This window comes from Pirellulales bacterium, from assembly GCA_019636345.1.
Classification (GTDB): Bacteria; Planctomycetota; Planctomycetia; order Pirellulales; family Lacipirellulaceae.
Genome location: JAHBXQ010000001.1, coordinates 173,015 through 230,685, shown reverse-complemented (window position 1 = coordinate 230,685; position 57,671 = coordinate 173,015). Strand labels below are relative to the sequence as shown.

Annotated in this window: 42 protein-coding genes and 1 pseudogene (2 of these 43 running past the window's edge); 17 read left to right on the top strand and 26 right to left on the bottom strand. The window is 66.4% G+C overall.

Going from position 1 to position 57,671, the window contains the following annotated elements:
• On the bottom strand, positions 1–3,395 hold the 5' portion of the coding sequence (locus KF688_00840) for an SEC-C domain-containing protein (protein ID MBX3424198.1). It extends 298 nt beyond the left edge of the window; 3,395 of the gene's 3,693 nt are visible here — the first part of the coding sequence; the start codon lies at positions 3,393–3,395; its stop codon lies beyond the left edge, outside the window.
• A gap of 553 nt (positions 3,396–3,948) precedes the next feature.
• The gene (locus KF688_00835) at positions 3,949–5,241 is read right to left on the bottom strand and encodes a PQQ-like beta-propeller repeat protein (protein ID MBX3424197.1); all 1,293 of its coding nucleotides are present in this window, start codon (positions 5,239–5,241) and stop codon (positions 3,949–3,951) included.
• 310 nt (positions 5,242–5,551) lie between these two features.
• Between KF688_00835 and KF688_00830 the strand changes: the two genes are divergently transcribed.
• The 5 genes from KF688_00830 (at position 5,552) to KF688_00810 (ending at position 11,254) form a co-directional block, all read left to right on the top strand.
• Positions 5,552–6,604 carry an HD domain-containing protein gene (locus tag KF688_00830; GenBank protein ID MBX3424196.1) on the top strand — a complete coding sequence of 351 codons (1,053 nt, stop codon included), beginning with the start codon at positions 5,552–5,554 and terminating at the stop codon, positions 6,602–6,604.
• A 192-nt stretch (positions 6,605–6,796) separates the two neighbouring features.
• On the top strand, positions 6,797–8,050 hold the full coding sequence (locus tag KF688_00825) for a protein-L-isoaspartate(D-aspartate) O-methyltransferase (protein ID MBX3424195.1): 1,254 nt from the start codon (positions 6,797–6,799) through the stop codon (positions 8,048–8,050).
• A gap of 184 nt (positions 8,051–8,234) precedes the next feature.
• Positions 8,235–9,269, top strand: coding sequence for a TIGR03000 domain-containing protein (locus KF688_00820; protein MBX3424194.1), 1,035 nt, complete (start codon positions 8,235–8,237; stop codon positions 9,267–9,269).
• A gap of 195 nt (positions 9,270–9,464) precedes the next feature.
• Positions 9,465–10,277 carry a hypothetical protein gene (locus tag KF688_00815; protein ID MBX3424193.1) on the top strand — a complete coding sequence of 271 codons (813 nt, stop codon included), beginning with the start codon at positions 9,465–9,467 and terminating at the stop codon, positions 10,275–10,277.
• Positions 10,274–11,254 carry an HTTM domain-containing protein gene (locus tag KF688_00810; protein ID MBX3424192.1) on the top strand — a complete coding sequence of 327 codons (981 nt, stop codon included), beginning with the start codon at positions 10,274–10,276 and terminating at the stop codon, positions 11,252–11,254. The genes KF688_00815 and KF688_00810 overlap by 4 nt, the downstream gene beginning before the upstream one ends.
• A gap of 103 nt (positions 11,255–11,357) precedes the next feature.
• Here KF688_00810 and KF688_00805 read toward each other — a convergent pair whose 3' ends face one another.
• A complete protein-coding gene (locus tag KF688_00805; protein ID MBX3424191.1) occupies positions 11,358–11,813 on the bottom strand; it encodes a DinB family protein in 456 nt (151 codons plus the stop codon).
• Positions 11,814–12,280: 467 nt separating this feature from the next.
• On the opposite strand from KF688_00805, the gene KF688_00800 reads away from it, so the two are divergent.
• The 5 genes from KF688_00800 (at position 12,281) to KF688_00780 (ending at position 19,196) form a co-directional block, all read left to right on the top strand.
• The gene (locus KF688_00800; protein ID MBX3424190.1) at positions 12,281–12,949 is read left to right on the top strand and encodes a hypothetical protein; all 669 of its coding nucleotides are present in this window, start codon (positions 12,281–12,283) and stop codon (positions 12,947–12,949) included.
• A 53-nt stretch (positions 12,950–13,002) separates the two neighbouring features.
• Positions 13,003–14,280: a 6-phosphofructokinase gene (locus KF688_00795; GenBank protein MBX3424189.1), complete on the top strand. Its 1,278-nt coding sequence runs from the start codon at positions 13,003–13,005 to the stop codon at positions 14,278–14,280.
• Between the two features lie 234 nt (positions 14,281–14,514).
• The gene (locus KF688_00790) at positions 14,515–15,627 is read left to right on the top strand and encodes a hypothetical protein (protein ID MBX3424188.1); all 1,113 of its coding nucleotides are present in this window, start codon (positions 14,515–14,517) and stop codon (positions 15,625–15,627) included.
• A gap of 101 nt (positions 15,628–15,728) precedes the next feature.
• Positions 15,729–17,300, top strand: coding sequence for a glutamate--tRNA ligase (locus tag KF688_00785; GenBank protein ID MBX3424187.1), 1,572 nt, complete (start codon positions 15,729–15,731; stop codon positions 17,298–17,300).
• A 186-nt stretch (positions 17,301–17,486) separates the two neighbouring features.
• Positions 17,487–19,196, top strand: a complete 1,710-nt coding sequence (locus KF688_00780; protein MBX3424186.1) for a hypothetical protein — start codon at positions 17,487–17,489, stop codon at positions 19,194–19,196.
• A gap of 20 nt (positions 19,197–19,216) precedes the next feature.
• On the opposite strand, the gene KF688_00775 is transcribed toward KF688_00780, so the two are convergent.
• Complete coding sequence (locus tag KF688_00775) at positions 19,217–19,519, bottom strand: polyhydroxyalkanoic acid system family protein (GenBank protein ID MBX3424185.1); 303 nt, start codon at positions 19,517–19,519, stop codon at positions 19,217–19,219.
• A 154-nt stretch (positions 19,520–19,673) separates the two neighbouring features.
• Positions 19,674–19,877: a hypothetical protein gene (locus KF688_00770; protein MBX3424184.1), complete on the bottom strand. Its 204-nt coding sequence runs from the start codon at positions 19,875–19,877 to the stop codon at positions 19,674–19,676.
• Between the two features lie 475 nt (positions 19,878–20,352).
• Between KF688_00770 and KF688_00765 the strand changes: the two genes are divergently transcribed.
• Both KF688_00765 and KF688_00760 read left to right on the top strand, forming a co-directional pair.
• Entirely contained in the window at positions 20,353–21,063 is a 711-nt protein-coding gene (locus KF688_00765) for a Crp/Fnr family transcriptional regulator (GenBank protein ID MBX3424183.1), read from the top strand.
• 156 nt (positions 21,064–21,219) lie between these two features.
• Positions 21,220–21,675 carry a hypothetical protein gene (locus tag KF688_00760; GenBank protein MBX3424182.1) on the top strand — a complete coding sequence of 152 codons (456 nt, stop codon included), beginning with the start codon at positions 21,220–21,222 and terminating at the stop codon, positions 21,673–21,675.
• A gap of 21 nt (positions 21,676–21,696) precedes the next feature.
• On the opposite strand, the gene KF688_00755 is transcribed toward KF688_00760, so the two are convergent.
• The 3 genes from KF688_00755 to KF688_00745 all read right to left on the bottom strand — a co-directional run bounded on the left by KF688_00755 (position 21,697) and on the right by KF688_00745 (position 24,602).
• Positions 21,697–22,878 carry a hypothetical protein gene (locus tag KF688_00755; protein MBX3424181.1) on the bottom strand — a complete coding sequence of 394 codons (1,182 nt, stop codon included), beginning with the start codon at positions 22,876–22,878 and terminating at the stop codon, positions 21,697–21,699.
• Between the two features lie 268 nt (positions 22,879–23,146).
• Positions 23,147–23,485 carry a hypothetical protein gene (locus tag KF688_00750; protein MBX3424180.1) on the bottom strand — a complete coding sequence of 113 codons (339 nt, stop codon included), beginning with the start codon at positions 23,483–23,485 and terminating at the stop codon, positions 23,147–23,149.
• 136 nt (positions 23,486–23,621) lie between these two features.
• Positions 23,622–24,602 (bottom strand): class I mannose-6-phosphate isomerase, encoded by a 981-nt coding sequence (locus KF688_00745; protein MBX3424179.1) that lies wholly within the window; start codon positions 24,600–24,602, stop codon positions 23,622–23,624.
• Positions 24,603–24,724: 122 nt separating this feature from the next.
• Here KF688_00745 and tatC point away from each other — a divergent pair, with 122 nt between their 5' ends.
• A complete protein-coding gene (gene tatC, locus KF688_00740; protein MBX3424178.1) occupies positions 24,725–25,807 on the top strand; it encodes a twin-arginine translocase subunit TatC in 1,083 nt (360 codons plus the stop codon).
• A 69-nt stretch (positions 25,808–25,876) separates the two neighbouring features.
• Here tatC and KF688_00735 read toward each other — a convergent pair whose 3' ends face one another.
• Together KF688_00735 and KF688_00730 are read right to left on the bottom strand one after the other, a co-directional pair.
• On the bottom strand, positions 25,877–27,661 hold the full coding sequence (locus tag KF688_00735; GenBank protein ID MBX3424177.1) for an ABC transporter permease subunit: 1,785 nt from the start codon (positions 27,659–27,661) through the stop codon (positions 25,877–25,879).
• 269 nt (positions 27,662–27,930) lie between these two features.
• Positions 27,931–28,890 carry a serine acetyltransferase gene (locus tag KF688_00730; GenBank protein MBX3424176.1) on the bottom strand — a complete coding sequence of 320 codons (960 nt, stop codon included), beginning with the start codon at positions 28,888–28,890 and terminating at the stop codon, positions 27,931–27,933.
• Between the two features lie 562 nt (positions 28,891–29,452).
• On the opposite strand from KF688_00730, the gene KF688_00725 reads away from it, so the two are divergent.
• Complete coding sequence (locus KF688_00725) at positions 29,453–29,821, top strand: hypothetical protein (protein ID MBX3424175.1); 369 nt, start codon at positions 29,453–29,455, stop codon at positions 29,819–29,821.
• A gap of 78 nt (positions 29,822–29,899) precedes the next feature.
• Here the strand turns inward: KF688_00725 and KF688_00720 are convergent, their stop codons facing one another.
• The 14 genes from KF688_00720 to KF688_00655 all read right to left on the bottom strand — a co-directional run bounded on the left by KF688_00720 (position 29,900) and on the right by KF688_00655 (position 50,902).
• Positions 29,900–31,990: an elongation factor G gene (locus tag KF688_00720; GenBank protein ID MBX3424174.1), complete on the bottom strand. Its 2,091-nt coding sequence runs from the start codon at positions 31,988–31,990 to the stop codon at positions 29,900–29,902.
• Between the two features lie 69 nt (positions 31,991–32,059).
• Positions 32,060–32,791 carry a 1-(5-phosphoribosyl)-5-[(5-phosphoribosylamino)methylideneamino]imidazole-4-carboxamide isomerase gene (hisA, locus tag KF688_00715; GenBank protein ID MBX3424173.1) on the bottom strand — a complete coding sequence of 244 codons (732 nt, stop codon included), beginning with the start codon at positions 32,789–32,791 and terminating at the stop codon, positions 32,060–32,062.
• A gap of 214 nt (positions 32,792–33,005) precedes the next feature.
• On the bottom strand, positions 33,006–33,455 hold the full coding sequence (locus tag KF688_00710; GenBank protein ID MBX3424172.1) for a hypothetical protein: 450 nt from the start codon (positions 33,453–33,455) through the stop codon (positions 33,006–33,008).
• Positions 33,456–33,635: 180 nt separating this feature from the next.
• Complete coding sequence (gene hisH / locus KF688_00705) at positions 33,636–34,241, bottom strand: imidazole glycerol phosphate synthase subunit HisH (GenBank protein ID MBX3424171.1); 606 nt, start codon at positions 34,239–34,241, stop codon at positions 33,636–33,638.
• Positions 34,242–34,723: 482 nt separating this feature from the next.
• Positions 34,724–35,884 carry a DUF1559 domain-containing protein gene (locus tag KF688_00700; GenBank protein MBX3424170.1) on the bottom strand — a complete coding sequence of 387 codons (1,161 nt, stop codon included), beginning with the start codon at positions 35,882–35,884 and terminating at the stop codon, positions 34,724–34,726.
• A 133-nt stretch (positions 35,885–36,017) separates the two neighbouring features.
• The gene (locus KF688_00695) at positions 36,018–37,529 is read right to left on the bottom strand and encodes a PEP-CTERM sorting domain-containing protein (protein MBX3424169.1); all 1,512 of its coding nucleotides are present in this window, start codon (positions 37,527–37,529) and stop codon (positions 36,018–36,020) included.
• An 856-nt stretch (positions 37,530–38,385) separates the two neighbouring features.
• Complete coding sequence (locus KF688_00690; protein MBX3424168.1) at positions 38,386–39,126, bottom strand: PEP-CTERM sorting domain-containing protein; 741 nt, start codon at positions 39,124–39,126, stop codon at positions 38,386–38,388.
• 404 nt (positions 39,127–39,530) lie between these two features.
• Positions 39,531–41,663, bottom strand: coding sequence for a hypothetical protein (locus KF688_00685; GenBank protein MBX3424167.1), 2,133 nt, complete (start codon positions 41,661–41,663; stop codon positions 39,531–39,533).
• Positions 41,660–43,066 carry a beta-glucosidase gene (locus KF688_00680; protein ID MBX3424166.1) on the bottom strand — a complete coding sequence of 469 codons (1,407 nt, stop codon included), beginning with the start codon at positions 43,064–43,066 and terminating at the stop codon, positions 41,660–41,662. Before KF688_00680 ends, KF688_00685 begins: the two co-directional genes overlap by 4 nt.
• Positions 43,063–46,608 carry a hypothetical protein gene (locus KF688_00675; protein ID MBX3424165.1) on the bottom strand — a complete coding sequence of 1,182 codons (3,546 nt, stop codon included), beginning with the start codon at positions 46,606–46,608 and terminating at the stop codon, positions 43,063–43,065. The genes KF688_00680 and KF688_00675 overlap by 4 nt, the downstream gene beginning before the upstream one ends.
• A gap of 74 nt (positions 46,609–46,682) precedes the next feature.
• Positions 46,683–47,504 (bottom strand): carbohydrate ABC transporter permease, encoded by an 822-nt coding sequence (locus KF688_00670; GenBank protein ID MBX3424164.1) that lies wholly within the window; start codon positions 47,502–47,504, stop codon positions 46,683–46,685.
• Positions 47,501–48,466, bottom strand: a complete 966-nt coding sequence (locus tag KF688_00665; protein MBX3424163.1) for a sugar ABC transporter permease — start codon at positions 48,464–48,466, stop codon at positions 47,501–47,503. Before KF688_00665 ends, KF688_00670 begins: the two co-directional genes overlap by 4 nt.
• A 3-nt stretch (positions 48,467–48,469) precedes the next feature.
• Positions 48,470–49,789, bottom strand: a complete 1,320-nt coding sequence (locus KF688_00660; protein ID MBX3424162.1) for a sugar ABC transporter substrate-binding protein — start codon at positions 49,787–49,789, stop codon at positions 48,470–48,472.
• 99 nt (positions 49,790–49,888) lie between these two features.
• Positions 49,889–50,902: a LacI family DNA-binding transcriptional regulator gene (locus tag KF688_00655; protein ID MBX3424161.1), complete on the bottom strand. Its 1,014-nt coding sequence runs from the start codon at positions 50,900–50,902 to the stop codon at positions 49,889–49,891.
• Between the two features lie 177 nt (positions 50,903–51,079).
• On the opposite strand from KF688_00655, the gene KF688_00650 reads away from it, so the two are divergent.
• A complete protein-coding gene (locus tag KF688_00650; GenBank protein ID MBX3424160.1) occupies positions 51,080–52,558 on the top strand; it encodes a hypothetical protein in 1,479 nt (492 codons plus the stop codon).
• A 102-nt stretch (positions 52,559–52,660) separates the two neighbouring features.
• Positions 52,661–54,145 carry a sulfatase gene (locus tag KF688_00645; GenBank protein MBX3424159.1) on the top strand — a complete coding sequence of 495 codons (1,485 nt, stop codon included), beginning with the start codon at positions 52,661–52,663 and terminating at the stop codon, positions 54,143–54,145.
• Positions 54,146–54,155: 10 nt separating this feature from the next.
• On the opposite strand, the gene KF688_00640 is transcribed toward KF688_00645, so the two are convergent.
• Entirely contained in the window at positions 54,156–55,673 is a 1,518-nt protein-coding gene (locus KF688_00640) for a succinate CoA transferase (GenBank protein MBX3424158.1), read from the bottom strand.
• Positions 55,674–55,953: 280 nt separating this feature from the next.
• Entirely contained in the window at positions 55,954–56,961 is a 1,008-nt protein-coding gene (locus KF688_00635; GenBank protein MBX3424157.1) for a hypothetical protein, read from the bottom strand.
• Between the two features lie 381 nt (positions 56,962–57,342).
• Between KF688_00635 and KF688_00630 the strand changes: the two are divergent.
• Positions 57,343–57,671 (top strand): annotated as a pseudogene (locus tag KF688_00630) (hypothetical protein); it runs 808 nt beyond the window's last position.

Below are 57,671 nucleotides of genomic sequence, written 5' to 3'. Positions count from 1 at the left end.
CGCATCCCTTCGCGCTTGTACTCGACCTTCGGATCGACCTGGGCATAGCCGCGCAAGCCGACGCTCGAGCGCAGATGGTCCATCGTCAGCAGGTGCTCTTTCCACCCCTGGTCGAGAATTTGCAACAACAGCGACCGTTCCAGACGGCGCATCTCAGGACGGTAGCGGTCCTCGATCGCCTGCATCACGCGACGGCGGGCCTCGTCCTGGTCGAGCTTGGCGAGTTGCTGCTGGTCGACCTCGCACTGGCACGCCTCGCGGAGCCAGCCGGCCAGATCGTCCAGTTTGCCGTTGTTACCGGTCGCTTGGCCGAGAGTCGTCTGCGAACCTCCCTCGGCAAACAGGGCGTCGACGCGACGAGCGCCTTCTAGGGCCAGTTCATTCGCCCGGCGGCTGCTCTGCCGGCTGTACTCGACGAGCATCTTGACGACCTCGTCGCGCTGCTTGCTGCGCAGGTCGTCGAGCGACATGTCGACGCCGAACCGCTGCTTGACCCAGGCGACGAGCTCCTCGCGATGCAGCCCCACCTTCTGCCCCGTGGCGTCACGCTGGGCGAATCGCACCAGGCCGGCCAGGACGGGAAACTCCGACTCTCGTTCGTCGTAGGCGGCTCGGGCCCGCTCGAGGGCCAGCCGGCGGAATTCCTTCGGCTCGATCGCCCCCATGTCGGCGGGAGAAAGTTCCACGGCAAACTTGTCGCGAAGCCACGCACACGCGGTCTTGACGCCGTGATCGGGCTCCAAATACCGGGCGCAGGGCCCCAGATCGACCCCGTCGAGCGCCTTGCGAGCGTCGTGTACGAGCTGCTCGTCGAGCATGGCGCGGCCGATCTTCTTGAGATCGCGGTCGCGATAGTTCGTGCCCCAGCGAGTGTTCGACCAGTGCGCAAGCGCGTTCCAGTTCCACTGATCCTCCTCGTCGTCCGAGGGGAGGTTCTCCTCGATGGCGTCGTACACCTGCGACTCGGCCTGCCGTGCGGCCTCGGCAAACGCCAATCGCACGGCGTCGTCGGCGCTCGTGTTGCGGAAGTCGCGCGGCTCGAGCTGCACCCCCAGCGCCGCCCCCGCCGCCGCGGAGAACGACTCGGCGCCGTAATCAGGGTCGAGCACCGTCTCCAGGGCGTGGTCGATCTGGCGATCGATCATCTCGATCATCAGGTCGCGGCAGTTGTCGCCGTCGAGGATCCGCTGGCGGTAGCCGTACACCCGCTTCCGCTGCTCGTCCATGACCTCGTCGTACTCGAGCAGATTCTTGCGAATCTCGAAGTTTCGCTCCTCGACCTTCTTCTGGGCGCCTTCAATCCGGCGGGTGACCATCTTGCTCTCGATCGCCTCTCCCTCCTTCATCCCCATGCGGGTAAGGATGTTCTTGACCCACTCGCCGGCGAAAATCCGCATTAGGTCGTCTTCCAACGACAGATAAAATCGGCTGCTCCCCGGGTCTCCCTGACGACCGCACCGGCCGCGAAGCTGCAGATCGATCCGTCGCGACTCGTGGCGTTCGGTGCCGATGATGTGCAGACCGCCGAGGACCTTCACCTCGGCCCCCTGCTCTTTCATCTTCTCGCGGCGTTCGATTTGGTGGACCAGTTGGTCCCACTCGTCGTGGGGCACTTCGAGCCGGGTCGGGTACTTGTCCTGCAATTGGGCCCATGCCATCGTCTCGGCGTTGCCGCCGAGGATGATGTCGGTCCCGCGCCCCGCCATGTTCGTGGCGATCGTCACGGCGCCCAATCGTCCTGCTTGCGCGACGATCTCGGCCTCGCGTTTGTGATGCTTCGCATTGAGCACCTCGTGTTTCACGCCGCGGCGGTCGAGCAGGCTGCTCAGTCGTTCGCTCTTCTCGATCGACACCGTGCCGACCAGAATCGGTCGCCCCGGGGGTTGGACGTGCTTGACCTTGTCTCGGCCGATCGTCTCTTTCTTGCGGGTGTCGATATCCTCGATCACGACCGAAGTATCGTCCTCGCTCAACAGTTTGCCGATGCACCACGATCCGTTCTTCAGCTCGACGGTCGTATAGCGGTTGAGCCGCTCGATTTCGTCGGCGGCGGCGACGTACTTTTCCTTCTCGGTGCGGTAGATGACGTCGGGGTGCTCGATCCGCTGCATCGCGCGGTTCGTCGGCACGCCGATGACGTCGAGTTTGTAGATCTTCCAGAACTCGCCCGCCTCGGTGAGCGCGGTCCCCGTCATGCCGGCGAGTTTGTTGTAAAGCTTGAAAAAGTTCTGCAGCGTGATCGTCGCCAGGGTCTGATTTTCCTCTTTGATCGGCACGCCTTCCTTCGCCTCGACCGCCTGATGCAGGCCGTCGCTCCACTGCCGACCTTCCATGAGTCGGCCCGTGAACTCGTCGACGATGACCACCCGCCCCTGCTGGACGACGTAGTTGACGTCGCGCTTGTACAGGTGGTGAGCCTTGAGCGAATTGTCGATCAAGTGGGGCCACTGCATGTTGCCGGCCGTGTAGAAGCTTTCCACCCCGGCCAGCTTCTCGGCCGCCCGCACCCCTTCGTCGGTCAGACTGGCGGAGTGCTCCTTCTCCTTGACCTCGAAGTGAACGTCGGGGATCAGTTGCCGGGCGATCTTGTCGGCCTTCAGGTACTTCGTGACGTCGTCGCGAGCCGGGCCGGAGATGATCAGCGGGGTCCGGGCCTCGTCGATGAGGATGTTGTCCACCTCGTCGACGATCGCGAAATTCAGCTTCCCCTGGGCCTGCTGATCCCGCTTGGGGTAACGGTCGTCCCCGCGGGCGGCGATCCGCATGTTGTCGCGCAGGTAATCGAACCCGAACTCGTTGTTCGTGCCGTAGGTGATTTCGCAGGCGTAGGCCTTCTGCCGCTCGCCGCTGTCCATGCCGCCCTGGATGGCGCCGACGGTGAGTCCCAGGTTCGTGTAGAGCGGGCCCATCCACTCCATGTCGCGGCGCGCGAGGTAGTCGTTCACCGTGATGATGTGGACCCCCTTGCCGGAGAGCGCATTGAGATACGCCGGCAAGGTGGCGACCAGCGTCTTTCCTTCGCCGGTGACCATTTCGGCGATCGCGCCGCTGTGGAGAATCATGCCGCCGATAAGCTGGACGTCGTAATGGCGCATCCCCAGGAAGCGTCGGCCCGACTCGCGTGCGACCGCGAACGCTTCGACCAGCAGGTCGTCGAGCGATTCCCCCGCGTCGAGCCGGCGGCGAAAGATCGCCGTCTGCTCGCGGAGCTCCTCGTCGCTCATCGCCTCGTACTTGGGCTCCAGCGCGTTGATCGCGGCGACCTTCGGCTGCATCTTCTTGAGAAACCGGGCGTTCGCCGACCCGAATAGCGCGGTGATCAGCCGCTCGAATCGGCCGAGAATTCCGTTGCCGATGCCGGCGACGAGTTCCCAAATTCGTTCCAAGACTTCCATTGTTCGCTTCGCCTAATGACTTGCTTGTGTGGCGCGCCTCGGCCCGCGGCGGCGCCTCCGTGACCGGGGCCGCGCGACAAACTGGGCGACTCGTTATTTACGCAACGCGGCCAGGGCGCTCGACGACGCCGAGCGGCCGCGGAGGGGCTCCGACGGAAAGGCCAGCCGGCGATCAAGTACGCCGGCGGGCGGTGACGTCAACGGATTGTTCGGGCGACTGCTGTCGCCTGCGATGCGGCGCCGGGAGGCGCGCCCGCAGCGGGCGCGCAGATTCGGCGCAACTTCCTCGCAGCAAAAAGTTTATTGCGACGGAAAAAAGGGGTCAAGGCGAGCCCGACCGCTGGGGGGAATACGGAGAACTGGCAAAACAGGGGAATGCGAGCCTCTGAATGAGATTCAAGTGAGTCGGCGGATGCCTGCACCTGGAGCCCCGTCGTAAACCGCAACAGCGCCGGCGAGTCCCCCCAGATTGGGGAAAAACGCTCCGGAAACAGGGGAATCGTCGGCAAGCCGATGCCCGCTCAACCCAGGCAAGCGCCAACCCCCATGCAAGTCAGTCCTCTGAGCCCCCCCTGGCTTCCTCGAGCGGCTTCCACTGGAAGGCGATCAGCGCATTGAGCGAACGGACAAACGCCTGCCCGCCGCAGACGGCCACGTGAGCCCAGGTCTCGCTCACGTCGAGCCGCCGGGAATCGAGCAGTTCAAACCGGTCGGGGGTCGCCTTGACCAACAGCAACTCTCCCGTCTCGTCGAGCGCGAGGATCATGTCCCCCTGAACCGCCATCGACCAATAACGCCCGTAGGGCCGTGTGCGCCATTTTTCCTCGCCGGTGGCCAGTTCCAGGCAGCCGAACCGCTGGTTCTTGAGGTGCATGTAGACGTGCCCGTCGATCACCACGGGGGAGGACATGTAGGCTTGCGACTTCTCGGCCCATGCCTGGGCGACTTGGTAACCGCTCTCCGCGGCCGCCAGTCGCCACAACTGGCTGCGGCCGGTGTGGGCGCTGGTGAACACGCGGTCGGGGCCGACGACCGTGGGAGTCAGGATGTTCATGTCGTGGAACGCCTCGATCGGCTGCGACCACAACTCGGCGCCATCGTCGGGGTCGAGTCCCTTGAGAGCCTTGCGAGTCTGGACGACGAGCTGCCGCCGCCCGGCAAGTTCGGCCATCACCGGCGAGGAGAACGCCGAGTTCATTTCTCCCGACTCGATCGCACTGCGCCACAGCGACTCGCCCGTCAGCTTGTCGAGCTTGACGACCGATTCGGCCGCCTGAACGTAGACGCTCCCGTCGTCCACCAGCGGCGAGGAGACGAACCCGAAGGCCGGGACGTCGGCGCCGTAGCGCTCGACGAAGTCGGCCCGCCACAGTTCATCGCCCGAGGCCGCGTCGAGACAGACAAGCACGTCGCGCATCCCCGCGACGTACAGCCGCTCGCCATCGGAGGCCGGCGTGGCGCGGATCCAACTGCCGTTCGCCGCGGCGAAGACGGGAACCGTGACCGCTCCCTCCCACGACGCTTCCCACAACGGCTCGCCCGTCCGGCGATCGAGGGCGACGACCCGCTCGACTTGCTGATCGCGCGTCTCGGTCGTGAACACCCGCTCGCCGACCACGATCGGGCCCGAGTAGCTGGGTCCCAGCGGAACGCGCCACGTTTCGACGAGCGCGTCCTCTCCCAGCGACTCGGGCCAGGCAGGCTCCGCCGGGGCGACGCCGGTCCGCTGCGGCCCGCGCCATTGCGGCCAATCGGCAGCGAGCTCGTCGGCTCGGGCCGAACCCGCCAGGACCGCAAGCATCATCGCCGCAAACGCACGCAGCACGGTGGTCTTTTCCGAGTACATCACAGTTCCTCAGGTCGTTGAGAGTTCCGGCTGTCGCTCGCTTGCCAGACCAGCCGGAGAAGCAACCCGCGTCATTGTCTCGTTGAATCGAGGCCTCGGCTAGGCTCCGACCCAGGACGTCCAGAAGATCTGCCAAGTCCGGCAAGCGAGGGATTCGCCACGGAGACCACGGAGGTATTGTCGCGGCCGTGAAGTCCGACCCGCGCCACAGGAAACATCGAGTCGGCTGCAATGCTGGCAGCGAGTCCTTACAATGCTTGAGGAAACCGCCGTTCGTGTTCGCCAATTCACCGCACCTCCTCAACGCCCGATGGCCAAAAGCTCCGCGAATTTGCAGAAGACGCTGCCGCTCCCCGCGGCGATCACGCCGCTCTCGGAGCTGACCGATGGCCAGGAGGCGGATTTTTTCGCCCTCCTTTCCGGCAAGGTGCAACTCGCCACGCGCGACGGCAAGCCCTACGACCGCGTCACGTTTTGCGACGCCGCGCGTGAGGTGAGCTTTCCGATCTGGAACGACTCGCCGCTGGCCGCGGCGTGTCGCAACGAGTGGCAGCCGGGCGAATTCTACAAACTGCGGGCGCTTTATCGCGAAACGAGCTACGGCCCGCAGTTGGAAATCCGCCGCATCCGTCCCGTGACCGAAGAGGATCGACTCGAGGGGTTCGATCCGGCCCAGCTTGTGGCGGCCTCGCGGTTTGATCCGCAGGAAATGTACGCGGCCCTCACAGGGCTGGTCGAGGAGCACGTTGCCGACGAGGCGGTCCGCGAGTTGGTGCTGGCGATGCTCGGCGACAACCGTCCCTTGATCTGCGAAATCCCCGCGGCGACGCAGAATCACCATGCCCACCGCAGCGGGTTTCTGGAGCACGTCCTCAGCGTCACCCGGACCTGCGTCTACTTGGCCGACAAGTACCGCGAGCTTTACCCCGAACTGCAACCGCCGCTGGACAAGGATCTTGTCGTGGCGGGCGGCGTGCTGCACGACATCGGCAAACTGCGCGAATTGCGAACCACCGCCGCCGGGGCCGAGTACACGATCCCCGGGACGCTGATCGGCCACATCCTTCAGGGGCGCGACATGCTGCGCGAAGCGGCGGTCGAGCACCCGATCGATCCCGACAAACTGCTGCGGTTGGAACACGTGATCGTCGCGCACCAGCGGCTCCCCGAGTGGGGCGCCCCCAAGCCGCCGATGACCCTCGAGGCGCTGCTCGTCCACTACGCCGACGACATCGACGCGAAACTGCAGATGATGATCGACGCGATCAACGACGACGCGACGTCCGGGCCGATCACCAGCGCCCGCAACCCGCTGCGGCAGAAGATCTACCGCGGCGAACCTTCGGACCAGGAAGCGGAGTGAAGCGAGATGCCGTTCGTCGACCGAGACAGCCTAGGTCGCCCGCCGTCGATTAGCCGCCCCGAATCGGCGCCTGGGATCCGAGATCGGGCATGCAAGACTCCGCGCGGGCTGCGCAGCACGGGCTCGGCGGAGCCGCGCACTCCCGCATTTTCTCGCCGATTGGACTTGGAAGAGACTCGCCGGCGCCGTCCGATGCCGGCGCCCAAGGCTCATGCACGCGGGTTTGCTCGGGTCGTCGCGAGCTGCCTCGCCCTGGCGACGCTCCTGGCGCCCGCGCGTGCCGCCGACGGTTTTGCCGCGGCGCGCGAGAAAATGGTCGCCGAAGAAATCGCCGCCGCGGGGGTGAAGGATCCGCGAGTCCTCGACGCGATGCGCGCCACGCCGCGGCACGAGTTCATGCCCGCCGCGTATCGCCAGTACGCCCACTACGACGCGGCGCTCCCCATCGGCGAGGAACAGACGATCTCGCCTCCCTACGTCGTGGCGTACATGACCGAACAACTCCGCACCAAGCCGGAACACCGCGTTTTGGAAATCGGCACAGGCAGCGGCTATCAAGCGGCCGTGCTCAGCCCGCTTGTGAAGGACGTCTACACAATTGAGATCGTCGAGCCGCTGGGAAAACGGGCGCAGCGCACCTTGCAACGGCTCGGGTACGACAACGTCCACGTACGGATCGGCGACGGATACCAGGGTTGGCCCGAGCACGCGCCGTTTGATCGGATCATCGTCACGTGTTCGCCGGAGCAGATTCCGCAGCCGCTCGTCAAGCAACTGGCCGAGGGGGGGGAGATGATCATCCCGGTCGGCGAGCGATATCAACAAAATCTCTTTCGCGTCGTCAAACGCAACGGCAAGCTGGAACGCGAGGCGCTGCAGGCGACGCTGTTCGTGCCGATGACCGGCGCCGCGGAAAAGTCCCGTGAGAAGCAGCCCGACCCGACTCGGCCCGAAGCGGTCAACGGCGACTTCGCCGAACTCGTCGGCGACTCGGACCAACCCGCGGGATGGCACTACTTGCGGGCGACGCAAGCGGTCAAATCGACCGACGCTCTGGCCGCACCGTCCGATCAGCCCGCCACGTTTCTGCGGTTCGCCAACAACGAGCCAGGGCTCCCTTCCCGCGCGTTGCAGGGTTTGGCGATCGACGGCCGATGGGTCGGCCGGCTCAAATTCTCGCTCCGCATCCGCGCCGAGAATCTCGCCCCCGGGCTGCAATCCAACGAGCAGGCCGGGGCGATGATCACCTTCTTCGACCAGCGCCGGGCGGTGATCGACACAATCGTCTTGGGGCCCTGGTCGGGGAGCTTCGATTGGCGGGGCGAGTCGGCCGTGGTCCGCGTGCCGCTTGCGGCGCGCGAGGCGAACATTCGCCTGGGGATGCACGGGGGGACCGGTCGGCTCGACGTGACGGCCGTACGGCTTGAACCGGTTGCCGACCCTTAGGCCTCGGGCCGCCTGGCTCTGCGCCATCCCCCCAACCCTCAAATCCCGGCAAAATCCCCTAGATTCCTTGAATTGACCCGCTGGGATGCTATTCTGGCCATGATCCCGGAAAAGGCCCGCAGCGGCCCGATCTCCGGCAATTGCGTCGTTTTTTGTCTTCGATCACAGCGGGGGAAAACCACACATGCGATTCCACGGTACTGCCAAACATTGGCAAATGGTCGCGCTTGCCGCGACGTTGGTGGCCATGACGGCCGGCGATGCGTTTGCCTTTCGGCACAGGGGGTCGTACGGCAGCTATGGCTCGGGCGGAAGCTACGGCTCGTATGGTTCCTCGGGCAGCTACGCTAGCAGCGGAAGCTATGCCTCCTCGGGAAGCTACGGCTCGGCGGGGAGTTACGCCTCCTCAGGCAGCTATGCCTCTTCGGGCAGCGCAGGCTCCTCGGGTCGCGCCGGCTTGTTCGCCCGCTGGCACGCCCGCAAGGCCGCTCGCGCCAGCAGCGGCAGCTATGCCTCGTCGGGAAGCTATGCCTCGTCCGGCAGCTACGCGAGCAGCGGCAGTTACGGCTCGGCCGGCAGCTACGCCAGCAGCGGCAGCTACGGGTCCTATGAGGTCTACAGCGCTCCGGTGGAAGTCGAATGCGCCGACTGCGTCGGCAGCGTGACGACCAGCCCCGCCCTGGCCGATGCAGGCGAAGCCGCGATCCAGGTCGCCGTGCCGACCGAGGCCCGCGTGTTCGTCAACGATTCGGCGACCACCAGCCAAGGGGCCGACCGCCACTTCGTGTCGCGCGGCCTGTCGGCAGGGATGACCTACTCCTACAAGCTGCGGGTCGAGTTCGAGCGCGACGGCCAGACCGTCGTCGAGAACAAGCAGGTCCGCTTGCAGCCAGGTCAGACCGCCACGCTGGCGTTCGGAGCCGAGTCGAGCGTCGCTGCCGCCGAGCCGGCCAAGACCGAGCTGAAGGTGTCGGTTCCCGCCGAGGCGAAGGTTTACCTCGCCGGCGCCGAGACCAGCCAGACCGGCGAGTCGCGGACCTTTGCGACCGATCGCCTGGCGGCCGGTCAGACGTGGGACGGCTACGTCGTCCGCGTCGAGTTGACCCGCGACGGCCAGAAAATCGTCAAGGAAGAGACCCTCTCGATCGAGGGAGGGCAGTCCTACGAGCTGGCCTTCACGTTCGACGAGGCCGACACCCGGATCGCCTCGGTCCGCTAAGGCCCCTGGAATCCGACCTGGACGGCTAGGTCAAAATCTTCGTGAAACCCACTGACCCCCGTATCGGCGTTGACCGATGCGGGGGTTTTTCGTTTGCTTAGGGGACTCTGGCGGCGGCATCCGGGCGTGGGAATCGTGCGAGCGGCTTGCGCGACGACCGGGGGCGTCCCCTTTGGTTCTTCGCGTGCAGCCACGATGGCGAAACAACCGCAGCCCGATCGCCCCGCCGGCTCGCAGCCCGGCCCCCAAGCCGGCGAGAAGCCGCGCAAGCCCCCGCGCGAAAAGGGCTCGCGCGATCCGCGCATGCCGTGGGGCCCGGGATTGCGCATGCTCTTGACCGCGGCCATCCTGTTCCATCTGGCGGCGGTGTTCGTGCCGCCGTGGTTCTTGTGGGTCGCGTCCCCCTTTAAGGCGACCCCCGCGCTCCCCCCGGGCGAGATGGCGCGCGACGCCCGCGGGAATGAATTGCCGCCGAATCGTTGGAATGAAGTCGGCGTCGAGGTCCAGCGCCCGCCGCTGCTCGACGCGCTGGCTTGGTTCTTCCGCCACTACGCCAATCTGCTCTACATCAACAACGGCTACGAATTCTTCTCGCCGAATCCCACCGTGGCGCACGTCGTCGATTACGAAGTCCTTGACGACCGCGGCGAGACGATCGCCAAGGGGCGTCTGCCCGATCTGCGCGATCAGTGGCCACGGCTGTTCTATCACCGTCACATGATGCTGGTCGAACAGACTCAGACGCCCGATCACGATCTCGAGGGGACCGAGGACACCGCCGGCGAGTACCTGCTCGCGCAGCACGGCGGTTCGTCGGTGCGGATGACGCTGCGGATCCACCGCCTGCTCACGCCGCAGCAGGTGCTCGACGGAATGCGCACCGACGATCCCTCGACCTATCAAACGGTCGGCACGCTCACGCATCGCAAGGGGGCCGGCCCCCGGCGGCCGACCCGCGACGAGTCCATCCCCGCCCCCGGCACGCCAATCCCGGGGGTGACCCGATGAAGAGCCTCGTCGCTGCGCTCCGCGCCTATCTTGCCGACGCCTGGGGCGCGTGGAATACGTTCTGGTTCTCGCCGACCGACCCGGCCACGCTGTCGCTCATCCGTCTGCTCGCCGGGGGGATGCTGTTTTACACTCACCTGATCTGGTCGCTCGACCTGAGCGGCTTCATCGGCCCCGAGGGATACGTCCCCGTGTGGCTGATGCACGCGTCCGACGGAGACTTCCCCGCCCCGTGGTCGGTGTGGAGCGTCTTCTTTTGGATCGAGTCGACGTGGCTCTTGTGGACCGTGCACGTGCTTGCGCTGCTCGTGTTTGCGGCGCTTGCGGCAGGGTTCTTCTCCCGCATCGCAGCGCTGCTCGCGCTGCCGCTGGCGATCAGCTACGCCCATCGCGTGACGCCGGGGGCGTTCTTCGGGCTCGACAAAGTCAACTGCATGCTCGCCATGTACTTGGTTCTCGGGCCGTGCGGCGCTCGGTATTCGCTCGACCGGTTGTGGCGACTCCGCCGGGGCGACTCCGGCGAACCTGCGGAGAGCGTCGGGGCCAACCTAGCCATGCGCCTGCTGCAAGTTCACCTCTGCATCTTCTACCTGTTCTCGGGTCTGCCGAAGCTCGACGGCCAGACTTGGCAATTGGGGACCGCGCTTTGGTGGGCCGCGGCAATCACCGAATACCGCTCGTTCAGCTTGCTGTGGACGGCCGACTGGCCGAAGCTGACCGCGCTGCTGACGCATGCGACGGTGTTTTGGGAAATCCTGTACTGCTGCCTTGTCTGGAACCGCTTCACGCGCCCGATCGTGCTGGGCATGGCGTTGTGCGTCCACGGCGGGATCGCCTTGTTCATGGGGATGATCACCTTCGGCACGGCGATGATCATCGCCAATCTCAGCTTCTTGCAGCCGACGACTGTCCGCCGCTTCGTCGACCCGATTGCCGCCCGCATTTCGCTGGCGCTCGTGGGGAAGAAGGTCGGCTGATTAGTCCGACCTCGCGGCGAGGGAAGATGGGACTATCGGACCTTGGGACGAACAGGACTGCGGGACAATGGCTCAGCTTGTCCTATCGTCGTGTCGTCCTCCCTCAGATCGTCACCGGCTTGCCCAGCGCTCGCCGGACGGGGACGAACTGGCCGGCGTGCATTAGCGGGTGGTTGGCGAGCAAGAGAAAAACGTCGCCCACCGTTGGGAAAAACTCCCGAAACCGCTCGGGCCCGGGGGCATCGAGATCGGTCGGACTGAGTTTGGCCAGCGCGGCGGCCGTCGCGCCGCGGGCCTTGCCGAACAGGTCGAGATACTCCCCTTTCGTGTGAAACTTGCTCGCCTCGTCGCTCCCCGCTGTCTCCGGGCTGTGGGCCGCGGCAAACCCCGCAGGCAACTCGATCGCGGCGCCAGGGGCGACCGACTCGAGCAACCCGACCTCGGAACTGATCAGGTGCCCCAACTGCCATGCCAGGTGATTGCATCCCGGCCCGGGGCGACGCATCAGATCGGCGTCGGAGAGATCCTCCAAGTACCTCGTGAGGACGAACATGCTCATGGCGGCGGCATTGTTGATCGCGGCGTGGGCGTCCAAGGCGGCGCTTCTCCGTTTGCGGCGTAAGAATCGGTCGGTCCAGTCCCGCTGACTAACCGACGTGAGCCGATCGTAGCCGGAACCATGCGATCTGTCGAATCGCCGACGTCGACGCCTGAGAGACTTGCCCCGCGACTCTACGAACTTTGCGCACTCTACGGCAAATCTGCGGCTCGACCTCCGCACCGCGCCGCACTCTCAAGCTGAGCCGAAGCGCCATCGGTCGGATGGCGCAGTGCGACCCTGTCACATGCCTAATCCGGGATGCAAGCACGCGGGTTTGCCGCAAGTCGCGTCCCTGGGAGCGGTTAGGCAAGTGTTGCAGAATGCGGCGCGCCGTTTGGCGCCGGGGTTGCTCCTAGAATATAGGAATAGCCTGCTTGAACTCGCGGCCTCGGTCGCCAACGTCATTGACCGACGGGGACATTGCCATGAACGCCACTTCCTCATTTGTTGTCGGCAGTTTGCTCGTTGCCGTTATGGCGGGCCCTGCGGCCGCCCAATACGGGTGGGGCTATCGATACGGCTACGGCTTCCGCCACGGCACGGTGCTCGGGGACGCCTACTCGGGGGCGTCTGAGTTAGTGTACGCCCGCGGACAGTTCCTCAAGGACGAAGCCGACGCGGCAAAGACCTGGGTCGAAGTCGCCCGCGCTCGCGAGGCCTTGTATTACGAAGCGGCCGAGTGGCGGCAGCAGACGATCGAGAGCCGGGCCCAAGCGGTGCTCGCTCGGGCCGAAGCGCGTCGGGCCCGCACGGCCGAGGAATCCCGACAGCGGTACGCCGAGGCCCGTAACTTGGCCCGGGACATCCGGGACGGCATGCCCGTCTGGCCCGAAGCGCTGCGCCGGCCCGAGTACGCCGCGTCGATGACGATGATCGAGTCGATCGTTCAGCACTGGAACCCCAACGGCAATGCGTTCGACGCCGCGTACCGCTCGGCCCTGGCGACGGAATTGGGGGTGCTTGAGAACCGCGTCGCGGCGAACGAAGCGATTGATTTCCGCGACCGCGTGGCGGCGGTCCGCACGCTGCGGCTCCTCCGCGAGCTGACCGCAGCCGGCGACGCGACGGCGAATCGCGAGTTGGCGATGCGATAGCGGCCCCTCGCCGCTCGGTCGGACCGTCGTCGCAAGCGATCCGTTCGCGCTACGTGTCTCAGCACGGCGAATTGCCTTCGCCCCGCGAGTCGCACCGCGCGATTGCGTTCTCGCCGCTGGTTGTTTCTCGCCCCCCGTGGGATCACAATGGAGTCGTCGCCGCTCGTTCCGACGCGGCTCCGAGCGCCTCCCGCGGGACCGACGACGTGACCCAATACATCGGCATCCTCACCAGCGGGGGCGACTGTCCGGGGCTCAACGCGGCAATTCGCGGCGTCGGCAAGGCGGGGATCGACACGCTAGGGATGGAGCTGATCGGCTTTCGCGACGGTTTCCGCGGGTTGGTCCAGGATCGCTCGATCACAGTCGACGACAGCATCCTGTCGGGCATCCTCACCGATGGCGGCACGATCCTCGGCACGAGCCGCGACAAACCCCATAAGATGCCAATCGGCGGCAAACTGGTCGACATGACCGACGCAGCGGTCGACACGTATCGCCGCCACGGGCTCGACGCGGTGGTGTGCATCGGCGGCGGGGGGACGCAGAAGAACGCCCTGCGGATGCTGCAAGCCGGCCTCAACGTCGTGACGCTCCCCAAGACGATCGACAACGACATCGCCGGAACCGACGTCTCGTTTGGGTTCGACACGGCCCTGGAGATCGCCACGCAAGCGATCGATCGACTCCACTCCACCGCCACGAGCCACGATCGGGTGATCGTGCTGGAGACCATGGGCCACCGCGCCGGGTGGCTCGCCCTAGGGGCCGGGATCGCCGGGGGGGCCGACGTCATCCTCCTTCCCGAGATGCCCTACAGCGTCGAGGCCGTCGCCAACGCGATCAAGAACCGCGCCCGCAAGGGAAAACGGTTCAGCATCGTCGCAGTCGCCGAGGGGGTGATGACCGTCGAAGAAGCTGCGACGGTCGCTAAGCTGGTCGCCGCCAAAGAGAGCGCCGAAACCAAGGAAGACAAGAAACAGGCGAGCGACGATCTCGACGCCTTCCACCAGCGGCACGTCGACCACACGGTGCGGCTCACGCAGCAGTTGGAGCAGCTTACCGGGCTCGAGTCGCGACTGACCATTTTGGGGCACCTGCAACGCGGGGGAACCCCCTCGGCGGCCGACCGGGTTCTCGCCTCGCGGCTCGGCGCCCGCTGCGCCGAACTTTTGGCCGAGAAGCAATTCGGCGTCATGGTTGCGGCCCGCGGCGACGCGGCCGTGCCGGTCCCCCTGGCCGAGGTCGCCGGGAAGAAGAAGCTGGTCACCCCCGACCATCCCTGGGTGCAGACCGCCCGACGATTAGGGACGTGCCTCGGCGACGCCTAGCGCTTTGCTGGCGCATGCGTCGAGCGGCTGGGATGGGCCGAGCGAGCTCCCCGCCGCTACGTGTTCGCTTCTTCGCCCGCAAACTCGCCCCTGTTTGCCCCAACGGTTCTGCCGCACGTCGGCGCCGATTCCGACGGCCCGAATGCCGATGGACACGGTACCAAAGCGCGCGGCCACGGACGGCCGGCGTAGCGACGATCGAATCGAGCGAACCGCAGGGCGGCGGAACAAGACATGAGTGCTGGCAACGCACGCGGCAGTCGGCGGCGGCGGGTCCTGAGCGACGAAATGCGCTACGGCTCCAGCCTCGGCATCGCGGTGCGCGATGAAGCCAGCCCCGGCGAGGCGCCCCGATACGGCGAAGCCGCTCGGGTCGAGAACCACCCGTTGGCGTCCGACTTCATCCCCCGCCGCAAACGAGTCGTCGTCCTCGCCGTTGTCGGCGTCGGGCTCGTTGCGACGATCGGCGAACTGCTCCACCGACAAGCCGAGGCGATCGCCCAGGCGATTCCCGGCGCTGCTGCCGCGGCAACCCACGCCGCAGCCGACGGATTGCTCGGTTGGACGAGCGCCCTCTGCCTGCTGGCCGTCGCTCTGGCCGCTCGGTTCGTGTTCTCGTTGCGGCGACACCGCGTCGACGACAAGCGCGGTCGGTATCGCATTTGGCAGCGCGCCTCCTACGCCGCGCTCGCCGTGAGCCTGATCGCGGCGACCGGCGCCCATCGCTTGGCGGCCGCCGTGCTGTCCAGCTCGCTCGGAGCGACGCCGCTGGCCGACGGTTGCGGATGGTGGCTGGCCGGTGCGGCGGCGATCGGCGGATGGATGACCGTGCGGATGCTCGCCGAGTTGGGCGAGTGCCGTGGCGGCTCCGCCCTGTTGCTCCTGGCAAGCGCCGGCTATACGACCGCGGGCATCGCCGCCGCCGAGCTGCTGCCGGCCGCTTGGGGCGTCTGGACCGAGACCGTCGCCCGGATCGCCCCGCTGGCAGCGCATGCCCTGCTGCTGGCCGCGATGCTCGCGTTCGCCCGATACGTGCTGCTCGACGTGCAAGGATTCGTGGAGCGCCGCCCGCAGCGTCGCGCGCAGGGCAAGAAGCCGGCTGGCGCCGAGCGTTCCGCGCCGGCCGAACCAACGCGGGCCGCAAGCGCCTCGGACGCCGCGCCCGCGACCGTGGCCATTTCCTCCGCCCCGCGCCGCGAGGAACCGGCCTCCGCCGCCTGGGAACCCGCGGACGACGAGGAACTCGACTCCGACGACGAGGACGACGGCATGCCCCGCCGCAAGCTCTCGAAGGCCGAGAAGAAAAAGCTGCGGCAACAGCAACGCGACCAGCGCAGGGCGGCGTAGCGTCCGCGGGCCGTCCGGTCGGCACTTGGCCCCCGGGCGTGGCGCGTGTTAGGCTACGCCCTGTTTCCGGCCCGCCGCCCCGCGTTCGAGTCCCCCCGCCGATGGTCGTCCGCACCCGTTTCGCTCCCAGCCCCACCGGGTACCTCCACATCGGCGGAGTTCGCACGGCGCTGTTCAACTGGCTCTTCGCTCGGAAACATGGGGGCCAGTTCCTGCTGCGGGTCGACGATACCGACGCCCAGCGCAACGTCGACGCGGCGCTCGCTCCGATCCTGCACGGCTTCCGTTGGTTGGGGCTCGACTGGGACGAGGGGCCCGAGGTCGGCGGTCCGTCGGGGCCCTACTACCAATCGCAGCGTGGGGAACTCTACCAAGCGGCGGTCGACGAGCTCCTTGCCCGCGGCGCCGCGTACCGCGACTTCGCGACGCCCGAGGAACTGCAGGCCGAGCGCGACGCCGCCCAAGCCGCAGGGACCGCGTTCGTCTACAGTCGCCGCTGGGCCGCAGAGACGCCGGCCGACGCCGAGCGATTCGCCGCCGAGGGACGCGCCGGCGTCGTGCGACTCAAGATGCCGCGCGAGGGGGAGCTCGTGCTGGCCGACCTGATCCGCGGCGAGGTCCGCTTCGCTTGGGCCGCCGAGCAAGACCACGTCGTCCAGCGTGCCGACGGTTCGTGTCTGTACCACCTCGCGACGGTCGTCGACGACCATGCGATGGAGATCTCGCACGTCATCCGGGCCGAGGAGCACCTTCCCAACACGCCGCGACAGGCGTTCATCTACCAGGCCCTGGGCTATCCGTTGCCGCAGTTCGCGCACCTTCCCTACGTCGCCGAGCCGGGGAGCAAGAACAAGCTCAGCAAACGCAAGCTCGACAAGTACCTGAAGAACCGCGACTTCGCGGCGCTGGTGGCTCGCGGCGAAGGAATCGCCTCGCGCCTCGGGCACAAGCCCGACGCGGACGTGTTCAACCCGGTGATCGTCGACTTCTACGAGCAGATCGGCTTTCTGCCCGACGCGCTGCTCAACTACCTGCTGCTGTTGGGCTGGTCGCTTGACGGCGAGCGGGAGGAGTTCAGCCGCGCGGAGATGATCGAGCTGTTCTCGTTGGAGCGCGTGAACCGCGCCCCGGCCAGCTTCGACCCGCAGAAGCTGCTGGCGTTTCAAGACCGGGCGATGCAGCAAGTTCCGCTCAAGCAGAAAGCGAAGCTCTGCTTGCCGTTCTTGCAGAAAGCCGGGCTCGTCGCGTCTCCCCCGGATTGTGCGACCGGGCCGCGGCTGTCGGCGATCCTCGCCGCCGCGGGCGACCGCGTGAAAATGGCCGGCGACGTTCTCGATTACGACGACTTCTTCCGTGCCGACGACGCAATCGAATTCGACGAGAAAGCGTTCAAGAAACGAATCGCCGAGGCGCCTGGGGCGCGGGAACTGTTGACCAAATTCGCCGATGAACTGGCCGCGACGCCGACGTTCGATGCCTCGGCGCTCGAAGCGCTTCTCCGCGAATTCCTGGAGCGCGAGGGGCTGAAGATCGGCGATCTGATCCACGCTCTGCGCGTCGCCGTGACGGGCAAAGCGGTCGGCTTTGGCATGTTCGAGACGCTCGAGATCCTCGGTCGCGAGAGCTCCGTCAACCGTATCCGCCGCGCCGCGAAACGCGAGGCGACGACTTGACGTCGACGCGGCGGAATTGCACTGATCGAATTCTGCGCGATCTGGATAGCCCTCAACGCACCTTGCCGACAGCCGGAAGCCGACTGCCCCGAGCCGCCCCCCTGCCCTGCTCCGTAACGATCCGCGTTCCTCCGCGTCCCATTTCGCGCGTGCGGCGCCCCCCCTCACTGCTTGCCGAGTGACGCCATGGCTCCCCATCCCTACGGTGCGCTGAGTCTTGCCCCGCCGATCGTCGCCATCGTGTTGGCGATCGTCACTCGCCGGGCCGTGCCGTCGTTGTTGGCGGGGATCTTCGTCGGAGCGCTGATCACCACGGGCTGGCATCCCCTGGCGGCCGGCTACGATCTGTTCGAGGTTCACCTGTGGCCGACCTTCGTCGAGCCCGATCGGCTGCGGGTGTTCAGCTTCACGGTGCTGATGGGCGCCATGATCGGGGTGATCACCGCCAGCGGCGGCATGCGGGGGTTCGTCCGGCTGCTGACCCCGTTGGCGCGGACCCGACTCGGCGGGCAGCTCACGTCGTGGGGGCTGGGGCTCTCGATCTTCTTCGACGACTACGCCAACACCCTGCTCATCGGCAGCACGATGCGCCCGGTCACCGACCGGCTGCGGATTTCGCGCGAAAAGCTGGCGTACCTAGTCGACTCGACCGCGGCGCCGGTCGCGGGGATCTCGATCCTCAGCACCTGGGTGGCGATCGAGCTGTCGTACCTGCAGGAAGGAATCGACACGCTCGGGGGAGTCGACCTGAAGGCGTTCGACCTGTTCGTGGCGAGCATCCCCTACCGATTCTACGTGCTGGCGGCGCTTGCGCTGATCCCGATCATCGCCATCAGCGGCCGCGAGTTCGGCCCGATGCTGGCCGCCGAGCGGAAAGCGTTGCGGGGCGAGTTCAGCGGCCCGGCGCCCGTCGGTCACGACGATCGCGAGGCCGCCGCTGCCGCCGAGAAACTGCCGCCGCGGGCCGTCAACGCGGTGCTGCCGATCGTCGTGACGCTGGGGGTCGTGCTCGCACTGCTCGTCCATACGGGTCGCGAACGACTGGCCGCGAAGGCCGACCCGGGCGCCGCGGAGCCGACGCTCCGCGACGTCTTCGGCGCCGCGGATTCGACCTTTGCGCTGCAGTACGGGGCGCTGGCGGGACTCTTGCTCGCCGCGACGCTCTGCTGGACCCAGCGGCTGCTCTCGCTCGATGCGATCGTCGCAAACGCCGGCAAGGGCGCCCGTGCCGTGCTCTCCGCGATCGCCATCCTGTGGTGCGCAGCGACGCTGTCGAAAATGACCGGCGTGAAGTCGGTCGCGGGAGTCCCCTCGAAGATCGCCGGCGTCGAGACGTACGAGTTCCAGGACCACCGCTTGTACACGGGGGACTATCTCGCCGGGCTGCTTGCCAAGGCCGAGTCCGACGACCCCGACGGGGCCAGCGAGCTTTCGCTCGCCGCCAAGCTGCTGCCGACCGCGGTGTTCCTGCTGGCCGCGGTCGTGTCGTTCTGCACGGGAACCAGCTTCGGCACGATGGGGATGCTGACCCCCATGGTCGTCACGCTCAGCTACACGCTGTTGGCCGCTACGGGGGCGACTGTCGACGGCGCCAGCCCGCTGCTGTTGGCGACCGTCGGCAGCGTGCTGGCCGGGGCCGTGTTCGGGGACCACTGCTCGCCGATTTCCGACACGACGATCCTGTCGTCGCAATCGAGCGGCTGCGACCACATCGCCCACGTCCTGACGCAGATGCCGTACGCCCTGACCGGGGCGGCCGTGGCGATCGGGCTGGGGACCATACCCGCGGGCTTCGGGGCCCCAGTGTGGCTGCTGTTGATCGCGCAGTTGGCGGCGCTGGTGATCGTGACGGCGGTCTTCGGCCAAAAAGTCGAGCAACCCGTCGAGGCCGCCTGAACGCCGCCGGCAAGCGGGCGTCACCGCATAAACCGCCCCAACAATTCGCGCATCTCCGACTCGATCTTTCCCTTGAACATCATCGCGGTGAGCGGCAGGTCGCCGTTGACGACCAACTTTTCTTCCTGGCAGGCGATGTCGCCGGAGATCTTGATGCCGAAGGTCTTGAAGCCGAACGACAACGAGTCGCCGTTCCACGATTGCGACAGGTCGCTCACCTTGTCGTCGAACCTAGCCTGCATCGCCTCGGCAAACCGTTCGAGCCGGCTGCGGGCTTCGTCGGCGGTCAACTGATGCGGGATCTCGACATTGAACTTCGGCACGCGGGAGACCTTTCACAAAGACATGCGGAAACGTCCCGCACGCTCCGCGGGAAGTCACGAACGATTATAGGAAGTCGCCTGCTCCAAGAGCAGGCCGCCCGCACAGCGCACGCCCTCCCGTCGGACGCCACGCGGTCCGGAATTCCCGGGCCGACTACTGCCCGTTCCCGTCGTCGTAGTCCGTGCGATCCTCGCGGTGCCACAACGGCAAGCCGGCGGCGATCCGCTCGGCCATGACGGCCAGCTTCTCGTCGGTGCCGGGCATGGCGCGCGTGGGGGAATAGCGGCGAGGTTCCACCGGCGACGGCTCGAACTCCCACTCCCCGTCGCGAATTGCTTGCAGGACCGATTTGGACATCGCGGCGCCTCCGTGTACGGGTGCAGAGGGCCGAACGCCCGCGGTGCGCAGCACGATGCTCCGCAAGCCGCCGGCCGCCCCCCCAGGAGACCGTTTCGCTCACATCGGCCAATATCGCCGTTCGCCGCGGGCTGTCAAGAAAATGCAGAAACTGCTCGGTCGAACGGCAAACGCCGCACCGCGTGCGAGCCTCCGGCCGGCGAGTTCAGGGCCGATCCGTTGTTCCAACGGACATACGGCATGGCCTCGACGGTCCGCCGTCGTGGCCATAGTTTCCCGACACGTCTCCACGCCCACGCGGACGAGGGCATGCCACACGGGGGAAAACTGAGCGGCCCTGACGGCGAGTTGGCCCCCCTCGGCCTTCCGGCTAGAATGGGGGGCTGTCTCGCCGCCGCCATGACTGCTCTTGCGGCGTTTGCCGCCTGCCGACCGCATCCGCCTGCCCCCCGCCCTCCCCGACCGCGCTCCGCCCATGACCGAGCGGCTCTGGTACATCAAAAGCTGCGAGCTGTTCCGGCGGCTCTCGACGGCACAACTCGCGGCACTCGAGGCGCGGTCGCGAACCCGCGCTTTCGCCCGCGGCTCGACGATCTACCTGCCGCAGGATTTGGCCGACGGGGTGCTGCTGCTGGCCGAGGGTCGGGCCAAGATCGGCAGCTACTCGGCCGAGGGGAAGCAGACGATCCTCGCCTTCATCGACCCCGGCGAGGTCTTCGGTGAATTGGCCCTGATGGGGGGCGAGCAGCGGGAGGAGTTCGCCGAGGCGATCGAGAAGTCGCTGATCGTCGCCATCCCCCGCGATTTGATGGTGCAACTTGTCGAGGAGAACCCCGCCCTGTCGCTGGGGGTGGCCAAGTTGTTCGGAATGCGACGGTTGCGCATCGAACGGCGGCTCAAGTACCTGCTGTTCCGCTCGAACCGCGACCGGCTGATCCACCTCGTACTCGAACTGGCCGAACGCTACGGCCGCCAGACCGACGCCGGGGTGGAGCTGAAGATCAAGCTCTCGCATCAGGACCTGGCGAGCGTCATCGGCAGCACCCGTGAGACGGTGACGGTCCTCTTGGGCGAGTTGCAGAACGAGGGGCTGATCCAGCTCGGCCGTCGTCGGCTGACGATCCTCGACCTGGAGAAGCTGGCCGGCTGCGTCGAGTCGACCGCCCCGCAATTGTCCCCGTTTTAGCCCTGCGAACCTCCCAAATTCCCGCAAAGCGCGGCTTCTCTGAGAGCACCGTAAGGGGATTCACAGTTTTTTTCCGCGTGTTAGTCGAGAATATCCTACGACGCTGAAGCCATCCGCTGTCGCCTTGGCGTCATCGCCCCATCTGTCGCGAAGACCATGTCCGAGCCCATTTTCCACGACGACCAGTGGCAAGCCTGCCCTCCCGGGGCGCTCGCTCGGATCGCGCGCCTGCAACAGACCGAGGACCGCCGGTCGGCGTTGCGGCGGACCTCGCTCGGTGCGGCGGCTTCGGTCATGGTTGCGACCGGCTTGGTCGTCGGCGCGGGGCTCGCTTCGGGGAGCGGCACTGTCCGCATGCGGTGCCCCGAATGCCACCAGCGGTTCACCGAGTTCCACGACCACCAGACCAAAGTCCGCTCGATGACCGACGTCCGCAAGGTCGAGGGCATGAAGCAGCACTTCAAGAAGTGCGGCGGCTGTCGGAAGCAGTTCCAGAAGAAATACCCCGACTGCCCGGTCAGCAAGTGCGGTCCGCCCAAATCGTGCACGCCGCCCCGGGACCTCACCGCCAGCCCGGCCTCGTACCAACCGGCGTCTCTCCCCAGCGCGTAGCAACGTGCCGCGGCGATCTGCTCACTCGTCCGCGATCGGGGCTGAGTACGTCTCCGGAGCCGCGAGGAATTTCGCGCGTTGCTCCTTGCCGACGAAGTAGTAGCGTTCCCCCTCGAACCAGACGGACGTCAGCGGCGACCCCGGCTGGCTGACCCCCGCGTCGCGGCGGGTGACGACGCACATCCCCCCCGCGGCGACGTCCGCGTCGGCGTAGCGCGTCGGGTCCTCGCTCAGCTTCTGCTTGGCCGCGGCGTCGGCGCACAGGTAAAGCCGGTGCGCCCCCTTGTCGACGACCGTGTGATAGACGCTTCCTTTGACGCGCCGTCCGGTGTCGACGTAGGTGACGACGCAGTCGCCTCCTAAGGCGGGAATGAACAGCGCGGGGTCGGCCTCGAACTGTTGACGCTCGCCGAGTCCCGCCGGCAGAAACACCATGCCGTCGATCTCGCAACGCTGGGCGTATTGTCCGCGGATCCACATGTTGTCGGGCCGCGTCCAGATCGTCACGGGACAGTACCCGTTGAGCAGCGGCTCGGCGGCGCTGAGCGTCCCGCCGACGCGACGGTCGGCGCCGGCAGCTTGCCCCTCGGCGCCGGGGTTGGCGGCTCCGGCCGGCTCGCGCGGAAGGTCGGCGTGGTCCGCGGCGCCGGCAACTCGTCGACCGCTGCGCTGGGCGTCGGCGGGGGAAGCCGCGTGCTTGCCGCGTGCAGCGGCCTGCAACTCCGCCGGCACATACGCCGCAGGTTGCTGCAAGAACGCTCGTCGGGCCGCGGCGTCGACGAACCGGAACCGCAGCCCGTTAGCAAAGGTGATCCCCGTCTTCGGGTCCCCCGGCATCGCCGCGCCGCTGGTCGTCAGCGTCACCGGGCAGACTCCGCCGGCGAACAGATCGGCGTCGGCAAACGCCCCGGGCTCCGCCTCGAACCTCGCGTGCGCGTCTGCCGTCGAGAACAGGAAGATCCGATCGCGAAAAACGATTCCCTCGTCGAGTCGCCCCGGGACGCGGCGGCCGCTTTCGGCGAATGTCACGATGCAATCGCCCCCCAGCGTCGGCACGAATCGCTGCGGCGAGGCGGCGAAGATCGTCAACTCACGCGGCCCGCTGAGCAGGTACTGCCGACCGTCGAACTCGGCGGCGAGCCGCGGATCGCCCGGCTCCCACGTCCCGCGCAGCCGGAGCGCCACCGGGCAATAGCCCCCCATCGTCATGGGGGGCAGGTCGCCAGACGCAGTCGTTTTGGCCGTCAATTGGAACGGGGAGCCTCCTTGCGCTTCGGCTCGCCACGGTGCGACCGTCGTCGCCGCAATCAAGCAGAGCCAGAGCGAGCCGCATCGCAGCCTTGACGCATCGCCGCGGTCGGGCGGCGACGCAGATTCGCGACGGCGCTGGCAAGTCTTGTGCAGCATGAGCGGGCCTCTCGCCGGCCATCGCAACGCCGACGACGTGTGCTTGAGCGACGCACGCGCCGCGTCAGTAGCGCTGGGTCATCGGAGCTGCGGCGCCGGGATAGCCGCCGAACGGCGAACCCAACGGCGGGCCGATTGGGATTGGAACCGACGGCGCCAGCCGCGAATCGTTGTAGTCAGTCGCGCGCCGCGTCGGGTCGACTGGCACGGCGTACTCCAAGGGTCGTCCCCCCACGATCGGAGGGCCCACGTCGGGCAGCGGATACGGGTCGGACACCTCGGCAGCCGCCCGTTGACGTGGTGCGCTGCCGGGGGAAAGGAGCCGCGGCATGCGAAAATACGTGGGCGAACACCCCGCGCCCACGGCGAGGCCGATCGACACGACGACCAGGGGCGCTCTCATGCTATTGCTCCGCGGCAAGATCCGATTGCGCGCATGCCTCTGCCTCGCATTGGCTGCGCGCGGGGCGAAGCGTAAGGAATCTCCGCATCGGCCGCAACGTCGACCCCCGAGGCGCCAGCATGCCACTGATCGCTGGTTAGGCAGGCAAACTGATTGCCAGCACCGTCGCCGAGCCCAACGGGGTCAGCCGACGCGCCCCGGCCGCGGCAGGCAGCAGGAGCGAGCGGCCCAGGGTCAGCGGCTCGCTCGCAGGATCTCCCTCGACCACCAGGGCGCCCTCGACGACCATCGCGATCCACATCCGCCGGTCGCCTCCCAGCGTCGTCGGTTCGGCGAGCCGCCGTCGCTGCAGCTCGAACTTGTCGCATGCCGCCAACAGCTCGCTCCCCGGGAGATCAAGCGCCTGCGGCGTCTGCGGAACGACCGGGCCGCGCTGGTAGTCGGTCACCGCCAACGACTGCTCGATGTGAAGCGGACGGGGGCGACCGTCGGCGTCGACGCGATTCCAATCGAACAGCCGGAAGGTCGTGTCGCTCGCCTGCTGGATCTCGGCGATGACCAGCCCCGCTCCCAAGGCGTGCACCGTGCCGGCGGGGATGAACACGCAATCGCCGACCTGCGGCTCGAACTCGTGGAGACACCGATCGCACGCGCCCGCCTCCAAGGCCGCGGCGAGTTGCTGCCGATCGACCCCCGGCTTGAGCCCCGCGTAGATCTTGCTGCCCGGCTCGGCGGCCACTACGACCCACGCCTCGGTCTTGCCAAGGTCGGGGGGATCGAGCTGCGCCCCTTGCGCGTCGTTCGGGTGAACCTGCACGCTGAGCGTGCGATTGCAGTCGAGCAGTTTCAACAGCAGCGGAAACTGCTTCGCCGGCGCGTGCCGGCCCAAGAGGTCGGCGCCCTGCTCGCGAACCAATTCGCCAAGCGTCCGGCCCGCGAGCGGCCCGTGGGCCACGACGCTTTGGTCGGCGCCATGGTCGACGATCTCCCAACTTTCGGCATAGTCGTCGCCGGGGCCGATCGGCTTGCCGAGCATGGTCCCCAGCCGCCGCCCTCCCCAGAGATAGCGGCGAAACAACGGCTCAAAACGCAGGGGATAGTCGCAGGCGACAGGCATGGCAACCGCGGCTCGGGAAACAGTCGTGCACAGGGGGCGATTCAAGAGCCGCCCTTGGCCAGTTAGAATAACAGTCACGCTCGCCCCCTCCCACCCTGCTCGCCGCGCCGCCTTGCTCGCCCATGCCCAGCACCGACGACGAAGCTCGCCTCGAACAGTCGAAAATGTCGTTCGGCGAGCACCTGGAAGAGCTGCGCAAGGCGGTCGTCAGGTCGCTGCTGGCCCTGGTCGCGGGTTCTTGCGTCGGACTGCTCGTCGGTCGAGACGTGGTCCAGTACATCCAGGGACCGCTGCTCGAAGCGCTCGAGGGGCACTACACGCGGCAGATCATGCTGCAAGAACGCGAACGGCTGGCCGCGCTGAAGGCCGCGGGGGAGACGGTCCCGGCGAACCTCGACAAGGCGGCCGAGGAGTTCGCCAAGCAGGGCCTCGTCCCCCACGACATGTATCTCGACCCGCAGGCGCTGGCGGCAGCGTTGAAGCCGAACTTCCCGGACGCCGCAGCAGCCTTGCCGCAACCGGCAGGCCCGGTGCGCGATCCCAACGCTTCGCCGGTCCGTGAGCAGATGATCAAGCTGCAGGTCTATCAGCCGCTGGCCGAGGACCCGCGGATGAGGATCGTCGGCCTGGGGGTCGAAGAGCCGTTCATGGTCTACGTCAAGGCGTCGCTCGTGGTCGGCGCCGTACTGGCCAGCCCCTTCGTGTTTTACTTCCTGTGGCAGTTCGTCGCCGCGGGGCTCTATCGGCACGAGCAGAGCTACGTGTACACCTACCTGCCGCTCAGCACGGGTTTGTTTTTCGCTGGCGGGGCGCTGGCGTATTACGTGGCGTTCGACTACGTGCTCGAATTTCTGTTCTGGTTCTTCGAGCAGACCGGCACCGACCCCGATCCGCGGCTGAGCTACTGGATGACGTTGGTGCTGATGTTGCCGCTGGGATTTGGAGTGAGCTTCCAGTTGCCGCTGGTGATGCTGGCGCTTGAGCGGCTGGGAATCGTGTCGATCGAGGCGTATCTCAAGAACTGGCGGATCGCGGTGCTGGTGATTTGTACGCTGTCAATGTTCCTTACCCCTGCGGACCCGGGGAGCATGCTCGTCATGGCTACCCCGCTGTGCGTGCTGTATTTCGGCGGGATTTTGCTCTGCAAATACATGCCGGGCCGCAGCCTGGCCAAGGCCCCCGCCCCCGCCGCATCAACCGTTTAGCGGCGGCGATCGCACTGGCGGGCGGCGCTCGCAACGCGCTGCAATAATCGCCGAGCATGCACGCAACCTTCATCCCTGCGGGGTTGCGGGGCGTTGCAGCGGCGACTGGCGCACTTCGTCCGGCATCCCCGTATTGCGTCCGGCGAGTCGCTCGAACTCGCCCGCCGTCGTCACGTGCAGCATGCCGACGGCGATCGCGTACCCGACGACCCCCAAGATGAACGCCGCGGGCATGGCGCCGTCGGTGAAGTCGAACATCATGCTGCCGGCCGAGGCGTACGCGATCATGGGAAACACGATGAGAAACGGGATGCACGCCGCGAGGATGATCTCAGCGCCGCTTCCCCCTCCTCCCATCGTCAGCATGCAGCAACAAAACATGTATCCGCCGCCGACGAACAGCAGCGTGGCCAGCGCGTACCCCGTGGCGCGGAGCGTCGTCGGCGAACGGAGCGAGTACGCGATTCCCAAGAGCGAGGCGAACAGGGCCGCCAACGTGAGCGTCCCCGCCGACAGCAGCGCCGGAAACAGGAAGCTCGGCGTCAGAAACACCCCCAGGGCCCACGCGGCGCCGAGCAGATAAACGCCTCCGCGCAAACTGTACAGATTGCCGACGACCTTGCCCCAGACGATCTCGGGCCCCGACATCGGGGTCGACAACAGCGAGATCCAGCAGTCCCGCTCCTTCTCGTACGTGACCAGCCCCGCGCCCCGCGCCCCGGCCAGCAGCACCAGCCCTGTGCCGAGCCACCCCGTCAGCACGGCCAAGTACTCGACGAACGGCCGCCATGCGGGTCGGCCGGAGGACCAATTGCTCCGGCCCATTGACTCGATCAACGCGTACACCGTGAAACCGACGACTGAGAACCCGACGACACCGGCCGCGACATTGCCGACCACGCCCAACCGGGTCTTCGCCGAGCCGGCGAAGGCTTCCTTCCAGATCATCGGGCGATCGCCGACGGCAGGTCGCCACCGCGGCAATCGAGGGAGCAGCCGGCGTCGCGCTGCGGCTGCGGCGCCCGCGGCGATCTCGCGCAGGTGGACCCGCCGCACCGCGGCCGTGGCCAAACCCGTCAGCCCGGCGGCGATCGCCAGATGCCAGCCGGCGGTCGCGTAAACGACCTGCGCGTCGAGGCCGACGCCGCCAAGATTGAGCGCCTGTCCCAGCACCTGCAGCGGGTTGAGTTCCGTCAACCACGCCAGCGCAACGCTCAAGTAATGCGCCCGAAGTTGCCTGCCCAAGACCATGTTCCACCAGACCGACAGCATCGGGACGAGCGTCGTCAGTACGGCCAAGATCAGATAGACGCGGATGGTTGCGTCGCGCGACCGCTTCGACCAAACCGAGACGCAGGTAGCCAACGCCGTCAACAGGATCGCCGTACTTGCCGAGAGGATCGCCCCGGCGACGACCAGCTCCATGGGGATTCCGCCCAAGAGCCGAAACAACAGCAGGATCGGCAACCCGGTCAGCAAAAACTTGCCGGTCAGCAGAAGCCTTGCGCCGATCTTGCCGAGGACGATTTCGGCGTTCGACAGATCGGTGGCGAACAAGTACTCGATGGTGCGTCGCTCGCGCTCGGTCGAGATCGACCCGACCGCCAAGGCAGGGACGATCGCCACGACGGCGAGCAGTTGCACCCAGCTATAAGCGTAGAAGAACTGCCAAGCCGCTTCGGCCGCTTGCTGGATCGAGCCCTGGCGACCGCCGCGCACATACCGGAGCGTCGATTCATAGACGCTCCACAGCACCAGCAGCAGCACCACGGCGTACGCAATGCGAACGAGAAAGTACCTGCTCCGCCGGCCCGCGGCGGTCATCTCCCAGCGAAAGATCGGTCCGGCGAGCATAGGCGAGCGGGCGGCGGCAAAACGGGAACAAGCCCGCCGAATCACACCGACCCGGCGGGCGAATCGTACCGCGCTCCGTCGTCCGACGCCAGAAGTTTCCGCCCGCGGCTCACGACCGACTTAGCCGCGGCTTGAGGGCGATTGCCGCAGGATGCGACGAGAGCACAAGGGAGCATGGGAACGCCCCGCCGGGGGACGCGGCATGACTGCGATCGTCAATCCGCGCTCGTCCCCATGCGCTGAAGCCGGCGTTCCCGACCGATTCAGCGTCAGATGCCGTAGTTCGTCTCGGGTTGCAGCTCGTCCGGGACTTCGCTTCGCATTTTTAATTGGGGTTTTTCCAGGACGACCGTCGTCCGCGGTCCGACGCTTTGGGTGAGCCAAACGCTGGAACCGATCACCGAGTGGCGGCCGATGACCGTCCGGCCCCCCAGGATCGTCGCGTTGGCGTACACGACCACGCCGTCCTCGATTGTCGGATGCCGCTTCTGCCCACGGACGAGGTTCCCCTCGCCGTCGGTGGCAAAGCTGAGGGCCCCCAGCGTGACGCCTTGGTAGAGCTTCACCCGCTCCCCGATCTCGCACGTCTCGCCGATCACGACGCCCGTGCCGTGGTCGATGAAAAAGTACTTGCCGATCGTGGCCCCCGGGTGGATGTCGATCCCCGTACGGCCGTGGGCCCACTCGGTCATCATCCGCGGGATGAACGGGATATCGAGTTCCCACAGCAAGTGGGCCAGCCGGTAGACGGTAATCGCCTGCAGACCGGGATAGCAGAAGATCACTTCGTCGGGGGTCTTGCACGCCGGGTCTCCGTCAAACGCCGCCTGGACGTCGGTCGACAGCACCGAGCGCAGCTCCGGCAACTTGTCCAAGAACAGCATCGTCTTGGCCTGGCCGAGCGCTTCGTAGTCGTGATCGTCGTCGCAGTCGCTCGTGGCGCCCGCCTCGTGCCGCAGGGCCCGCCCGATCTGCCGCGTGAGCACGTCGTGGAGCCGGTCGACGAGCTCGCCGACGAAGTACCCGACGTTGCCATGATGGAGCCCCTCGCGCCGCCGATAGCCGGGGTACATCAACTCGATCAGGTCGAGCGTCGCCGCGATCACCTCGTCGTAACGCGGCAGGGGGCAGTGATCGAGGTGGTTGATCCTGCCCACCTCGCGGTAGGTGCGGACGATCCGTTCGGTGATGTCCGGCAGTTGATCCTTCAGGCGAAAATCAGTCGCCATCGTCGGGGTTCCTCTCGCACGCTCCGCGCGGCAGGGCCGGCGAGCGGTAGGTCGTACGGGCCGAGAATCGCCGCCGCGACTCGGATGCGGCGACGCACAAGGGCGCACAGGTCCGGCCGATCAGGCCGGGCAGGTACAGAGGCAGCGAGCGGTGGGGGTCGGCATGGGCCGAATCCTCGCGGCAGGCGGGACGGGACGGGCGCTCATGGCCCGCCCTCATTTACTCGGCAGACCGGTCCTGCCGAGTTTAGGCATTCTACGGCCTCTGCGGCCCTCAGGAAACAAGCCAGCGGCGCCGGCGCCGCAATTCAAGACGGCCGAACGTCCCGGCAGGTTCGGCCTGCGAGCCGTCTCCTGAACAAGGGGCCCCCTGTTCAAGAGACGGCCCCCGCGATCTGAATCCGGAACTCAGAATGCAAAATCCCGAATCCCCCGCCCCGAGTTGCCCAAACTCCACCGCGATCTTCTCCCCCGTCGCTTCATCGCCACGCGATGCAAGATAGAGTTGCCCTGGGGCGCCCGCGTTGGAGCATCGACCGTCCGCACACCTGCGAGGGCGATCGTGGAGCTCATGCTGCGCGAACTTGATCCTTTCTGGGTCCTCGTGGTCGGGTTGCCGATCACGCTGGCCGTGGCCGCGTGGGCCCTGCAGATCGCCTGCGGGTTCTGCACGGTCGATCCGCCGAAGTTCTGGCACGCGGTGATGATCGTGTTCGTCGGAGGCTCGGCGAACATCGCCCTGCGTTACTTCCTCCCCTTGATGGGCGTGGCGCAAGGATTTGCCACTGAGACCGCCGCCGGGGCGCTGAGCGCGGCCCTGGTCATCGCGGTGAGCCTCCCCACCGGCCCCTTCACGGCGCTGACGATCCTGGTCGTGCAAGGCGCGCTGTGCGGGATCATCTACACGGGGCTGGCATGGTTGACGAACTGAGCGGGGCAATCGTCAGAAGCGGCAAGGAGCAAGCCGTCGAATCGGACTCCCCGCTCTCGCCAATCGCCCCGTTCGTTGTCAATCTTCCTCCTCCCTCACCTTCGCCTTGCTGACGATCTCCTGCTGGACGTTGCTCGGCACGATCTCGTAATGTGAAAACTCCATCGTGAAGCTTCCCTGCCCTCCCGTCATGCTCGACAGGGTGCGGGCATAGGTCGTCACTTCCGACAGGGGCGCCCGGGCCTCGACGGTCGTAAAGCCTCCCGGGGCGTTGTCCATCCCCGCCATCTGGCCGCGGCGGCCTGACAGGTCGCTCGACACGTCCCCGACCTTGTCGGCCGGGACGCTGATGTGGAGGTTGACCATCGGCTCCAACAGCGACGGCCGGCACTTCTTGAACACTTCGGCGAACGCCTTGCTGGCTGCGATGCGGAACGCCGTTTCGTTGCTGTCGACCGGGTGGCTCTTGCCGAAGTGGACCTCGACGCACACATTCTGCACCGGGCAGCCCGCAACGACCCCGGCCCGGAGCCGTTCGAGCAGCCCCTTCTCGACCGCGGGCATAAAGTTGCCCGGGATCGAGCCCCCGACGACCGAGTCAAGCCACAAGAAGTTGCTCTCCTTGTAGTAGTGCTTCTCCTTGAGCGACGGAAACCGCTCTTTGGTCGCATAGGTCTCGACGTCGACGTCGCCGGGGAGCGGGTACATCCGCAAATGGACCTCGCCGAACTGCCCCGCCCCGCCGGTCTGCTTCTTGTGCCGATACATCCCCTCGCCGTCCGCGGCGATCGTCTCGCGGTAGGGAATCTTCGGCTCGTGGGTCTCGATCTCGACATGATCGCGGCGTTTGAGCCGCTCGCGGACGAGTTGGAGCTGCAGCTCGCTCATGCCGGTGAGCACCATCTCCTTCGTTTCGGGGTCGTGCTCGACGTGGATCGTCGGGTCTTCCTCGGTCAGTTTGGTCAAGGCGCCCGAGAGCTTCGCCTCGTCCCCGCGGGCCTTGGGGGCGACTGCCAGGCCGATCATCGGCGTGGGGAACTCAAGCGGCGGCAGCTCGACGTCTCCCAGCGACGTGCCGGTGTGGAGATCTTCGCACTTGGCGATCGCCGCCAGTTCGCCGGCGCTCAGCGAGTCGATCGCCTGAGTCGCTCCGGCCTGCACCCCCAAGAGCGTCCCGATCTTCACGTTCTTGCGGGCGCCCGAGACGTGGACCGAGTCGTCCTTCTTGATCGTGCCGGCGTACACGCGAATGAAGCTCAGCCGTTGGACGAACGGGTCGATCCGCGTCTTGAACACTTGAGCCGCCAGCGGAGCGTCGGCCGATTGCTTGAGCGTGACCGTGTCGCCGTCCTTGGTCGCGGTGCGCGGCACGGCCGTCGGCGGCAAGGCGGCGGAAACGATGACGTCGAGCAGTTCGTCAAGCCCGACCCCCTTCTTGGTCGACACGCAGACGATCGGAGTCAGCGTACCTGCGGCGATCGCTTGCGACATGAGCCGGGCGAGCTCCTCGTTCGAGGGCATCTCCCCTTCGAAGTACCGCTCCATGAGCGCCTCGTCCGCCTCGATGATCGACTCGACGAGCGCCTCGTGAATGCTGTTGGGATCGATCGCCGCGTCGGCCGCAGCGGCCGGAGGCGTCAGGGTGCTTGCGACGCCGTGCACCGCGTCCCCCGTCCCGAGCGGCACGTTCAACAGCGCACACCCGGGGCCGAAGGTCTCCTTGATCGCGTCGACCAGCCCCGGCAGATCGTTGTTGTCGCCGTCGATCTTGGTGAGGACGATGATCCGGCCGCAGCCCGCCTTGCCCGCCTCGGCCCACGCCCGGCGAGTGTTCACCTTGATCCCCGCGTGGGCGTCGATCGCGATCAGCGCCGTCTCGACCGCCCGCATGGCGCCGATCATCTGCCCCACGAGCTCGGGATAGCCAGGGGTGTCGATCAGGTGGATTCGTTTGCCGGCATGATCGAAATGCACCAATGCGGCTTCGATCGAGTGCTTGTGATGCTTCTCTTCCTCGTCGAAATCGCAAATGCTCGTTCCGGCGTCGACGCTGGGATTGGCCTGCACGGCGCCCGTCTTCACGAGAATCGCATCGACCAGCGAGGTCTTTCCCGCGCTGCCATGTCCGCAAATGACGAGGTTGCGAATATCCGCAATGTGATGTGACATGGCCGTGGTTCCTGTGTGAAAAGCGGTCGAAAGCCGTCGACCTACAAAAAAAACGCCGCCTGCGCACCGTCAGGTGCGGGCGGCGTCGGCGCCGGCGGCTTGCAGGGCCGCCGGCAACGAAACAGTCCCCTCGTATAACGCCCTTCCGATGATCGCCCCGGCCATCCCCGCTGCGGCGAGCGCCCGCACGTCCTCGGCGGTCGTCACTCCGCCGGAGGCGATCACCGGCACGTCGACCGCCGCTTGCATCTCGGCCATCGCCGTCAGGTTCGGGCCCTGCAACATGCCGTCGGTCGCGATGTCGGTGTACACGATCGCCGCCAGCTGCGCATCGGCGAATTGTGCGGCCAACTCCGGCGCAGGGGTCGTGCTCGTCTCGAGCCAACCGTCCGTGGCGACGAAGCCGTCTTTGGCGTCGATCCCCAGCACCAGCCGCTCGGGAAACTTGCGGCACATGTCGCGGAACCACTCGGGCCGCTTGAGCGCCGAGGTCCCCAGCACCAGCCGCGACAACCCCAGGCCGAGCAGCGACTCGATCGTCGCCTCGTCGCGCACCCCTCCCCCCAGTTCGCACTCCATGTCAACCGCGGCGAGGATCGTCCGCACGGCGTCGAGATTCACGGGCCGGCCCGCCTTGGCGCCGTCGAGATCGACAAGATGGAGATGCTCAGCCCCTGCGTCTTGAAACTGTCGCGCGACGCTCGCGGGATCGTCGGAGTAGACCGTGTCCCGCTGGTAGTCCCCTTGCTGAAGCCGTACGCAGCGGCCAGCCAACAGATCAATCGCCGGCCAGATTTGCATGACCGTCTACCGCCGGGCCCAAGAAGCACTAAGCACGGCGAGCCCGCGGCGGGGCTCGCATCGACTGGCCTGCTACAAATCCCATGCCCAAGAGCGGCAGCGGAGTCGTTGCGGGCAACTTTCGTGAATATCGCACAGCCCGCGGGGAAGTTCAAGCGCTCGGTTCCGCACGCCCGGTGCGCGAATTCGGAACCGCCCCGGCGTCGAGCGCCAATCAGGCCGCGCGATCGAGCGCCGCGCGCCAATACTCGCCGGCGACCGCTTCGATCCGCGCCGCCAGCGTCGCCGAGATCAGCAGCGGCACGCCGCCGTCGACCGACAGTTCGATCGCCGGGATGACGAGCATCTGTCGAGTTGCCGTCGCTTTCAGCCGATCCCATGGCAACTCGAACGCCGGATGCTGAAACCGAAACAACCAAAACGGCTCGAACCGCAGACCCGCGGTCGTTACGTCGACGGTGACGCAGTTGTTGTAACTCGCCCAACCGATCTTCACCGACTGAAAAGCGAACCGTTCGACGAGCGCCGCATCGGCGGGGGGATAACGCTCAGCCAGGGTGCGCCACCCGCTGAGCCGCGCGATGAACGCCATGACCGCCGGAGCCAGGATCGCCATCAGGGCGGTCATGGCGGCGATGATTCCAATAACGATCCAGATTGCCATGGGGCTACGGAACTCCGATCATGGCGTCGACGGGGTTAGCAGGATCTCGATCATCGGCGCGCGGAAGCTTGCCGCGGCGTGCCAGCCTCGTCCGACCTCCCAGGGGTGTAAAAACTCTCGACCCCGACGAACGACGACGGCAATGGGACACGCCCCGCTGAACAGGCGCTCCGACGCCGCTCACAACTCCGCAAAGTTCTTCAGCACCGCCAGCCCCGCGGCTTGGCTCTTCTCAGGGTGGAATTGCGTGGCGAAGAGGTTGTCGCGCCAAATCATTGCGCAGAACGGATCAGGATAGTCGGCGGTCCCCGCCATGACTTCTTCGTCCCGCGGGACGACATAGTACGAGTGGACGAAGTAGAAGTGCGACTGGTCGGGAATTCCCGCGAAGATCGGCGGCTGACGCGTATATCGCACGCGGTTCCAACCCATGTGAGGGACTTTGAACTCGCTCGGCACGTCGAATCGCCGCACCTCGCCCGGCAGCACCCCCAGCCCCTCGTGCTCGCCATCCTCGTAGCCGACGTCGAACAACATCTGCAACCCCAGGCAAATTCCCAGCACCGGCTTTCCCGCGGCGATCGCGTCTTTGATCACCGGCACAAGATCGCGGCGTCGCAGCTCGGCGATCGCGTCGGCGAACGCCCCCACGCCCGGCAACACCAGCTTGTCGGCCGCGGCCAGCGTCTCGACGTCGGAGGAAATCGCGGCCGCGTGTCCGGCCCGCTCGAACCCCTTCTGCACGCTGCGCAAGTTCCCCATTTGGTAGTCGATGATGGCGAGCATGACGCGTGAAGTCGAAGGCGAAGGGGGATTTGACGGCGTGGGACGCAGCCAGAGGGACCGACGCCGCGTCGGGCGGGTTCGCACCATCCTAACCCGCAGGGACAGTGATGGCGAGCCGCCGCTTGGCGTCGGCAGGAGCCGTGCCGCATCCGTACGCACGCTCGGCAAACCGAGAGAAAACTGCCGAGAACTCTTCAGGCCATGAAGCCCGAGCCGCGAAGACACGATGAAAACGACGGATCAAGCCAAAGCTGCAGGTCGTCGTGCCCGTCCTGCCATCGTGGCATGTCCTTTTCTTTGCCGCCGTGCAAGTTCTCAGCACCCTTGACATGGGGCTGACCGACCACAAACGTCCCTGTCGTACGGAGCGCCAAGGGAGCTCGCCCGACGAGAACTGCGGATGAGGCCGCAACGGGGATCGACCAGAAACGCGTCGTGCCGTGCCGTCCGGGGCAGCTCAGAAGTTCCGTAAACGGCGCCGCCTAATAAGCGTCGCCGGTCGGTTCGCCCCCGTCCCGGGTGGCCAGCGCGTTGAACACCCGGTGGTCGATGTCAAAGTTGATCGTGCGGGTCGAGGCGTCGGCGAACGTGGCATTAATCCCCGCCGGGTGGGCCGAGCCGAAAAACAACACGGGGATCGAGCCTTCGAACCCGATGCAGGTTCGTTGGATCGCCGGGTTGGAGTTCCAGCAAACCCCCTGGTCGTTGTCGCTGATCGGGGGGACGCCGGCATAGCGGACCGAGTCGGGGTCCCACCCGTCGGCCCAGCCCTTGTCGTCCGAAACGCCGCCGCCGCCGGTGGCGACCAGCCCGCCGTCGTACAGATCGTAGCGGACCACCTTCTCGCTGATCACGAGCGTGTTGCTCAAGCCATCGGGAATCTGCCCCGGGCGAATCGCTGTCGGAAAGCCGGGAACCTGTTCCCCCCGGGCGGGGGCGGACGCCGAGGCCGGGGTGACGATCCGATACGGCGTGCGCACGATGACGCCGCCGTAATTGGCGCTTCGTGCGGTGTCGTCCCCGCCCCACGATCCAGGGCCGCCTGAACCACACCAATACGAACGGATCGCAAACCCGGGCGTGGAGCCCGAAAACGGCCAAGCGTCGAGAGGGACGTACGGAGTAGTCCCGCAATAGTCGGTCCCCGGTTGCGCGGTCGCGTAGTCGGTGAGCTGTCCTCCCACCGAACTGTTGCCCGCCTGCACCGCCGGGCGCCGCGACGGACAGTTGTAGAGCGGGATAATGGTCGACTGCAGACGCGTCTGTTCGACGAGTCCCTTCACGGCGTTCTGTTCGAGATAAGGGAGCATCTGATAGAACGCGCCCAGCCCCTGCTTGTTCGGCCCGTTGGGGACGCCGGGATTCGTGGTCGACCCGCTCACGTAGTCCTGGATCGCCGGGTTGGGGACGTTTCCGCCGGTCGGAAACACGTTGTAAGCCGACACGTGATTCTGCAACGCAAGCCCCATCTGCCGCAGTTGGTTCATGCACTGCGTGCGACGAGCCGCTTCGCGGGCGGCCTGAATCGCCGGCAACAGCAGCGCGACCAGGATTCCGATGATCGCGATCACGACCAGCAGTTCGACCAAAGTGAACGCGCGGTTCCCAGGGGAGACGCGTTGCGAGGACGATGGGGGCCTCATAGCTACTGCATCCTTATCGTGCGGGGCGTCATCAGGGCGCACCCGGAACCGACGCCACGGTCGCGAGAGCGCCGGACATGTCAAGTGAAACGGGTCGGGCGAGCGTCCGAACTCGCCGGCGCACCGTGGCAAACTACTTGCGAAGCTTCCGCGCTCCGAGCAGCAACGTCCCCAACGCCAAGCAAATCAGCGACGAAGGCTCGGGCACGGCCGTATTGGCGATGAGCGACACCGCCGGTCCTTGTAGTGAGAAGTCGTCGAAGAACGCCGATTGACCGGGATCGACGTTGAACACCCCGTTGATCATCGACGCGCTCAGCCGCGCAAACACGGTGCCGGCCGGGGAAACTGCCTGCAAGGTATGCTGATACCAAATGTTGTCGTTCGCATTGCCCGTGGGGCTGATCAGACGCCTAGCCGCTTTCACGTCGATGACCGACGAGGCGATGACGTTGCTGTTGATGTCGAGAAACTCCAGACGAATCTCCGTGCTGGTCGGCGAGGACTGACCAGGAATTGTCCCCGGACTACTGAGGCTGATCGTGTCGACGCCGCCGGAGTAGTTCGCCTCAAACTTCGTCCAGCCGGAAAAAGTGTACTCGGCGCCCGCGACCGCCTGAACGGTTTGGGAAATGCTTCCCGTGACCGGGGTCGGCTCGAAGATGGGATGATTCCCGAAGAATGCACTCAACCAAACGCCACGCGATCCGCCCGGAGTGTGATTTGAAAAAGCCGCAATAGGTGTTCTCAAAATTTCAGTACGTGTCGCGGGAGTTTCGACCTGATTCCAGAAGTCAAGCGCATCCGGCGGACCCTGGTTGAGATTGCCGTTAGTCAGCAGATCGTTCCCGGGGTTCGAGGCCGACTCAAGCGAGAAGTCGTTGAAAAACGCGGACTGTAGGGCGCCCATCGTCGTCGAATTGCCGTTCCACACCATGTTGAGCGCTTCGGCCGTCACGCGCACGTTGGTCGTGCCTGCCGGAGCCACGCCGACCAGCGGCGTGTGGACGACGGGAAACCCGGGGAAACCTTGTTCGGTACGCAGGTCCAACAACACTGGCGAACCGAGCGGCGACCCGCCGGCGCCGAGGAACTCCATCTTGAAGTGGGTCGTCGTCGGCGAGGGAATCGCCCCGAACGGCCCCTCGGCGTCGAGCGTCGTGACGAAACCCGAGTAATTGTCCTCAAACGTCGAAGTGCCTTGGAACGTGTAGGTTTCGCCTCCGATGCCAGGCACTGTTTGCGTGAGGACCGCGTTGGTCATTCTCGCACCAGCCATCCCGTAGTTTGTCTGCCAGGTCGCGAGATCGGCCGGACCTCCGGAATTCGGCGAACCGCCGCGCTGCCAGACGAGGAAATCGCGCCCGTCGACGCCTCCCGTAGAGTCGTAGTTGCCTTGCTCGACAGTCGGCCCCCGCCCTCCCTCGAATGCTCGCAAGAACAACTGGATATCTGTTCCGCCGGTGAGATCGGCGGAGTTGATCGGAGCGTCAGAATCCGTGATGAACTCGCTCAGGTTCCAGCCGGGAATATCGCCTACGCCCTGGGGCGTTTCAAAATCTCCGCTGATCAGTAGCTCGACCGCTTGAGCAGACTGGAACGCGAGGCATGCCGCCGCCACGATGGAGAACGCCGTTTTCTTCATTGGAAACTCCCTCTGAGATCTCGATACGAGGTCGCTGACAAGCTGCCCGATCTCCGCCGTCGTCGAGCAAACGTCCACCGGGCAAGGACGTCGCCATGTGCGCTCGCGATCGGACTTCGGCTGCCCCGCTGCAAAGTCCGATCGAAAGCAATGAACTTGATCGCAGGCCAATGCTTGGCTGCCGCAGAAACGGCATGCCGGGCTCGCTGCTGCTGGACCTCCTCACCCTGCCTGAATGATTGCCGTGGATGTTCGCCGCAAAAGGCGACGCGCGGCCCCGCGGGCCAATGCAATGATTTCGATAGAGAACTGGACAAAATCCATGCGAACCCCGACGCCGCGGCGTCAAAGTTCTCCGCTGAACTTTCGCCGAGGTTGTCGCCTCCGCGCCGACGTCAGATCAAGTGAAAAGGAACCAACCGGAAAGGAGTGCAGAGCCGAGCGGGCGCTGCGGAGCGGCCATCGCGGGGCGACGATACGTCGCCGAAGCGACCGCATGACTTCATACCTCGAATTGTAGCCGCCCGTGCCACCTTTGCAAGCGCTTTCATTTCATTTTTTTCCGGACTTTCTGACTTTGGGCCGAATACGGTTTCGACGTCCCTCGGACACGCCGTCTTCGCGGTGGCCATGCTCCGGCGTCTCACTTGTCGGACCATGACAACATGGCGGGTATGCGGTGCTCGAGCGAGCGTGAAAGTTGGAACCTCGGCATGACTTTGCACTGGCACGCCGCACCGCCGCTGGTTTTTGCGAAGACGAAAAAGGGGCGCCTGCTGATTGCAGGCGCCCCTTCGCGGTCGTGGAACCCGTTGCCGACACATCGATCGACGCTGCCCCCGCATCGTCGAGTCGACTAGCCCCTGCGACGCAGGGCGATCAAACCAAGCAACCCCGCGCCCACGAGGACCATGCTGGCCGGTTCAGGAACCGCGGTCAACACGAAGTCGTCGACGACGAACGCCTGACCGCCGCCGGCGGGATTGCCGTAGCCGTCGATCAACGACGCGCGAGCCCGCACGGAAACCGTTCCCGCCGGAGCAAGCGCCGCGGCCGTGAACTGCTTGTACCCGAACGGCGCCCCGACGGTCGAACCAAGCCCTTCGGCGATCAGATCGCGAACGTCGCCGCCGATCACCGAGTTGCCGGCGTCAAGAAATTCGACAGCCAACTCGGCCTTGGTCGCCGTGCCGGCAATGAATCCCGAGAAATTCGCCTCAGCGCCGGCCCAGCCCGTGAGAACGTAGCGGAGCCCCGCCGTCCCGGCCACGTCTTGCCGCAGGTGAACCGTCAGCAAATCGCCCGTCGACAGAGTGCCGGCAAACGGCTTGAAGAACACGCCGAAGTCACCGGGATTGGTATCGGGCGTAGGCGCCGGCCCGGCCCAAGGCTCCGAAGAAAGCCCATCGATAAACGGCCCGCTGTTCGTCTTGGAGCCGTCGTTGACCCAATTCGCCGGATGCGGGAGCGAAAAGCCCGGCGACACTTCCACAAGCACCGTGGCGTCGAACGTTCCGTTGGTCAACAGCGCATGTGCGCTGCTCGAAGCCCCGATCAAGATCATCAATGCTGAAAACCAAGTCACGACACGTTTCATTAGTACACCTCGCAGACGAAAAACTAGAACCAAACTCAAATCAAGAAAGCAACGTGCCCCGGAACGCCTGCCGCTCTGTTACGCAGTTGGTCGGATCTGTCGCGAACGTCGATCACACGTGCCGCATTTCGTGACGTCGGCACGGCCATGGTCGCCCACGGTCGAACGTGTTCCCCGCTGGGGAATCGGAGCAAGTCGCCATCGCTGGCCTCGCCTCCTCAAAAAAACAGGCGGCTTGCCGAAGGACAAGAAAAGTCAGTTGAAACGTTTCAAAACGACAATGAAAGCGCTTGCAACAAACTGAGGTTAACCGCCCCAAACCGCAAAGTCAAGCATTTCCTAAGAAATCGCCCGTTGAAGCTGGCGCCAATTGCCAATCGAGCGAATGACCGGAAATCTGGGGGCTAACTGAAGCTGCACCGGCTGATCAGACAAGCAGCCGCCCCCCCGGCGAGCAGCAGCAACCATCCTCCCGGCTCTGGCGCCGCTTCCACTGCTCCCCCTCCCGAAAAGCCTCGCTGCCAACGGAGAAAATCGGCCCCGTCGATCCGCGTGTCGCCGTTCGCATCGCCTTGCGAGGGCAGCCCCCCGACCAGTTTGCCGTAGCCAGTTTGCCAAATCGCCAAATCGGCGGCGTCGGCGACGCCGTTGCCGTCCATGTCGCCGTCGACGAAGACCGTATCCAATTGGGCGGAGATCTCAGGCAAGTTGGCAAAAAACCGGCTGCCGCTGTCAGGGCCGTCGAGATACTCCAGCAAAGCCATCGTGGAGAGAACCATGTTCCAGTTGTCCTGAAACGCCGGCACGTTAGTCGGCCCGGCGGCGCCGGTCGTCCAGCGGGCTGAGTCGGCCAATCCCAAGGGTCCGTTGAGCAGTTCATTGCCCATGAACGCGCGGAGCGCCTCCTCGGCGCCGTCGGCCCCGGCTAACAGCGCCAGCGATACGCTCCATGGCATCAGCAAATCCGGTTGGCCGAAGTCGTTGTACAAGCTGAACTGCTGATAGCCCCCGGAGCCGACGAACCCCAGGCCGGCATCGGGCTGGAACAGTCCGTCCCGACCCAGTTGTTCGAGCTTGGCCGCCGTCTCGCGCTGATAGCGGACGAAGTTCACCCACGGATTCGTCGCCAGCGTGCGATTGGGGAAGTTGTCGACGCCCCGATCCGAGGTGTCGACGAACAGGTTCACCAGCGCCTGTTCGAAGGGGGCGCGATACATGGTCGAACTGTGCACGAGATGCGCGTCGGCCACGTTCACCAGAAAGGCTCGCACCCGACCCGTGTCGCTGTTCCAGCGGTCGGCCAGCGGCACGTGGTGATCGTCCGACGCCGCAGCGGCCAGCGAAATCACCTTCCCCTCGTTCGTGTAGCCGTTGTACGTGGCGCCGGTGAACCCCGTGGTCGGGCGATAGGCGAGATCGAACCCTCCCGGGCGCACGAAGGCGTCGAATTGAAATCGATTCTGCACCGCATCGAGCGCCGCGGCGAGGCTCGGCGACGTCGTGGGGAGCGTCTTGTACCGGTGAAGCGCCAGCGCGATGAACGACGCGTCGATGCTCGACTCCTCGTTGTCGCCTCCCGGCAGGCCGGCGGCGGCGGGGTTGATGAAACGGCTCGGCAAGTAGGTCGTCAGGTTGAGATTCGTCTGCAGCGACGCGGCGATCTGCCCGGCCGCGACGTCGGCGTCGGCCTGCGAAACCCACCCCCGCCGCACCGCCGAGGGGAGCATCCACAGCACGCCGGCGGTCGTGTTCATGGCCGCGGCGCCGGCGTCGTCGGACGTGTTGTAGATCAGGCCCGTCGAGCGATTGCGAGCGGTCCACAGGCCGCTGAACTGCCGCTCGGCGAGCCGCTCGGCCAAGGCCGTAACGGGGGCGGTCTGCGAATCGAGGACGGGGCCGACTTCGTGGAACTTGAAGTCGTCGAGAAAGATCGATCCCGACGCGGCGCCCGTTTGGGGACTCACCACGAAGCTGTTGATGTAGGTTCGCGACAGGTCGGGGGTCCCGTCGATCGTCCACCCGGCAAGCCCTCCGGCGAGCGACGCTTCGATCTTCGTCCATCCGGCCCCGGCGGGGATCGAGAATGTGCGTTGCGCGCGGTGACTGTTGCTGTCGCGATAGTCTTTGATCTCGTAGACGAGATTCAGCGCGGCGCCGGTGTCGTTGCGAACATGGGCTTCGAACCGCTCGTAGCGCGTCATGTCGCGCGTCTGGCGGAGCGCGGAGCCGGCGATTTCGCCGGCGAAGGTTTGGAAGAACCCGAAGCCCCCCGAGGCGATCGTGCCGAGATCGGCGCGAACGGAAGCAACCCCGCTCCGTGCGACAGTCGGATCGCGGGCCACGCCGACGATATTGCCCGGGGAAAATCCGCCCCCCCAGGAATTGAGGAACTGCGAAGCGCCGACGACGCCGGTCCGTTCGCCGTCGAACAGCGACACCAGCCCGACGTCGGCGCCGTTGCCGCGCCGCCCGACGCACGCGACGCTGACAACGGCGATGATCGCGGCGACCCGTCGCAAGATCGCTCCTGCGGTCATGGCGTCTCCCCAAGTGCGGCTGCCGCAGGGCGTGCCTTGGCGGAGGCGGAGGCTTCGATCTGCCCGCGGTACCACCACGCGCTGGTCTTGGGCGTACGGCGACCCGTCGTCGGATCGACGTGGACCATGCCGAAGCGTTTGCCGTAACCGTGCGCCCATTCAAAGTTGTCCAACAGCGACCACAGGAAATACCCGCGCAGGTCGACCCCCGTGGCCAGCGCCTCGGCTGCAGCGGCCAAGTGGGCGCGGAGGTAGTCGATGCGCGGACCGTCCGCTACCGTGCCGTCGACCACGGGGGGATCAATCAGCGCAACGCCGTTCTCGGTGATCGCCAGCGGCATGTCGCCGTAGCGATCGCGGACCCAGACGAGGATTTCCCGGAGTCCGTCGGGATAAATCTCCCATCCCATCTCGGAGTAAGGCCGCCCGAGTTGCCGCACGATCTTCATGCCGAACGGCGTCGCCGCGGGATCGGCTTCGACGACCTCGCGGAGGTAATAATTCACCCCGACGAAGTCGACCGGCCGACTCGCCGCAGCCAAGTCGGCTGCGGAGAGGGGCCGCCAAGCGTCTCCGTACAGCGTCGCCATCTCTTCAGGATGGCTGCCCAAGAGGATGGGATCAAGGAATTGGCGATTGATATACGCATGGGCCAGCCGCGCCGCGTGCTCGTCGGCCGGCGAATCGCTTGCCGGGTGCTGGGGGGTCAGATTGACGACGATCCCCGCGCTGGGGACGCCGCGACTCCGCAACGCGGCCAAGCCTGCCGCGTGGGCGCGGATCAGATTGTTGGCCGCTTGGCAGGCGTCGTGCCGACTGCGCCGCCCTGGGGCGTGCTCGCCGACGAGGTAGCCGCAATGGGCCGACACCCACGGCTCGTTGAGCGTCGCCCAACTGGCGACTCGATCTCCCAGCCGATCGGCGACGACGGTCGCATACTCGGCGAACCACTCCGCCGAGTCAGGATTGAGCCACCCGCCGCGGGCGTCGAGCGCCGCGGGCAGATCCCAGTGATAGAGCGTGACGTAGGGGGCGATGCCGCGGTCGACCAACTCGTCGACCAGCCGATCGTAGAAGTCAAGTCCGGCACCGTTCACTCGGCCGGTCCCCGCGGGGAGGACGCGGCTCCAGGCGACGCTGAACCGATAGGCCTGCAGTCCCAGTTCGCTCATCAAGGCGACGTCTTCGCGCCACCGCCGGTAGTGGTCGCACGCCACGTCGCCGTTGTCGTTCGCCGCGATATTGCCGGGAGAGCGAGCGAACTCGTCCCAAATGCTCAGCCCTGCGCCGTCCGCGTCGGGGGAGCCTTCGATCTGGTAGGCCGACGTCGCCGCGCCCCACACGAAGTCGGCGGGAAACCTCGGTACGGGCGGCGGCAGTTTGCTCGCGTCCGGCCGATTCACAACACGATCCTCGCTTCGTGGCGACGACCGTCGCGCGCCAGCGGCACGCGCGCCGCGCCTTCGACCACGGCGACCGGTTGGCCGTCGAGCGAAGCCGCGGTCACGCCGCGCCCCCGACCCAAGGGGTTCTCGATCGTGATCGCGTACTCGGTCCCCTGGCGGTCGGGCCGATAGAAGAGTCGGCACCTCGGCCAATCGGCGGCGATCGACGGGTTGAGCACGAGCTCGTTGCCGCCGTTGATCGACAGCCCCAGGATCGATTCGACGGCGACGCGGAACATCCACCCCGCGCTGCCGGTGTACCAGGTCCAGCCGGCCCGGCCTTCGTGCGGCGGTTGACCGTACACGTCGGCCGCCGCCACGTACGGCTCGGCCTGATAGCGCGCGACCTGCTCGGGCGAGTCGCCGTGGCGGATCGGGGTGAGCATCTCCAGCAGTTCGACCGCCTGCGTGCCGCGTCCCGCTTCGGCCAGGGCTCGCAGATACCACAACACGCCGTGGGTGTACTGCCCGCCGTTTTCGCGGACCCCCGGGACGTAACCCTGAATGTACCCCGGGTCGTTCGGCGAGCGATCGAACGGCGGATCGAGCAGTTTGACCATCCCCAGGTCGCGTCGCACGAGCCGCTCGTCGACGGCGTCGAGGGCAGCGGCGGCGCGGTCCGCCGGGGCGACCCCCGAGAGGACGGCCCAGGCTTGCGCGAGGGCGTCGATTTGACACTCGACCGAATCGATCGAACCGACCGGAGTGCCATCGTCGAAATACGCCCGGCGATACCACTGGCCGTCCCACCCGGCGTCGTTGAGCGCAGCCGTCAGGTTGCGGCGGTGCTGCTCGTAGCTGGCGACTCGCTCGTCATCCCCGCGCCGCCGGCAAACCGGGATCATCCGATCGAGCACGTAGCAGAGGAAAAAACCCATCCACACGCTCTCGCCGCGGCCGTGACCGATGCGATTCATGCCGTCGTTCCAGTCGCCGCACCCCATGAGGGGCAAACCGCGGTCGCCGACGGCGAGCGAGCGGTCGACGGCCCGGCAACAATGGTCGTAGATCGACCCGGCGACTCCCGCCGGCTCAGGGAGGATGAATCGCTCGTCCTCTCCGGGATCGAGCTGCGGGCCGCGAAGGAACGGGGCCTCGTAATCCCACAACGCTTCGTCGCCGGTCGTAGCGCAGTACTCGGCGGCGATCATCGGCAGCCACAGCAAATCGTCGGCGAACCTCGTGCGGAGGCCTCGGCTCAGCGGGGGATGCCACCAGTGGAGTACGTCCCCCTCGACGAACTGGTGCGAGGCGTGCCGCACGATCTGATCGCGGGTCAACTCCGGCCAGTGGTAAACGTACGCCGCCGCGTCCTGCAGCTGATCGCGGAATCCGTACGCCCCGCCAGCCTGGTAATACGCGCTGCGGGCCCAAATCCGGCAACTTAGGTTCTGGTAAGGGAGCCAGCCGTTGACCATCAGGTTCACCGGCTGCGACGGGGTCTCGATCTCAATCGCCGACAGAATGCCACGCCATTTGTCGCGCGCGGCCGCCAAGGCCGCTTCGACCGAGGCGGGCGATCGGTACTGGTCGATCAGTTTCCGAGCTTCCGCTTGGCTGTCGGCTTCGCCAACGAGGAGGACCGCCTCAGTCTCGGCGCCGGGGGCCAGCTCGAGCTCGGCCTGCAACGCGGCGCATGCGGGACCGCCGCTCGCCGGACGGCCGACGAGCCGCCGACCGCGGCACACGGCCCGCGGCGCCGCGAGATCTCCCAACGGCCCGAGGAAGTCTCGCGGATCGCAGCACCAGCAGATTGGCTCTTCGACATCTGCGCCCAGGATCGCTGCGAACGCGATTCGCCCGGCCAGCTCGCGACGCGGATTCTTCGCGAAGATCGCCTGCGAGTCTTCGTCGAACCAAGCGACGACCCCCGCGGCGGATTCGTGCGTGCCGTTCCCCAGCGCCAGATCGGCGTAGCTCATCACGTCGAGCCGGCGGGTCTCGGATCCCCGATTGGAAAGCGACATGCGCGTGATCTTCACCGCCCCGCGCGGAGGCATAAAGGCGACGACGCGCTGCTCCAATTGCTCGGCGACTTGGCGGTACTCGCTGGCCCCGAAGCCGTGCCGTATCTCGCATTCGACGCCCGCCCCGGCCGGCCCGGGGAGCGGACTCCAATAACGCCGCGAATCGCGGTCGCGAAGATAGATCGCCTCGCTGTGGGGATCAAGCACCGGGTCGTTATGCCAGGGGGTCAACCGATTCTCGCGGCTGTTGGCGGTCCAAGCGTAACCGGCGCCGGTCTCGGTGGCGATGAAACCCCCGTCCTCGTTGGCGACAATGTTCACCCATGGTTGCGGCGGCAACGCAAGCGCGCCGTCCTCGTCGGGGCGAAGGCGGATCACGTACTCCGAACCGTCGGCGGAGAATCCGCCCAGACCGTTGGCAAACTGCAATGGCTCGGCGGCGTCCCCCCCTGGGTCGCGAGCGCTCCCTCGCGCCGACCGCGCAGTCGCCCGCACGAACGGCTGGCCGGAGAACTCGGTGTGAGGCGGGTCGACGCGCAGCATCTCCTCCGCGACGAGGGAATCGAGTTCGATCGCCGCAGTCGCGGAAGACTGGCTTACTGGCACGTCGCCGTTCAAGGCGGAGGTCGACGCGTCGCGCGGCTCGAATGCGCGGCGCAACGCGGACCGGTCGCACGCGGCAATGTCGCTGTGCAGCGAGTCCACGTCAGCGCGGGCGGCGGTGACAAGCGAGATGGAAGCGCTTTCACCTCCAGGCAAGAAAAAAGCGACTCGCCAACTCGCAATTGGGTCGAGCACCGGGCCGCATCGGCCTGCGGAGGAAAGCGTTCCGCGTAAAGCCAGCGGCTGGCGCACAGAACCGCCGCGGCCCACAAACGCGGTCCGCGAGGTTTCAAACGTCGGCTGGCCGAGCAGCTCGCCCGCCAAGTCGGCGATCCAGTGCGCCCCGGCCAACAGCGGCTGCTCGGGAGAACGCCGGCGACGGCGGGCGAAGATTGCGCGGGCCTCGCAATCGATCGACGTTTCCACGAACAACTTCGAGAACGCCGGATGCGACGCGTCCGCTGCGGCCTCCTGAAGGACCCACTCCAAGTACGAGGTCAGTTCGATGCGGCGCGGCCCTTCGCCCAGGTTCCACACCGTGCAGCGCCGGACTTCAACGTCGGCCTCGGCGATGGCGATCTCCAACAGCGAGGCGATCCCTCCGTCGATGCGGTGGATGGTCGCCACGTTGCCGCGCGTTTCCGCGGCGTAGTGATCGGGGACGGCGCCCGTCGGCTGCCAGCCGGCGGACCACAGTCCCCCGGAATCGAGATCGCGAAGATAGTGGAAGGCGCCCAGCGATTGACGCAACATGTCGCCGTCCCAACGGGTGACGGCTAGGCCGTCGTAAGTCAGCCCGCCGGCGCCGGCGGCGGTGACCAGCGACCGCAGCGTACGCCCGCGCAGCGTCGCGGCGCCCTCGTCGGGAGGCCGGACGGTCGCGGGCGTCTGGGCGACGCCGAACCGGGTCGGGGGTTGTGTCTGCTCCATCGCGTGAGGTCGTCCTGAATCGTTGCGGCTCGGCGACCGCGGGGTCGCCGACGCCATGAGTGTCGCGGCTGGCGTTAACCTTTGACGCTTCCCATCATAATCCCGCCAATGAGTTGTCGCTGTAGCGCCGCAAATAAAACCAGGGCCGGCAGCATTGTCACCACCGAGCCCGCCATCATGAGTTCCGCATCCTGGACATGCTCCCCTGACAGGATCGCCAGGGCGACCGGCAAGGTGTAGGAATCGTTCCCCGTGAGCACCGCCAGCGGCCACATGAAGTCGTTCCACGCGGCCAGAAAGGTGAATATCCCCAGCGTGGCCAGCACCGGCCGCAGCAGGGGGAGGACCACCGAGAGGTAGATTCGCAGCTCCCCTGCCCCGTCGACCCGGGCGGCGTCGAGCAGACTGTCGGGAATCGACGTCGCGTACTGCCGAACCAGAAAAACTCCGTAAATCGTGGCCATCGAAGGGATGACGACCGCCCAGTAGGTGTTGATGACCCCCATGTGCTTCAGCAGCAAAAACAGCGGCAGCATGGCCGCCTGGATCGGGACGACGAGCCCGGCCAACAGCAGTTTGAACACCCGGTCGCGACCTCGGAATCGCAGCTTGGCGAACGCATAGCCGGCCATCGAGTTCAACAGCAACGCGCTGGCCGTGATCGCCAGCGACACAGCGACGCTGTTGGCAAAATATCGCCCCATGTTCAGCCGACTGAACAGTTGCCGGTAGTTGTCGAGCGTAAACTCCCGCGGCCACAGGGGGGGCGGGTACTGCTGGGCCGATCCGGCCGGCATCACCGAGGCCGCTACGGTCCACGCCAGGGGCGCCATGACCGACAGGGCCAACACGATCAACAGGCCGTTCAGAGCCATGGAGGCGACGATGCGGTTCATGCAAGCGCCCTCCGCTGGAGGGACATCTGCACTGCGGCTGCGGCCAGCGTGATGGCGAACAACACCAAGGCCGCCGCCGAAGCCGCTCCCAGGCGCCACCAACGGAAGCCCTCCTCGTACATCAGCATGACGAGGCTGTAGGTGCTGCCCTCCGGCCCGCCGCGAGTCATCACATACGGCTCGGCGAAGAGCTGAAAGCAGCCGATCATCGTCGTGACCCCCACGAACAGAAACGTGGGCGCCAAGGCCGGCAGCGTGACGTAGACAAACCGCCGGGCGGGCGTGGCGCCATCGAGCGCCGCGGCCTCGTAGAGCTCGGTCGGGATGCTCTGCAATCCCGCCATGAAGATGACCATGTTGTAGCCGAAGTTCTTCCAGACGGCCATCACGATGATTGCCGGCATCGCCCACCGCGGATCGCCGAGCCAGTCGATCGGGTCGACCCCGAGCGACTCGAGCGCGTGATTGATCAGCCCGTACTTGCCGTGGTACAGATAGCGCCACACGATCGAGGTCGCCACAAGGGTCGTCACGACCGGGGCGAAAAAGACGACCCGCAACAGCCCCTTCCAACGGGCGAGCTTGGCCTCCAGCAGCAAGGCGGCTCCCAGCGAGACGAGCACCGACAGCGGCCCCCCGACGAGCACGAAGTAACATGTGTTCTTCAGGGCCTGCCAGAAGACGCCGCTCTGCTCGCCGACCAGCAGCCGGCTGAAGTTCTGCCCGCCGGAGAACCTCAGGTTCCGCCAGTCGGCCAGGGCGTAGATGTCGAAGTCGGTCACGCTGAGGACGAACGACGCCGCGATCGGCCCCAGGAAAAACGCCCCCACGATCACCAGCGCCGGGGCGACGAACCACCACCCGGCGGCAATTCCGAGGAACCGCCCCGAACTGCCGGCCGGGCCCGGTTGCGCGCCAAACGTTCGGTTCGTCGCCTGCGAGAGTGACGCGGGGATCGCCATCGGTCAGTCCGCCTCCGCAATTCGGGGCGAGTGACGGGCAAGCATCCACCGGCGCTTCTCGAGGATCGAATCGACCTGCCGATCGAGTCGCGCAAGCGCCGCGGCGGTCGTAGCGCGGCCGTTGATCGCCGCCTCGGCGGCGGGCCAAACGCGCATCGCGATCTGCTCCCACTCAGGCACCCGCGGCAGCGCGACCACGTTGTCCAACTGCCGGCGAAAGGCCGCCAGATGTTCGTCCTGCGCAAGGCGCGGGTCCTGCCAAGCGGCGCGACGGGTCGGCAAGTTGCCCGACGCGGCGAAGAACGCCGCTTGTTGCTCGGGGCACGCGAGGTATTCGACCAGCCGCCAAGCCGCGTCTTTCCGCGGCGACGCAGCGAACAGCACCAAGCTGCAGCCCCCCGCCATCGAGGCGCCGGGGAACTGGTCGTCGGGCCCGGGCAGGGGCGCCGTGGTCCATTTGCCGTTCATCGCGGGGCCGAGCCGCTTGCGAAATTCGGCGACGTTCCACGGCCCCGTAACGTAGAACACGAACGCCCCGCGCTCGAACTCCTGCCACACGTTGGCGATCCGCGTGTTGGGGGTCTTGGGAGCAAGCCCCTCGGCGAAGATCGAGGCGTAGAACTCGAACGCCCGAGCGAACTCCGGCTGTTCGAACCCGCCATAGCGGCCCCCGTCGCGCAGCATCGTCGAGCCGGCTTGCAGCCCCAGAATCACCGGCTGTTCCCACTCATTCGTCGGCAGCAGCATGGCGTGGTCGTCAGCGCCCTGCCGCGTTTGGACGGCCCGGGCCATTGCGAGCCACTCGTCCCAACTCTGCGGGGGCTCGGCGAACCCGGCAGCTGCCAGCAGATCAGTGCGATAAAACAGCACCCGCGTATCGACGTACCAGGGGACGCCGTACAGTCGCTCGCCCGCCGCGTCGTCGCCGACGACGTTGCCTTCCCACACGCCGGGGAAGAAAGCCTGCGGGTCGACAGGTCGATCCGCGCCGACGCGGTCGGAAAGATCCTCCAGCGCCCCGAGCGCCGCAAACTCCGCGATCCAGGTGTTTCCCAATTGGCAGACGTCGGGAAGGGCGTCGCCGGCGAACGCGGTCAGCAGCTTCTCGTGAGCTGCGGTCCAGGGGATCTGCTGGATCCGAACTTCCGTCCCCGGGTGGAGCCGCTCGAACTCCCGCACCAACGGGGCGACGACCTCTCCTTCTGAGCCGATCGCCCAGAACTCGATCCGCTCGGCCCGCTGGTCCCCGCGGCTGCAGCCGAGCGCGAGGCTCAGAGCGAGCCACGCCGCGGCAAACTTCGGTGAGACGACGGGACCAGCCATAGCCAACGGCAAGACAAGCAAAGGAGGCCCCGACGCCGCCGGGCGCGGGGGGGGGGATGATGACTTCGGTCGGCGCCAGCGCCGCGCACGCCCGGCCGTTCAGGCCTCCGGGGCGCCGCAGGATTCGCGGACGACCAACTCGGACTGCAGGGTCAAACGGGCCACCGGTCGCTTGGGGTCGGTGATCCGTTGGAACAACAAGTCAATCGCGGCAGCGCCCATGCTCGACATGGGGACCCGCACCGTAGTGAGCCGAGGCCGGGTCATGGCCGCAATTCGCGTGTCGTCGAAGCCGACGACAGGCAGATCGTCGGGGACCGACAAGCCCGCGTCGATTGCCGCGTCGATGATCCCCGCGGCCATTTCGTCGTTGGCGGCAAAGACGCTCGCCCGACGATGCGACCACTCGCGCACCTTGCGCTGGCCGAGTTCGAACGCGGTGTCGTACAAGTAATCAAGGTGGAAGATATCGCCGGGCTCGAGCGCAACCCCCGCTTCGCGAGTCACCTCCTGAGCCGCGGCGAGACGTTCCATCGTGTCGAAGTTCGTAGGCAATCCGCCGACGAACACGACCCGGCGGGCGCCGCGGCGCTCGACAAGGTGGCGAATCAGCGCGACCGCCCCCATGCGTTGATCGATGACGACGCTGTCGTGCTTGACCCCCAGCACCTCGCCGTCGAGGACGACCAGCGGCCCCTTCACCCCCGACAGCGTAGCCCGGGTGCGGGCGTCGACCTCCGAGACCATGACCGCCACCCCGTCGATGAGGGCTTGGTCGGCCACAGTGGCCATCAGTTCGCTGCCGTCGTCGTCGGCCGCGACCGAGGAAATCATCAGCTTGTAGCCCAATTCCCGGGCCCGAACATTGGCGCCGCGAATGATCTCGGAATAGAACTCGCCGTGCAGATCGGGCAGCACGAGCCCCAAGACGTGGCTACGGCGCAACATCAACCCGCGGGCGAACACGTTGGGCTGATAGCCCAACTCGGTGATCGCCTCCTCGACCCGTTTGCGAGTCGTCTCGTTGACGATGTTGCGGCGGTTGAGAACGCGCGAAACCGTGCTGATCGACACGCTGGCGCGTTTGGCGACGTCTTGAATCGAGACAGGCATACGGTACCTGGGCGGGGGAGACGAGTGCGTCGAAGACGCAGGCACATCGGGCGCCTCGCCCCCGAAATTCGCCCGGGGGGCCCGCCGGGATTTCGGGGCGGTTGTTGACAGCGCTTTCAGACAAGGATAGCCTGAGAAACTCACCCTTGTCAACGACTTCTCCTCCGTCGGTCCGACATGATTTTCAACCGTTTTCAGCGGCCGGACGCCCTGGGCATGGCGGCGATAGCCGCCCTGGTCGTCACAGCCGGCGCTTCCCGGCTTGCCGCTGCCGACAAACCCGCCGGCCAGCCCGCCGATATCCTCCGCTCCCCGGAGACCGAAGCGGCCCGCTCTTACAAGTTCGCTCCCGCCGACGAGATCTTGCTCGAAGAGATTCAACGAGGCTGTTTCAACTACCTATGGAACGAAGTCGGTCAACCGGCCGGACTGGCCAAGGATCGATGCCTGACCGCGCTGGCGAGCACCGCGGGAGTCGGGTTCCAGCTTTCCGCCCTGCCGATCGGGGTCGAGCGGGGATGGATCTCGCGTGAGGAGGGCGCCAGCCGGGCGGAGTCGATTCTGCGATCCCTCATCGAGCGGACCGACAACAAGCACGACGGGGTCTATCTCCACTTCGTCAACTCCACGGACGGGGGGCAACCCCCGGGGGACGTTGTCGATCAGGCGAGCACCGTCGACCACGCCCTTCTGCTGGCCGGGGCCTTGCCTGCGGCCGTTTACTTCGGGGGGGAGGTCGCCCGGCTGGCGGACCTGATGGCCGCCGACACGAACTGGCGATCCTACCGCAACTCGCCCAAGGACTTGATCTCGTTCGGGTGGCGCCCCGCGGACAATCGCACGATGGACGGCCCCGGCGAGTACCGTGAGTGGGACTGGCACATCGCCAGCGACGAGGAGTTCCTCGTCTACTTCCTGGCCGTCGGCGCCCCGCGGGAGGACTACTCCGTCAACCCGCGCGACTACTATCGGCTCGAACGAACTGTGAAGAGCCACGGCGACATGCCCCCGTACGTTGTTTCCTGGAACGGGGCGCTGTTCACGTACTTCTTCGCCCACTCGTGGATCGACTACGGTCGCTTCGAGGCGGACGAGCCCGCGCGGTTCGACGTCGAGGCCCCCAGGGTCGATTGGTTCGAGAATTCGCGTCGCGCGATGCTCACCCACCGCTGGAGGTGCATTGAGGCAGGGGGGAGCTTTCCCACCTTAGCCGGGGACCGCTGGGGGCTAAGCCCGAGCAGCGGGCGAAACGCCGACGGTCGCGACTCGTACCTGGTGCCCGACGTCCAGCCTAACCTGAGCAACAGCGACAACTTCTGCGGCGGGACCGTGGCGCCCTACGCGGCCGGTTCGGCCATTGTGTTCACCCCCCGCGAGAGCATGGACGCACTCCGCTCGATGCGTCATCTTCGGGGGAAGGACGGCGAGTTGCTCGCGTGGCGCGACCCCGCCGCAGGAGGGTTCGGCTTCGCCGACAGCTTGAACATCGAGCAGCAACACGCCAGCGACGACAACATCGCCATCGACGTCGGGCCAATGATCGTCGCGATCGAGAACGCTCGGACGGGGCTGGTGTGGAAACTGTTCATGGAGCACCCTGTGGCCCGCCGCGCGGTCGAGAAGCTCGGCTGGGAACTGCGGGCTGACGAGCAGTAGTCGTCCCGACGAACGGCCGCCCGGAATGAGCCGCAGGCGTGTGGCTTCGTCCCCTTGAACCGACGTTCCTTTGGCCCAGGAGTCATCATGCGTCTTGCAATCATGGCGGCGGTCGCGCTCGTCGCCGCGGCGGCGAGCGACGTGCAAGCGGCACGGCCGAACATTCTGTACATCATGTCCGACGACCACGCCTATCAGGCCGTGGGGGCGTACGGATCGATCCTGAACGAGACGCCGAACATCGATCGGATCGCGGCCGCGGGGGTGCGGTTCGACCGCTGCTATGTGACGGACTCGATCTGCGGGCCCAGCCGGGCCTGTCTGCTGACCGGCAAGTACGGCGTTCACAACGGGGTCCGCGACAACTACACGGCGTTCGACGGATCGCAAGTCACCTTCCCCAAGCTGCTTCAGCAGGCTGGCTATCAGACCGCCCTGATCGGCAAGTGGCACCTCAAGAGCGACCCGACGGGGTTCGATCACTGGGACATTCTGCCCGGACAGGGAAAGTACTATCGACCCGACTTCATCAGCCCGGCGGGCCAGCGGGCCGAGCCGGGGTACGTGACCGAGATCACGACCCGGCTCGCCGTGGAGTGGCTCAAGAAGGGCCGCGACCGCGACCGGCCGTTCTGCCTGTTGGTGCATCACAAGGCGCCCCACCGGCCGTGGAATCCCGGGACGGCCCACCTGGGCGAAACGGCCGCGACGGAATTTCCCGAGGCCGCGACCCTGCTCGACGACTACGCGACCCGCAGCGCAGCCGCCCGTACCGCTGAAATGCGGATCTCGCAGATGACGCTGTCAACCGACCTGAAGGTCTGGACCCCCGACGACAACAACCGCGCGTGGCTCTACGGCCACATGACGCCGCAGGAACGAGCCGCGTGGGAGCGGACGATCGATCCGCGCTACAAGGAGTTCCAGCGACTCAATCTGGCCGGAGACGCTCGCACGCGGTGGATGTATCAACACTACCTGCAGGATTATCTGGAATGCATCGCAAGCGTCGACGACAGCGTCGGCGAACTGCTCGACTGCCTGGATGAGGCAGGATTGGCCGAGGATACGATCGTCGTCTACACCAGCGACCAGGGGTTCTACCTCGGCGAACACGGCTGGTTCGACAAACGGTTCATGTACGAACAGTCGCTGCGGACGCCGCTGGTGGTTCGTTGGCCAGGGGTGGCGGAACCGGGACGAGTCGAGGGGCGGATCGCGTCGAACGTCGACTTCGCACCGACGTTTCTCGACGCGGCCGGAGCGGCGATCCCCGCTGCGATGCAGGGCCGCAGCCTCCGCTCGCTGGCGGCAGGAAGCGAGGCCCCCGGCTGGCGAACCTCGTTCTACTACAACTATCACGAGGGCCCGACGCGCGATCACGCGGTCGAGCGTCACGAAGGAGTGACGACCGGACGACACAAGTTGATCCGCTTCACCGAAATCGACGCTTGGGAATTGTACGACCTCGAGGCCGATCCCGAGGAAGTGCGCAACCGTTACGACGACCCCGCGCTGGAGTTGATCCAGTCCGAACTCACGGCGGAACTCAGGCGGCTCAAAGCGGAGCTGTCCATTCGCGATTGAAGGGGCGCGATCAAGAAACCGTTGCGAGCTTGACGTTCTCGCTCGAAAGCTCCGGCAGCATCCAGCCGTAGCGCTCCAGGTTCTCGTGCAGCTCGAAGCATCGCGCCAAGTCGTGGCGAATGTGCCCTGATCCGCTGTTGCGCAGGTAGCGGTGCAGATAATCGCGATACGCGGGGTGGGCGCAACGATCGATGAGCCGTTTGGCTCGCTCCGCCGGAGCCAGGCCGCGGAGGTCGGCGTAACCGTGTTCGGTGACGACGACGTGCACGGTGTGCTCGTTGTGGTCGACGTGGCTGCACATCGGCACGACCGTCGAGATCCGCCCCCCCTTGGCGATCGAGGGGCAAAGGAAGATCGACAGATACGCATTGCGGGCGAAGTCGCCGCTGCCGCCGATGCCGTTCATCATCCGCCGACCACAGACATGGGTCGAGTTGACGTGCCCGTAGAGGTCGACCTCCAGCGCCGTGTTCATGGCGATGACGCCAAGCTGGCGGACCACGGCCGGATTGTTGGAGATCTCCTGCGGACGGAGGACGAGCCGCGGCGACAGCTCGTCGATCTGGTCCACCAGCGTTTCCATCTGCTCGGGCAGGAGCGTCAGTGCGCACGTACTCGCCCCGCGGAGCCGACCCTTGCAGAGCAGTTCGAACGGGGCCGACTGCAGCACTTCCGAGTACATGACGAAGTCGGGGATTTCCGACTGCCGCCCGATCCCTTCCATGACCGAGTTGGCGACATTGCCCACGCCGCTTTGCAGGGGCAAAAAGTCGGCGGGCAAGCGGCCGCTGGCCAGTTCGCGGGCCAGGAACTCGACGACGTATTCGGCGATCGCCTCGCTGGTGGCGTCGGCCGGGGCCATCGGTCCCAACTCGTCCGCCTCGTTCGAGTCGACGATGCCGACGATCCGATTCGGATCGACGATCACATAGGACCGGCCGATGCGCTCGAGCGGATGCTCCAGATCGAGCCCCGGGCGATACGGGGGAGGCTTGGGGGTGACGATGTCGGCCATGTCGCTCAGCCGGACCGACTGGGCGGAGTTGACCTCGATGATGATCTTGCTGGCCGTGTGGAGAAACGTGGGCGAAGCGCCGATCGAGGTCGTCAAGTAGACTCGTCCGTCGCGCGTCACCTCGGAGGCCTCGACGACCGCGACGTCGATCTGTCCGAGAAACCCGAACAGCACCATCTGCGGCATGTGCGAGAGGTGCATGTCGACGAATTCGACTTTGCCGGCGTTGATCAGCTTGCGCAGCGGGCCGGAGGATTGGTACGGGGCCCGCCAACTGATCGCCTCGGCCTCGGCGAGCACGTCGTCGATGCTGGGGCCGGTCGAGGCGCCGGTGAGGATGCGGATCTTGAAGTCTCGCCCGGAGGCGTGCTCGGCGCGAGCGAACTCCGCGAGGGCCCGGGGGACGACCTTCGCAGCCCCGGCCGGGGTGAACCCGCTGAACGCCACCAAGTCTCCATCACGGATGATGCGGGCGGCTTCTTCGGGCGTCAGTCGAGGATAATGATTCATCATGCAATTACGCCGGTTGGGAACCGCACACTCCTTGCACAGTACACTTCCCCAAGCGGGGGGGCCATGCTGCCGGATAGGCGGGGATGAAAAAAGGCAGCTATCGGCGGGAAATCCTAGCGGGACGGCCGGCGACTCGAGGGACGACTCAAAATGGTTGCGATCATCGACCGTTCCGCCAACGGGCCGTGATCCGTGATCGGGCAAGTGGCGTGCCGAACGGGCTATTGGCGCCGAATTGTCCAGTGATTTTCGGCCCGCCCCGCCCTGGGCGGCGCGACGGTCAGCGCACGACCCGATGGCGGATCGCGGTTTGATCCTCGGCGAGTTTCTCGGCCACGGGGAGAAACTCCGCGACGACTTCGGCCGTTTCGTCGACCCAGTCGACGTCTCGCGAGTCGAACTCGAACATCTGCGGGTCAATCGCCGCGGCGAACTGGACGTCAAACAACGTGTACTGAGCCAGCGGCTTGGGAACGCTTGTCACGGCGTTGACGGCGGTGGCCGCCGAAGCGTCGGCCGCGGAGCGGAACTCAATAAAATATGCGAACAAATCCGACTGGCCAAAATGCACCACGACGTGATGCGGTATCTGCGCAGGCCAAGCGTGCAAGTCGAACGGGGGCAGCGGCGCGGCGGCGGAGTCGAACGCGGCGCCATGCCAGAGTTGAGCCAATTCCTGGGGCTTCCACTGGCCCACAACCGCCCAGGTCGGCGTGCGGTCGACGACCGCGGGGCGCGGCGGCGAAAAGTCGTATCGCCGCTGCAAATCGGCCAGCAATTGCGAGAGTCCTCCGCGGGCCAACAGAGCCGCGTCCTCGGGCGACGGGGTCCCGATCGTCGGCGTCGCCGGCCCCTCCTCGTTACGGCTGATTAACTCGCGACGGAGCCGTTGAATGTCGAGCCGGGTGACGCGGCGGCTCTTGCCGAACCGGCGGTCGGTCCACAGATAGCGGCGGTCGAACACCTGCACCAGGCTTAGCGTGTCGTCGCCGGCGCGAGCCCGCATTTGCCAGCGGCTGCGGCGGTGGTTGCCGACCCCCTGCTGCCAGTACTCTCCCTCGCCGATCGACTCTTCCTCGCCGAGGGTCGCCCGATGGCGGACCTTGGCCGCAAGGGTCATGTTGCGTTCCATCCGGTCGAGGGCCCGCGCCAGCAACTGGTTGCCGTCGGCCGCCGGGGCCGCGGCGCCTGGCGCGGACAGCGGGGTCTGCCAGCCCGCCGGCTGGGCGGCGACCGTCGCGGCGACAAGCCAGAGCGCGAGAGATTTCAGAACAGGCAATTCAGGCAAGTTGGCTTTCCTCTGCCGGTTTTAGCGGTTTTGCCAAAGAGCTGGGCCTTCCGGCGCCGACCAAATAGTCCCGGAGGAGCCCCCTTCGTACGCCGACGCCGCACGGACGCAGCGTTCGGCCGCGAAGGGCCCCTGGCAAGCTGGCCGCGAATTCTAGGGATTCGCGTCGCGATGCGTCCACGGCAAACGCCCCAAGGACGCGCCGCCGACCGCTAGCATGCCCGAGGCGCCGGGGCGCTCTCCACAACGTTCGATTCGCACACCAGAGAAAACCGACCAAGCCGCGTCGCGGGGCGACCGACGCCTCCGCGCGGCGACGTGCCGAGAAGTTCGCGCGCCGGCGTCCATGATGGCGCCAGCAGCCTTATCAGGGGGAACGTTATGAAACGAAAGTGGTCCATTGTGACTGCCTGCTGCGTCGCCGCGGCGATGACGCTCGGCTGCGTGGGAGGTCGAGTCGCCCATAACCTGCCGCCTTCGCAGCGGCTGATGGAGCCGGGCCCCGGCGTCGGCGGCCCCGGTCCCGGCGTCATCACGCCCGCCTCGGCCCAGATGGGCATGGGAGGAATGGGAGGCGTCATGCCCGCCGGAATGATGGGGGGCATGGGCGGACCTCCCCCAGGCTGCCCCCCCATGGGGCCCATGCCGGGCGCGGGGAGCAACTCGCAAATCGCCTTCCTCGGCGTCGAGGGGGGCGAAGTCTCTTGGGA

What these genes read in the sequence shown, in the direction of transcription:
- KF688_00835 (MBX3424197.1), bottom strand. Translation starts at nt 5,241, where the DNA reads ATGTACTCGGAAAAGACCACCGTGCTGCGTGCGTTTGCGGCGATGATG.
- KF688_00830 (MBX3424196.1), top strand. Translation starts at nt 5,552, where the DNA reads ATGGCCAAAAGCTCCGCGAATTTGCAGAAGACGCTGCCGCTCCCCGCG.
- KF688_00825 (MBX3424195.1), top strand. Translation starts at nt 6,797, where the DNA reads ATGCCGGCGCCCAAGGCTCATGCACGCGGGTTTGCTCGGGTCGTCGCG.
- KF688_00820 (MBX3424194.1), top strand. Translation starts at nt 8,235, where the DNA reads ATGCGATTCCACGGTACTGCCAAACATTGGCAAATGGTCGCGCTTGCC.
- KF688_00815 (MBX3424193.1), top strand. Translation starts at nt 9,465, where the DNA reads ATGGCGAAACAACCGCAGCCCGATCGCCCCGCCGGCTCGCAGCCCGGC.
- KF688_00810 (MBX3424192.1), top strand. Translation starts at nt 10,274, where the DNA reads ATGAAGAGCCTCGTCGCTGCGCTCCGCGCCTATCTTGCCGACGCCTGG.
- KF688_00805 (MBX3424191.1), bottom strand. Translation starts at nt 11,813, where the DNA reads ATGAGCATGTTCGTCCTCACGAGGTACTTGGAGGATCTCTCCGACGCC.
- KF688_00800 (MBX3424190.1), top strand. Translation starts at nt 12,281, where the DNA reads ATGAACGCCACTTCCTCATTTGTTGTCGGCAGTTTGCTCGTTGCCGTT.
- KF688_00790 (MBX3424188.1), top strand. Translation starts at nt 14,515, where the DNA reads ATGAGTGCTGGCAACGCACGCGGCAGTCGGCGGCGGCGGGTCCTGAGC.
- KF688_00785 (MBX3424187.1), top strand. Translation starts at nt 15,729, where the DNA reads ATGGTCGTCCGCACCCGTTTCGCTCCCAGCCCCACCGGGTACCTCCAC.
- KF688_00780 (MBX3424186.1), top strand. Translation starts at nt 17,487, where the DNA reads ATGGCTCCCCATCCCTACGGTGCGCTGAGTCTTGCCCCGCCGATCGTC.
- KF688_00770 (MBX3424184.1), bottom strand. Translation starts at nt 19,877, where the DNA reads ATGTCCAAATCGGTCCTGCAAGCAATTCGCGACGGGGAGTGGGAGTTC.
- KF688_00765 (MBX3424183.1), top strand. Translation starts at nt 20,353, where the DNA reads ATGACCGAGCGGCTCTGGTACATCAAAAGCTGCGAGCTGTTCCGGCGG.
- KF688_00760 (MBX3424182.1), top strand. Translation starts at nt 21,220, where the DNA reads ATGTCCGAGCCCATTTTCCACGACGACCAGTGGCAAGCCTGCCCTCCC.
- KF688_00755 (MBX3424181.1), bottom strand. Translation starts at nt 22,878, where the DNA reads ATGGGGGGCTATTGCCCGGTGGCGCTCCGGCTGCGCGGGACGTGGGAG.
- KF688_00750 (MBX3424180.1), bottom strand. Translation starts at nt 23,485, where the DNA reads ATGAGAGCGCCCCTGGTCGTCGTGTCGATCGGCCTCGCCGTGGGCGCG.
- KF688_00745 (MBX3424179.1), bottom strand. Translation starts at nt 24,602, where the DNA reads ATGCCTGTCGCCTGCGACTATCCCCTGCGTTTTGAGCCGTTGTTTCGC.
- tatC (MBX3424178.1), top strand. Translation starts at nt 24,725, where the DNA reads ATGCCCAGCACCGACGACGAAGCTCGCCTCGAACAGTCGAAAATGTCG.
- KF688_00735 (MBX3424177.1), bottom strand. Translation starts at nt 27,661, where the DNA reads ATGCTCGCCGGACCGATCTTTCGCTGGGAGATGACCGCCGCGGGCCGG.
- KF688_00730 (MBX3424176.1), bottom strand. Translation starts at nt 28,890, where the DNA reads ATGGCGACTGATTTTCGCCTGAAGGATCAACTGCCGGACATCACCGAA.
- KF688_00720 (MBX3424174.1), bottom strand. Translation starts at nt 31,990, where the DNA reads ATGTCACATCACATTGCGGATATTCGCAACCTCGTCATTTGCGGACAT.
- hisA (MBX3424173.1), bottom strand. Translation starts at nt 32,791, where the DNA reads ATGCAAATCTGGCCGGCGATTGATCTGTTGGCTGGCCGCTGCGTACGG.
- KF688_00710 (MBX3424172.1), bottom strand. Translation starts at nt 33,455, where the DNA reads ATGGCAATCTGGATCGTTATTGGAATCATCGCCGCCATGACCGCCCTG.
- hisH (MBX3424171.1), bottom strand. Translation starts at nt 34,241, where the DNA reads ATGCTCGCCATCATCGACTACCAAATGGGGAACTTGCGCAGCGTGCAG.
- KF688_00700 (MBX3424170.1), bottom strand. Translation starts at nt 35,884, where the DNA reads ATGAGGCCCCCATCGTCCTCGCAACGCGTCTCCCCTGGGAACCGCGCG.
- KF688_00695 (MBX3424169.1), bottom strand. Translation starts at nt 37,529, where the DNA reads ATGAAGAAAACGGCGTTCTCCATCGTGGCGGCGGCATGCCTCGCGTTC.
- KF688_00690 (MBX3424168.1), bottom strand. Translation starts at nt 39,126, where the DNA reads ATGAAACGTGTCGTGACTTGGTTTTCAGCATTGATGATCTTGATCGGG.
- KF688_00685 (MBX3424167.1), bottom strand. Translation starts at nt 41,663, where the DNA reads ATGACCGCAGGAGCGATCTTGCGACGGGTCGCCGCGATCATCGCCGTT.
- KF688_00675 (MBX3424165.1), bottom strand. Translation starts at nt 46,608, where the DNA reads ATGGAGCAGACACAACCCCCGACCCGGTTCGGCGTCGCCCAGACGCCC.
- KF688_00670 (MBX3424164.1), bottom strand. Translation starts at nt 47,504, where the DNA reads ATGAACCGCATCGTCGCCTCCATGGCTCTGAACGGCCTGTTGATCGTG.
- KF688_00665 (MBX3424163.1), bottom strand. Translation starts at nt 48,466, where the DNA reads ATGGCGATCCCCGCGTCACTCTCGCAGGCGACGAACCGAACGTTTGGC.
- KF688_00660 (MBX3424162.1), bottom strand. Translation starts at nt 49,789, where the DNA reads ATGGCTGGTCCCGTCGTCTCACCGAAGTTTGCCGCGGCGTGGCTCGCT.
- KF688_00655 (MBX3424161.1), bottom strand. Translation starts at nt 50,902, where the DNA reads ATGCCTGTCTCGATTCAAGACGTCGCCAAACGCGCCAGCGTGTCGATC.
- KF688_00650 (MBX3424160.1), top strand. Translation starts at nt 51,080, where the DNA reads ATGATTTTCAACCGTTTTCAGCGGCCGGACGCCCTGGGCATGGCGGCG.
- KF688_00645 (MBX3424159.1), top strand. Translation starts at nt 52,661, where the DNA reads ATGGCGGCGGTCGCGCTCGTCGCCGCGGCGGCGAGCGACGTGCAAGCG.
- KF688_00640 (MBX3424158.1), bottom strand. Translation starts at nt 55,673, where the DNA reads ATGATGAATCATTATCCTCGACTGACGCCCGAAGAAGCCGCCCGCATC.